This is a genomic window from Pseudooceanicola sp. NS-SX9, assembly GCF_057380705.1.
In genome coordinates, this window is record NZ_JBXXRN010000005.1 from 113,656 (window position 1) to 171,326 (window position 57,671).

Below are 57,671 nucleotides of genomic sequence, written 5' to 3' on the forward strand. Positions count from 1 at the left end.
GCGGGGAAGGCGGTGCGGGGTTTGCGCGCCATCAGTCATCCTCCCGTTCGAAGGGGGTGCGGCCCCAGGATCGCATGATCTCTGCGTCGACCTCGTCGGTGATACCCGAGAGGCTCTCGAAGATGCGGTCATAGGTCTTGCGGTGGAAGCCGGAGGGGTCGATTTCCAGCAGCGGGTTCATCGTGTTGCCGGCATCCGCGATGGCGGTCGAGCTGACGAAATCATGCTTCAGCATCGCGTCGCGCAGATGGGTGCGCAGGAAGGACGACAACTGCAGCTGCGCCGGATCGGATGCGGAATAGCGGGTCAGCACGAAGCGGATGAAGTCATAACGCTTGTCCTGGTGCTGCTCGACCACCTCCATGGTGCCAGCGGCAAGTTCCAGGAACTTGGCCAGCGACACCACATCCAGCATGCCCGCCGACAGCGGGATCAGCATGCCGCGTGCGGCATAGACCGCGGCGATCACGGCAAAGCTCATGTGGGGGGGGGTGTCGAACAGGACCAGGTCGTAATATTCGTCGACCTGCTCCAGCGCATCGGCGATGCGGCGGTGGAACGGCGTGCCCCCATCCCCCGCCCGGAAGCTGGCCGAGGTCTCGAATTCGAATTCGGTCATCGACATAGAGCCCGGGACGATATCGATGTTTGGCACGTAAGTGGCTTGAATCGCTTCGGTAATCGGCAGGGGCACGGCGCCCGTACGCGGATCCTCGTAGCGCAGCACATCGTAGATCGAGGGCAGCTCGTCGACATCCGCCTGAATGTCGAACATGTCCGAGAAGCTGGCCTGTGGGTCCAGGTCGATGACCAGGATCCGGTAGCCACGCAGCGCCAGGAACTGCGCCAGGTTGGCCGAAAGCGAGGTCTTCGAAACCCCGCCCTTCAGGTTGTAGACCACCAGCCGCGCCTGGGCATCGCCGGGCATCCGGCGCGGGTAGCGGTCCAGACCGATCTTGCCCTCGGCTTTCAGCACCTGGAGGATCTGGTTCACCTCTTCGGCGGTGAACATCTTGCGATTGCCGGTTTCCAGCGTCCCCGCCGGCATCCCGGGGAGCGTGTTCAGATACTGCCGAAGCGAGTTGTACTTGACCCGCAGCGCATGAGACACTTCGCGGACCGAGAAGCTGCGCAGCGGCTTGTCGGACTTACGCTTGTCCGGCGAATGCAAAAGCTCGCGCTGCTGAATCAGCGCGTTGTCGATGATTTCGCTGAAGCGCATCAGCTGCTCGGAAGCCAGTAGGTCCGCCACGCGTCTTGCCTCGTGCCCGTTGTTTTGTTTTCTCGTTTATATCGGCGATTCTACAGAAATCCAGAATTTACTGACATGATGCTGCATGGTTGAGATATCCATGCAGGCCTGATCAGTGATTTTCATTTAAAATCAGTGCTTTGGGAAATTCCTTTGCGGCATCTTTGTCGATCACCAAGGGGCTGAGTCAGGTCATCCGGCGGGGCAGGGGGCAGACTCATTGCGACTCGGTCCGGGACTCAGTCTCCGGGGGCGGGCAGGGGGCGGGCCAGCATCCGTCGCCCGGCATCGTGAAATCCCAGGCGTCGGCCCAGGCGGTCCAGCTCGGCCGGATGGCCGGTGCCGGGGCCCAGCATCAGCACCATTTCGGCGGCACCCCGGCCCCGGGCCCAGTCCAGCGCCGCCTCTGCCAGTCGCAGCGACCAGCCGCGCCCCCGGCAGGCCGGTGCGACGTAGAGATCTCCGAGCACAGCCGTGCAGCCCTGCTGCACCCCGAAGCTGAGCGTCACCCAGGCAAAGCCTGTCATCACCCCGCGCGAGGCCACCAGAAAGACCCCGGCCCGCGGATCGGCCATCAGCCCATGCAGGTTTCGCCCGATGGCCGCAGGCGTCATCGTCAGGCCCGCCTCCTGAAACCAGGCGCGGTAAAGAGCGGCCAGCGCATCGTGGTCGCGTGGGGTGGCCTGACGCAGGATCATGCCCCTGCCTAGACGCGGCCCCTACCGAAGGCAAACCTGCGCGCCATCCGACCCAGGGCCACGCGTGGCGCATGGTGAAAAAACGGCAATGGCGCCCGGCGTGGCCCGAAACGGCGGCGTCTCTAGGCCTGGCAGTGCAGCGACAGGGCACGGGCGATTTCCGTGGCGATCACGCCCAGCTCGGCCTGAGTCTCGGGGCGGGCCTCGGCGCTGGTCATCGAGATCGCGATACCCGCGACCGGCCAGCCGTCGGGCCGCAGGATGGGCGCGCCGATGCAGACCATGCCCTCGCGGATCTCGCCGTCGTCGAGTGCATATCCCTGCTGGCGCCAGCGTTCGGCGGCGGTGTCGAAACTGGGCAGGTCGGGGACACTGCTGGCGGTAAAGGGCGGATGCCAGGGGCCGGCCAGGCGGGCATGGCGATCCTGTTGCGACATGCATGACAGCATCGCCTTGCCGGTGGCGGAATAGACCGCAGGCAGCCGCATGCCGATCTGGAAGGTAAAGCCCAGTGGCCGGTCCGAGTTGCGGCAGGCCAGGTAGACCACCTGGTCTTTTTCCAGTGCGGAAAGCGTAACCGTGTAATGGGCCAGCCGCCCGTCCTTGGCCAGGATCCGCTGGAATTCCGACACCAGGGACGAGCGGCTCAGATAGGCGCCGCTCCAGCGCAGGCAATGCGCGGTCAGGCTGTAGCCCGCCGGTTCGGCATGCAGCACGCCTGCTTCGGTCAGGGTCTCGCACAGGCCATAGACCGAGCTTTTCGGGACGTTCAGATCGCGGGCCAGCTCCGACACGCCAAGGGGCACCGGGCTGGCGGCCAGCCGGTCCAAAATCTGCACCGCGCGCTCGGCCGCGGGGGCGCGTCTCTTCGGGGTCTCGGTCATCGAAAAGCCTTACAGGACATCACGGAAGGTTGACAAGTCCGGGACCTGTCGGCATATCGTTTCATATACAGAACGTTGTTCCATATGTGGAACGATTGGATGTCATCTTCAAGACCAAGTCAAGAGGCCCGCCGTGATCCAGCTGAACGATCCCTCTCTGTTGAAAGATGCCTGCCTTGTCGATGGGCAATGGGTGCAGGCGGCATCGGGGGCCGTCATCGCGGTGACGAACCCCGCTGATGGTACGGTGGTGGGCAACGTGCCCTCTCTGGCGCCCGAGGAAATCCCTGCCGTGATCGCGGCCGCGCAGCGCGCGCAGGCCGACTGGGCCGCCTGGACCGCCAAGGAGCGCGCCGCCGTGCTGCGCAAGTGGTTCGAGCTGATGGTCGCCAATACCGATGACCTGGGCCTGATCATGACGCTGGAACAGGGCAAGCCCCTGGCCGAGGCCAAGGGCGAGATCGGCTATGCCGCCTCGTTCATCGAATGGTTCGCGGAAGAGGCCAAGCGCGTCTATGGCGACACCATCCCCGCCCCCAAGCGCGACCAGCGCATCACCGTGCTGCGCCAGCCGATCGGCGTGACCGCCGCCATCACGCCGTGGAACTTCCCCGCTGCGATGATCACCCGCAAGGCGGCGCCGGCGCTGGCGGCGGGCTGCGCGATGATCGTGCGCCCGGCGGATCTGACGCCGCTGACGGCGCTGGCGCTTGGCGTGCTGGCGGAACGCGCCGGGATCCCGGCGGGCGTGCTGCAGATCGTGACGGGGCCTGCCTCGAAGATCGGGCGGGTGCTGACCGACAGCGATGTGGTGCGCAAGCTCTCGTTCACCGGCTCGACCGAGGTGGGCCGCCTGCTGATGGCGCAATGCGCCGACACCATCAAGAAGGTCAGCCTTGAGCTGGGCGGCAACGCGCCCTTCATCGTCTTTGACGACGCCGATCTGGACAAGGCGGTCGAGGGGGCGATGGCCTCGAAATACCGCAATGCCGGTCAGACCTGCGTCTGTGCCAACCGCATCCTGGTGCAACGTGGCGTCTATGATGCCTTCGCCGCGAAGCTGGCCGAAAAGGTCGCGGCGCTGAAGGTCGGCCCCGGCACCGAAGCAGGCACCGACATCGGTCCGCTGATCGAGGAAAAGGCCCTGACCAAGGTCGAAACCCACATCGCCGATGCCGTCCACAAGGGCGCGACGCTGCTGCAGGGGGGCGCGCGTCTGGGCGGTCTGTTCCTGGAACCCGCCATCCTGACCGGCGTCACCCCCGACATGAAGGTCGCGACCGAGGAAACCTTCGGCCCCCTGGCGCCGCTCTTCGCCTTCGACACCGAGGAAGAGGCCATCGCCATGGCCAATGACACGATCTTTGGTCTGGCGGCCTATTTCTACACCCGCGACCACGGTCGGATGGTCCGTGTCTCGGAGGCGCTGGAATACGGCATGGTCGGCCACAACACCGGCCTCATCTCGAACGAGGTCGCGCCCTTCGGGGGCGTCAAGCAATCCGGCCTCGGCCGGGAAGGGTCGAAATACGGCATCGAGGACTACCTCGAGATGAAATACATCTGCAGCGCCGTCTGACCCTTATTCCGGCGCGGCCTGCTGCCCCCTTCGGCGGGCCGCGCCCCTTTCTCCCAAAGGACAAGATCAATGACTGATGGTATCAAGCCGTTCTCCTTCGACACGCCCGGATCCATGCTGGTGGAATGGGGTGGCGCGAAGCGGCTGGGCGAACTGCTGTCTGGCTGGTTCCCCGAACGGAACCTGCTGATCGTGACCGACAAGTTCCTGCATGAAAACGGTCTGCTGGAACCGGCCAAGGCTTCGCTTCAGGCGCATGGCTTCACGGTCAGCGTCTTCGACGACGTGGTGGCCGACCCGCCCGAGGCCGTGCTGATGTCCTGCGTCGAAAAGGCTCGTGCCGCCGGCGCCGATATCGTGATGGGTCTGGGCGGCGGCTCGTCGATGGACATTGCCAAGCTGGTCGCGGTGATGCTGGTCTCGGAACAGCCCCTGTCCGAGCTTTACGGCATCGGCAAGGTTCAGGGCGGCCGCACGCCGCTGGTGCAGGTGCCGACCACCGCGGGCACCGGATCCGAGGTGACCAACATCACCATCCTGACCACCGGCGAGACCACCAAGATGGGCATCGTCTCGCATCAGCTTTACGCCGACCGGGTGCTGCTGGATGCGGAACTGACCGTCGGCCTGCCGGCCGTGCAGACCGCCGCCACCGGCATCGACGCCATGGTCCACGCGATCGAGGCCTTCACCGGCCAGCACAAGAAGAACCTGATGTCCGACGTCTTCGCCCGCGAGGCGCTGCGTCTGATGACGGCGAACCTGATCACCGCCTGCCAGGACGGCACCAACCGTGCCGCGCGCGAGGCAATGCTGCTGGGCGCCAACCTGGCGGGGCAGGCGTTCTCGAACAGCCCCGTGGGCGCGGTGCACGCGCTGGCCTATCCGCTGGGCGGCCATTACCACCTGCCGCACGGGCTGACCAACGCGCTGATGCTGGGCCCGGTCCTGCGCTACAACATGACGGCGGCTGCCGATCTTTACGCGCAGCTGGCCGATGTGGTCATCGGCCCCTCGGAGGAAGGCACCCAGGCGCGCTCGGCCAATTTCGTGAACTTCATGCAGGACCTGATGGACCGCTCCGGCGCGCCGCTGAAGCTGCGTGATGTCAACGTCCCCGAGGCCGACCTGCCGATGCTGGCGCGCGACGCCATGCTGCAGACGCGGCTGCTGGTCAACAACCCCGTCGAAGTGACGGAAGCGGACGCTCTCGCGCTTTACCGCGAGGCCTACTGACGCCCTCGTCTGGCGCCCCGACGTACCGCAGGTGGGGCGCCAGACATAAAACACCAAGCCCCGGGAGGGTGGGGCACTGCGCATACGCGAGGAGACACCTTGAGACTGCAACGTATTGACGGGCAGGAAACGCCCTATTGGCCGGCGGGCCCGTTCAAGATCCGCCTGCCGTTCCTGCATTACCGGTTCGAATGGCCGGACTACTTCCAGGGGCTGCTGATGTGCGCGGTCGATCTGGCGGCGATCCCGCTGATGGTCGAACTGCTGCACATGCCCTTCGAGGTGGCGCTGGCGGTGGTGATGATGAACGGCATCCTCTACCTGTCGCACCACCTGCTGGGCGACCCGGTGGTGCCCGGCTGGATCACCCCGGCCATTCCGCTGCTGATGGCCTATTGCGCGGCCTTCCCCGAAGGACCCGAGCGCGTCCATGCGCTGATCGCCTTCCAGTTGCTGTTGGGGCTGTTCTCGATCTTCATCGGGGTCTCGGGGCTGGCGCACCGGGTGGTGCAGCTGATCCCGCAGGCGATCAAGTCGGGGATCATCATCGGCGCCGGTATCGCGGCCGTGATCTCGGTCTTCAAGGTCGGCGGGCGCTTCGACAGCTTCCCCTTCACCATCACCATCGCCGTGGGCATCGCCTTCTACGTGATCTTCTCGCGCCATTTCGCGCAGCTGAAGGCGCGCAGCCGGGTCTTCGGGATGATCGGCAAGTTCGGCATCTTCCCCATCGTGGCGCTGGCCATCGTCGTCGCGCCGATCTTCCACGAAGCCCCCTGGCCGAAGATCGAATGGGGCTTCTCGAAGCCCGATTTCGTGACGCTGTGGAAGGACTACACCGTCTTCGGCCTGGGTCTGCCGCCGTTGCACATGTTCATCAGCGCCATCCCGACGGTGCTGGCGGCCTATATCGTGCTGTTCGGTGACGTGCTGCAGTCGAAGGCGATCCTGGACGAGGCCGACCAGGAACGCCCGGATGAGATCGTGCATTACAATCCCGACCGGGCTCACATGATCTTTGGCGCGCGCAACTCGATCATGTCGATCATGGGGCCGGACGTGGCGATGTGTGGTCCGCTCTGGGCGGCAATGCATGTGGTCATCGTCGAGCGCTTCACGCAAGGCCGCAAGACGATGGATTCGCTCTTTGGCGGGGCGGGGTCGTTCCGCTGGGGCACCAACACCGGCCTGCTGCTGATGCCGATCGTGACGCTGGTGCAGCCGATCCTGGGCATCGCCCTGGCGCTGACGCTGCTGATCCAGGGCTATGTCTCGGTGCGCATCGGGGTGATGGAGGCACGCTCGCAGCGCGATCTGGGCATCGCCGGGATCATCGCCGCCGTGCTGGCGACCCGTGGCGCCGCCTGGGCCTTTGCGGTGGGCGTGGTGCTGTGCCTGCTGGTCTACGGCCGCGACTTCTTCCGGGGCGAGACCGACCGCACCTTCGTCAAGGACCAGGACGCGTAAGCGCCGGTGCCACGACGAATCCACGGGGGCCTTCGGGCCCCCGTTTGCTTTTTCGGGGGCGGTGATGCCAAGTTGATGCGGTTTTTCGTTGACGGGGCGGGGATGGATCGGTCGTCTTGCCTTGACGAAAAAGGCGGCCGGGTCAGGGCTCTGGGCGGGATCTGCTGCAACGTCCTCTTGCCGCCGGGCCGCAAGAAGTATACTTATGTATGCAAATCACTTCCTGCTGCCCATAAATCCTTTTGGAACAGCAACTTAACCGATGCAACCTTGAATCGCAGGGATCGTCATGAGCTTGTACAGCGACTACCTAACCGAAATCGAAACGCGGAAAGCCGAGGGGCTGCATCCCAAGCCCATCGAAGACGGCGCGCTGGTCGCCGAACTGATCGCGCAGATCGAGGACGCGGGCAATGCCTACCGCAAGGACTCGCTTGAGTTCTTCATCTACAACACCCTGCCCGGCACCACCTCGGCCGCAGGCGTGAAGGCGGCGTTCCTGAAAAAGATCATCCTGGGCGAAAGCGTTGTCCCGGAAATCACCCCCGCCTTTGCCTTCGAACTGCTGTCGCACATGAAGGGAGGCCCCTCGGTCGAGGTACTGCTGGACCTGGCGCTTGGCGATGATGCGGGCATTGCGGCGGCGGCCGCCGACGTGCTGAAGACCCAGGTCTTCCTGTATGACGCCGACATGGCCCGCCTGAAGGACGCCTATGAGGCCGGCAATGCCGTCGCCAAGGACGTTCTGGAAAGCTATGCCAAGGCCGAATTCTTCACCAAGCTTCCCGAAGTCGAGGAAGAGGTGAAGATCGTCACCTATATCGCCGCCGAAGGCGACATCTCGACCGACCTTCTGAGCCCCGGCAACCAGGCGCACTCGCGTTCGGACCGTGAACTGCACGGCAAGTGCATGATCACCCCCGAAGCCCAGGCCGAGATCGAGGCCCTGAAGGCCAAGCACCCCGATGCCCGCGTCATGCTGATCGCGGAAAAGGGCACCATGGGCGTGGGTTCGTCCCGCATGTCTGGCGTGAACAACGTCGCGCTGTGGACCGGCAAGAAAGCCAGCCCTTACGTTCCCTTCGTGAACATCGCCCCGGTCGTCGCCGGCACCAACGGCATCTCGCCGATCTTCCTGACCACCGTGGGCGTGACCGGCGGCATCGGTCTGGACCTGAAGAACTGGGTCAAGAAGGTCGATGAAGACGGCAAGGTGATGCTGAACAACGACGGCAACCCGATCCTCGAGCAGAAATACTCGGTCGAGACCGGCACCGTTCTGATCATCAACACCAAGGACAAGGCGCTCTATAGCGAGTCCGGCGAGAAACTGGCCGATGTGGCCTCTGCCTTCACCCCCCAGAAGGTCGAGTTCATGAAGGCCGGCGGCTCCTATGCCGTGGTCTTCGGCAAGAAGCTGCAGACCTTCGCCGCTGAAACCCTGGGCGTCGAGGCCCCCGTCGTCTTCGCCCCCTCGAAAGAGGTCAGCATCGAAGGCCAGGGCCTGACCGCCGTTGAAAAGATCTTCAACCGCAATGCCGTGGGCGTCACCCCGGGCAAGGTGCTGCACGCAGGCTCTGACGTGCGCGTGAAGGTCAATATCGTGGGTTCGCAGGACACCACCGGCCTGATGACCGCGCAGGAACTGGAAGCCATGGCCGCCACCGTGATCTCTCCGATCGTGGACGGTGCCTATCAGTCGGGCTGCCACACCGCGTCGGTCTGGGACAAGAAGGCCCAGGCGAACATTCCGAAGCTCATGTCCTTCATGAACAACTTCGGCCTGATCACCGCGCGCGACCCGAAACATGTCTATCACTCGATGACCGACGTGATCCACAAGGTGCTGAACGACATCACCGTCAGCGACTGGGACATCATCGTGGGCGGCGACAGCCACACCCGCATGTCCAAGGGCGTTGCCTTCGGTGCGGACTCGGGCACCGTTGCCCTGGCGCTGGCCACCGGCGAAGCCACCATGCCGATCCCCGCATCGGTCAAGGTGACCTTCAAGGGCCAGATGAAGGACTACATGGACTTCCGTGACGTGGTCCACGCCACCCAGGCACAGATGCTGCAACAGCACGGCGACAACGTCTTCCAGGGCCGCGTCATCGAAGTGCACATCGGCACCCTGCTGGCCGACCAGGCCTTCACCTTCACCGACTGGACTGCGGAAATGAAGGCCAAGGCCTCGATCTGCATCTCCAACGATGACACGCTGATCGGGTCGCTGGAACTGGCCAAGGCCCGCATCCAGGTGATGATCGACAAGGGTATGGACAACGAGGCCGGCACGCTGGCGGGTCTGATCGCCAAGGCCGACAAGCGCATCGCGGAAATCACCTCGGGCGAGAAACCCGCGCTGACCCCCGATGACAACGCCAAGTACTTTGCCGAGGTTGTCGTCGACCTGGACCTGATCGACGAGCCGATGATCGCCGACCCCGATGTCAACAACGCCGATCCCTCGCGTCGTTACACCCACGACACCATCCGCCCGATTTCCTACTACGGGTCGGAAAAGAAGGTGGACCTGGGCTTTGTCGGCTCCTGCATGGTGCACAAGGGTGACATGAAGATCGTCGCGCAGATGCTGAAGAACCTCGAGGCCGAAACCGGCAAGGTCGAGTTCAAGGCACCCCTCGTCGTCGCCGCCCCCACCTACAACATCATCGACGAGCTGAAGGCCGAAGGCGACTGGGAGATCCTCCAGAAGTACTCGGGCTTCGAATTCGACGACATGATGCCCAAGGCCAAGGCCCGCACCGAGTACGAGAACATCCTCTACCTCGAACGTCCCGGCTGCAACCTGTGCATGGGCAACCAGGAAAAGGCCGAGAAGGGCGATACCGTCCTTGCGACCTCGACCCGGCTGTTCCAGGGCCGCGTGGTGGAAGACACCGCCGAGAAGAAGGGTGAATCGCTGCTGGCCTCGACCCCGGTCGTGGTGCTGTCCGCGATCCTGGGCCGTACCCCCAGCACCGAGGAATACAAGGCCGCGGTCAAGGGCATCGACCTGACCAAGTTCGCGCCGCCGATCGACAAGACCGCGGGCCGTTCGGTCCACTTCTGATTGGCGATGGGCCGGGGCAATCCCGGCCGGTCACCGGCAAGAGCAATCGAAGGGGCAGGGCCGCAAGGTTCTGCCCCTTTACCGTTTGTGCTGCCGCCCAGACCGCTGGCTGATGTTGTCCGGTCGGCGGCCCGAAGCGGCTTCAGGATTTTCCTGCGCGACACCCGGTTTGGTCCCGACGTGGAAGCGGCCGGTGGCTGGTCGCGACCGCCAGCCACGAAAGCCAAGCGAGGACCCGGCCAAAGCCCGCCAAATCGTCCCTTCGGCAGATCGGGGCCTGAGGCCCCATGACAATCGACGGCGCGGGGGGATGCGCGCCCGAAAGCATGGTGGCGCCGAAGGCCGCCCTGGCGCGTGTCGCAGGCGGCGCAGGGCCCGTGATCGGGTGGCGGCATGGTGCGTCTGGCCTGACCGGCAGGACCCGCGGCTGTCATCCGGTCAGAAGCCCGCAAGGGGGGCGGTGGAAGGTCAGCGGGGGCCGGACGACCCGATCTTTACCCGGCGACCTGGCCCAGACGTCCCAAAGGCCCGCCTTTGCCGTCTCGGGGCGGGGGAGGCGCTGGCCCGGCTCGCCGGCCGTCCGCGCGATGCGGGCAGAGGCCTCGAACCGGCGCCCGGTCGTGAGGGCCGGTCACGCGCGGCAACTGTGCGGCGGGGTTGGCCTCGGCGATCATGGGGCAGGGCGTTGGGGCATTTTGCGGTGTCGGCGCCAGCGGCCGGGTCGTGCTGCGCAGTTGTCCTTATGGCCGTCCGCACGGCAAGGGGCGGGTCAGGGCTGGCGGGCGGCGTAGCTGCAGGCGACATCGCCTACCAGTCGGCGCCGAAAGGCGATCTCGGCGGGATCCGACAGGTCGATGCCCAACGAGATGCCGGTCGACAGCTGGTTCGAGACCCCGTGGAACGCCACGGCAATGATCGCGAAGTAAAGATCCAGCACCCGCAGGTCCGCCCGCATGCTGCCCTCGTCCACACCGCGCTGCCAGATCTCCTGAAGCGAGGTCAGGTTGGTGGCGGACTGCAGCGGCACGAAATCCGACAGCCGGATGGTCTGGCAATCATCGAGGTTCTCGGCCATCACCAGGCGCACGAAATCCTCGTTGGCATGGAAGTTTTCGAAGGCGTTGACGGCATAATCGCGCAGCGCCTCCATCGCGGTGGCGCGCCCGGCCATGGCCGAGTTGCGATGGCCGACACGCAGGTACGCGGCCTCGAGCACCGCGCGATACAGCCCCCGCTTCGAGCCGAAGTGATAGTAGATCATCCGTTTCGACGTGGCCGAGGCTGCCGCGATCTCGTTCACCGATGCGCCGTCGACGCCGTGCCGCACGAAGGCGCGCGTTGCCACGGCGATGATGTCGGCCCGCGTGGCCTGGGTCAGGGCCGCTGTGTCCTGGTCCTGCTTCAGCTTGCGCCGCCCCGAGCGCTTGCGCCCGCCATCTTCGTCCGTCATCGCCGGTCCTCCCTGGATCTGACTTGCACCACGTCCGGCAGGGACGGAAGGGAAAAATGGGACTTTACACAAATGAACCACATGGTACATAAAAGAAGAGAGGCGGCCGGACAAGGCCTGCGGTCCGGTCACGAGGAGGGTGGCCGCCGCGGCCCGGCCGCTGCGACGAATGCGCCATCAGGGAGGATGACATGCGCTTTCTCAGGACATTACTGGCTTGCAGCGCCGCGTTGACGGTGCTGGCGGCGGCCCAGCCGGGCCTGGCGGCGGACAAGAAGGTCAAGCTGATCTATTCCGACACCGTGCCCGAAAACGACATCCGCACCACCACGCTGCGCGACAGTTTCGGCGCCTGCCTGGGGGACGGGTTCGAGCTGAAGGACTATCACGGCGCGACGCTGTTCAAGCAGGGCACCGAGCTGACGGCGATGCAGCGCGGCAACCTCGACATGGCCAGCCTGGCGATCTTCGATTTCTACAATCAGGTGCCCTCGACGACGATCCTGGGCACGCCCTTCCTGTTCCGCGACTATGCGCATATGCGGGCGGTCTACGACAGCGACGTGCTGGATGACATGCTGGCCGAGATCGAGACCAAGGCGAAGGTCAAGATCCTGGCCTTTCCCTATATCGGTGCGCGCCACCTGGGGTATCGCGGCGACCACGAGATCATGACCCCGGCGGATCTGAAGGGGGTCAAGCTGCGGATGCCGCCGGGCGAGGGCTGGCAGTTCGTCGGAACGTCCATGGGAGCGACCCCGGTGCCGATCCCCTTCGCCGAAACCTATACCGCGCTGCAGACCGGGGCGATCGACGGCCAGGACAATGCCTTTCCGGCGGTCCATGCGATGAAATTCGACGAGATCATCAACCATATCGCCAAGACCGCCCATCTGATCGCCGCGAACGAGCTGTCGATCTCGATGTCGAAATGGAACACGCTGAGCGCTGATCAACAGACCCTGGTGCAGGATTGTGCACACCAGTTCCAGGCGACGCTGGACAAGATCATCCTGCAGCAGGAAGCCGAATACGAGGCCGCCTTCCGCAAGGAGGGGATCGATGTCTACACCCCCGACAATGCCGCCTTCCGCCAGCATGTGCTAGAGGTCTACCGGGCCTCGAAATATGCCAAGGACTGGCCGCCGGGACTGATCGACAAGATCACCGCCATCGGCCAGTAAGCGCCCCCTCCCGGCCGGGCGGCACGGTCTGCCACCCGGTCCGGGCCCTCCGTCCGGAGACATTCCATGAGACATCTTCCCGTGCTCCTGCGCCGGGCAGCGGCCCTGCCGTCGCATCTTTCCGCGCTGCTGTTCGGCAGCATGTTCGCGGTCTTCATCCTGCAGATCGTCTTTCGCTACGCGCTTGACCTGCCGGTGGGCTGGACCGTCGAATGGGTCACCGTCGCGTGGCTCTGGGGGATCCTGCTGGCGGCGGCCTTCGTGATCCCGACCGACAACATGATCCGCCTCGACATCCTCTATGCGCTGCTGCCCGGGCGCGCGCAGCGGGGCCTGGATGTGGTGGCGGGGCTGGTGACGGCGGCGATCTTCGCCTGGACCCTGCCCAGGGCCTGGGACTACGTCAGCTTCATGGGGGTCGAACGGACCGCCTATCTGCGGCTGCCGTTCTCCTGGGTCTTCGCCATCTACCTGCCGTTCCACATTGCCATGATCGTGCGGATGCTGCGACTGGCCTGGAACGGGCTGCGTCGCCCCGCGACCCTTTCCGTTTCCCATCCCGAGACCCAGGACCATGACTGATCCCTTCCCGCTTTCGATGATCCTTATCGTCGCGCTCTCGGTTGCCGGCATCCCGGTGGGCCTGGCGATGATGAGCGGCTCTTTCCTGTATCTGATCCTGTCGGGTGCCGACCCCTCGATCGCCTCCGAGCAGCTGCTGCAGGGCCTCTACAACGGCTATACCCTGCTGGCGATCCCGCTGTTCATCCTGGCCGCCGACCTGATGAACATCGGCAGCCTGGCCGACCGGCTGCTGCGTTTCTGCCAGGCGCTGGTGGGCCGCTTCCGTGGCGGGCTGGGCCATGTCAATGTCTTCAGCTCGGTCATCTTTTCGGGGATGTCGGGCTCGGCTGTGGCGGATGCGGTGGGGATGGGCAAGATCATCATCACCATGATGACCCGGGACGGCAAATATCCGGCCAGCTATGCGGCCGCGATCACCGCCGCCACCGCCACCATCGGCCCGATCATCCCGCCCTCGATCCCGATGGTCCTCTATGCGCTGGTTTCGGACCAGTCGGTGGGCTACCTGTTTGCCGCCGGGCTGGCGCCTGGGTTGCTGATGGCGGCCGTCATGGCCTTCATGAACTGGGTGATGGCGCGCCGCCGGGGCTTCCCCGTGGACGAGGCCGTGCCGCTGCGCGAACTGCCAAAGATCACCTGGCAGGCGCTGCCCGCCCTGATGCTGCCGGTGATCCTGCTGGGCGGCATCTACGGCGGCATCGTCACCCCGACCGAGGCCGCCGCCGTCGCTGCTGCCTATGCGCTGGTGGTATCGGTGCTGCTTTACCGTTCGGTCACGCTGCGCGCCTTCTGGGAGACGCTGACCTCGGGGGCGCGCTCGGCCGGGTCGATCGGGGTGCTGATCGGCGGCTCGCTGACCTTCAACTACGTCATCACCCGCGAGGACGTGCCGAATGCGCTGGCCGGGCTTTTGCAGGCCATGGACCTGTCGCAGGCCGGCTTCCTGATTGCGGTGAACGTGCTGATCCTGCTTCTGGGCTGCATCCTGGATGGCGGTGCGATCCTGCTGATCGTGGTGCCGATCCTGGTGCCTGCGGTGCAGGCCATGGGCATCGACCTGGTGCATTTCGGCGTCATCGTGGTGGTCAACGCCATGCTGGGGCTGATCACGCCGCCCTACGGGATGCTGCTGTTCATCACCGCCTCGATCACCCGCCAGCCGATGGGCGCCATCGTGCGCGACATCTGGCCCTTCATCGTCGCGCTGCTGGTGGCGCTTGGCATCATCACCTTCGTGCCGGACTTCGTCCTCTTCCTGCCCCGCCTGCTGGGCTACCAGGGCTGACCGCCCCCCCCGGAGACCTATGTCATGATCAATCCCCAGATCGAAACCTTCCTTGCCAAATGGAACGACAGCTGGGCCGTGCTGCCCGAAGGCGCACCGGTCACCGACCGCCGGCTGCTCTTTGAATACATCGCCGAGGCGATGCGGCTGCCGCAGCCTGCGGGGCTGAGCGTCTCGACCGCCTTCGTGCCGCATGCGGGGCGCAACGTGCTGCTGCGGATCGAGCGCGCGGCCGGGGCGGGGGCCCAGCCCTGCCTGATCTACATGCATGGCGGCGCCTGGATGCAGGGCAGTCCGATGACCCATGCCGACATCACCGCCCGGATCGCCGCGGGCAACGGCCAGACGGTGATCAGCGTCGATTATGCGCTGGCCCCCGAACATCCCTTTCCCACTGCGATCCACGAGGTCGCGGCGGTGGCCCGCTGGGTCAGGTCCCGGGCGGCCGAGCTGGACATTGATCCCGACCGCATCGCCATCGGCGGCGACAGTGCCGGGGCCAACCTGGCCGCCGCCGCCTGCCTGGCGCTGCGTGACACGCCCGAAGCCCCGATGGCGCAGCTGCTGGTCTATCCCTGCGTTCACTTCGAGATGTCCTTCCCCTCCTACCGTGAAAACGCCGAAGGGCCGCTGATCCGCACCGCCGGGATGGAGCGGACCAACCTGATGTACTGCGGCAGCGCCGAAAACCTGACGCATCCGCTGGCCGCGCCCCTGCATGCCGAAAGCCATGCCGGCCTGCCGCCCGCCTTCATCGCCGTGGCCGAACACGACCCGCTGCGCGACGATGGGCATGCCTATGCCGCCAAGCTGCGGGACGCGGGCGTTCCGGTCGCCTTCGACGAGGGGCGGGGGCTGATCCACGGCTATCTGCGCGCGATGGACTATTGCGAGGATGCCCGTGCCAGCCTGGACCGGATGATCGCCTGGCTGGCGCACCGCTACGCGGCAGCCTGAGCCCCTTGCCCGTGCCAGAACATGTCTTCACAATCGATGTCAGGATTGCCGCGCCCCGCAGCAACGGACCGGGCATCAATGGCGAACGCAAGCCTATCGAGATCACCGGCGGCCACGTCCATGGCCCCCGGCTGACGGGACGGGTGTTGTCGGGGGATCGGACTGGCTGTGGCCGCGCCACAACGGCGTGGCCGAGGTCTCGGCGCATTATTCCCTGGGGACAGAGGACGGCACGCTGATCTACCTGCGCAACCGTGGGCTGCGGATCGCCACCCCCGAAGTCCGCGCGGCGCTGATCGCCGGAAGGCCGGTGGATCCGGCCGCGCTCTACTTTCGCGCGGCGCCGGTCTTTGATGACCTTCGTTAATGTCCGAAGAGCTGGTGTCATTTCGATGCCGCTGACGGTGTGATCCCGGGTGGCGATCGAGGTGTAGGGTTGAGGCTTCACCCCCAAGCCATACGGAGACCCCGATGACCAAGACCATCATGGACCTGCCCGAGCTGCTGTCCAGGCACGATCAGGGTGACGTCCTGCGCATGATCACCGCGGCTGTGCCGCAACTGATCATGGAGCCCGGTGTCGAGGGCCTCGAGCCACTGCCCGGCAGCGGTATTTCCGCAGGAAATATCCCGAGAGGGGGTGCCGGGCGTCATGAGCGCAGCGGCGAACGCACGACCTGGCGGAACGGCTACCGCGATCGCACCCCCGATACCCGTCTTGGCACATTGAACCTGCGGGTGCCGAAGCTGCGGCAGGGCAGCGACTTTCCGGGCTTCCCCGAGGCCCGGAAGACGTCAGAGCAAGCCTTGGTCGCTGTCATCCAGAAAGCATGGATCGGAGGCATCTCGCCCCGGCGCATCGACGATCTGGTGCAGGCGATGGGGCTCAGTGGCATCTCGAAGAGCACCGTTTCGAAGCTGTGCCAGGACATAGACGAGCGCGCCGGCAAGGTCCTGAACCGCCCGCTCACCGGAGACTGGCCCTATGTCTGGCCCGACGCCACCTACCTGAAGGTTCGTCAGGACGGGCGCGTCGCCATCGTTGCTCGAACCGATGGCGCAATCGACGGCGACTGCCCGTCGCGGCCATAATCGACGTCGCAGTGAACACGGAAGGGGCGGCGCGAGATCATCGGCCCCTCGGAAGCCTGCGCGGGAAAAACAGTCTCCCAGACTGTTTTCCGATCCCGCTTACCTTTCCAGAGCGAGCTTCTGCGCTCCCTGAAGGCCCGGGGGCTCGGAGGCGTCCGGCTGGTGATCAGTGACGCGCATACCGGCCTCGGGGCGGCCATCTCGCGGGTATTCGAGGCCACATGGCAAAGGTGTCGCGTTCCTTGGATGCGCAATGCCTTGGCACATGTCTCGCGCGCTCAGCACGACTGTCGTCGTCGCACTCGCCATTGCCCTCGGACCGATGGCGGCCAATGGCTCGTTCCGCCGGGCCTGCGATCAGCCCGATCGCTCCCATGCCGGCCAGACCTGGGGCAAGGTGGCAGAACAACTCCGCCCGCGGTGGCCCAAGCTGGCCGATCTCATGGACGCCAGCGCGCATGATGTCCTGGTCCACATGTCGTTTCCTCGTCAGCACCGGACGAAGCTGCACCCGAACAACCCAATAGAAAGGCTGACCAAAAAGGTGAAGCGCCGCGCCGATGTCGTGGGGGTCGTCGGGCAAACAGCGCCCCACGCTGGCTGCTGATCCTCCTCACTCCCCAACGAGGCTGCAATCATGCGCCTGATCGGCGCAGTTCTCTTCGAACAGAATGACGAGTGGCAGACGGCAAGTCGCGACATGATGGTCGAGGCCTTCGCCCAGATCGACAAGGAGGAGCTCGACCTCATTCTCAGCATCACACCGAAAGTCGCCTGATCATGCCCTCAGGCCATCCAGGAAATGTCACCAGCTTGACGGACGGGACCGCCGTGGGGCACAACCCCTGAAAACCGTTCCCCTTTCACCCCCGCGCCATATGCTGTCGGGCCGCAGGATGCAGGATCAGTGACGGCCGTGACCGCCCGGATCCGGCTCCGGGCCCAGTCCAGGAAGGGGCGGGCAATTGCGACATGGCCTGATCTGGCACCGCGCCCGCCTCCCGCAGCGGGATGAAACCACCAGGAGGTGCGATCGGTCGCGGCGCCGCCTGCCATTCCATCGCCCTCCCATCATCCGGCCAGCGGCGATCCCTGGCGGACGACGCTGCCAAAGGGAACACCTGCCCGACGCGCGCCCCTCGCCATGGCGAAGACGTCGGCGCGGATCATGTGGGGGGGCAGGGCCGCCACATCCGCCGCTCCGGTCGTCCCACAGCCTGCCCAAGGCATCCGGCCACCGGGTCCCCCCCTCCGTCCAGGCCCTCGCCTGCTCATTTTCTTGTTCCAAATACCTCGGGGGTACGGGGGCAGAGCCCCCGTTCGGGCCAAGGGCCCGACCCGGCCCGATCTCGCCCAGGATGCCCGTCCCGCACGCACGCCCCGCAACCCGCCCCGCAGCCCTCCGCCAGGCCCGGGCGCATCGGCGGGCCGGAGGTACAGGCCTGTGAACACATTCCAGTGATCCCCGATGCGCTTCGACTGCGTCTTTCAGATGGCATCGGTCTCGCGGAATCGCCACGCGAAATTACAACCTTATGATACCGCGATCAAAAACCACATTTACATGAAACTTCCCGAATGTCTTTGGGCCGCCTTTCGAAAAATCGGAACAGACCGGGGAGAAGAACTTATGGATCGCTCCACGCATTCGATTTGCCCGCTCCGGCCGCTGCGATACGCTCCTCCCCGGAGGATCGGCATCCGTGCCGTTACATGAGGGGAGGAGGAGAACATGGGATATTGTCCTGACGTTCCCAATTTGCGTCACCTGCGCATGGTACAGGTGATCGGCCGGCGCGGCGGGGTCAGTTGCGCCTCGCGCGAACTCAGCACATCGCAGCCGGCCGTCACCCAGGCCGTGACAAACCTGGAGGCCGAGCTCGGCACGCCGATCTTCGAACGCCACGCCACCGGCACCTATCCCACCGATCTGGGCCGGCGCTTCCTGCTGCGGGTCGACCGCTTCTTCGAGATCCTCGAGGCGGCAGTCAACACCGTGATGGGCCAGCACGACAGTTCCGGCTGCCGCAGCCTGCCGCAGGTCGAACGGCTGATCACCGGCACGCAGATGCGCTCGATGGTGGTGACGGCCGAACCCGCCCGCCTCAGCGCCACCGCCCACGAGACGGGGCTGTCGAAGGCCTCGCTGATCCGCTCGGCGCGCTCGCTGGAACGCTCGCTCGGCAAGGCGCTCTTCGACCGCTCCGCCAGCGGCCCCATCCCCAATCGCATGGGATCGATGCTGGTGCGCGAATTCCGCCGCGCCATCCGCGAGATCGAGCTGGCGCGGGGCGAGATCTCGCTGGAACTGGGGGGCGGCGATCTGGAGATCTCGGTCGGGGCGTTGCCGATGTCGGGCTCGCTGGAGCTGGCCGAGACCATCCACCGCTTCCGCGAGACCTTTGCGCAGGTGAAGGTGCGGATCGTGACGGGGGATTACCACGGGCTGCTGGACGATCTGGGCAATTCGCGCATCGACATCATGTTCGGGCTTCTCCAGCGCCCCGAATGGGTGACCGACGTGATCGAAGAGACGATGTTCACCGACAGCTACTGCGTCGCCATGCGCCCCGCGCATCCGCTGTCGGACGCCGGCGAACTGACACCGGACCAGCTGGTCGACTACGACTGGATCGCGCCCGCCCGCGGCACGCCGCGCCGCACCCGGATCGAGGCCCTTTTCGGCGATGCGCCGCGCCGGCCCCAGTTCAACGTCGAGACCAGTTCCCTGACCACCTCCCGGGCGCTGCTGCTGCAATCGGACATGATCACGGTGATGACCGTCAGCGAGGCGCATATGGATGCCTCTCTGGGCACCATCACCTGCCTGCCCTGCCGGGACCTGACCCATGTCACCCGCAAGGGCGTGACGCTGCGCAGCGACTGGCTGCCGACCCCCAGCCACGCGCATTTCCTGGATTGCCTGCGCGAAGTCACCTCGGGGCGCAGCCACCGCGAGGCGCTGCGGCTGGCCTGCTAGGGTCTGAACCCATCAACCGCATTCCCTGGCCGTTCTGCCCATGCTTCACTTGCCTCATCAGAGGTGACTCTGGCGCGTCTTGATCTGGCCGACTGCGAATGGAAACCGATCCGGCCGCTTCTGCCCACCGAGCCGCGCAGCGTGGGACTGCTGGACGATCCAACGGTCTCTTCCGAGGGCCGAGGACCGGGTCGCCTTTGCGCGATCTGGCTGAATGCGCCAGCCCGCGCACCGCCGTTTGCAACCGCTGCGCAAAAGCCGGATTTCTGGTGCAGAAATTTGATTTTATTTCATAATAAATATCCGACAGAATGCAGGTCACCGACAGTTGGATCATCCGCGTTCACCAGCAGGCAGCCTCGGGCAAAGCTGCGGCGAGGATCACGCCATCGGCCGTGCCCGTGGCGAACCGGGCCCCAAGCGCAACGCCATGCTTGCTCATTGCGGCCTGCCGGTGGCGATCACACCATCGCCGGGGCCGGCCCTGGACAAGGCTGCAGTCGCCGATTTGCTGGCAGCGCATCCCGCACCCGGCGACGTCGAGGCAAACCGTGGACAGGCGCCCGGGGCATCCTTGAGCGGACACCGTACATGGCTGGCGGGGGCATGTCCCCACGCAGCCGCGAGCGGGAGGTCCAGCGATCCTTCGATCCCGCGATTTATCGCCCGCGCAACCTCTTCATTCGTTTCTTAATTATATCAATCACTTCCGAAATATCGCGGCAGGCTACGAGAAAACTGCCCGAAACGACCTTGCCGCCGGCCTCCTCGCTTCCTCTCGACGATGGGCCAGGTTTTACAGTCCGCTTCACTGGCCACCCGCGGCCACGGGCCCAGACGACATGACCGGCCGCCCGTTGGCCATGGGCCAGGCCCGCCCTCCTCTTTAGACCATACGGCATCGTATACCCGTCATGCCTTGCCCGTCAGGCCTTGCCCGTCGGCAGGTGCTGACGCCCTGCCGACGGGCGCCGGATCAAAGCGCGGCTTGAGCGGCCTCCAGCGCGTCGAAGCGGCGGGTCGGGGTGGTGAAGAGGATGCTGTAGCCCTCGGCCAGGACCGCCGCCGCGTTCTCGGCGGTGACATGAGGATGCGCCACGGGGATGCCCGCCGCCTGCGCCGTCGTCAGGATCCGGCGCTTGGCGGCCTCGACCTCGGGGTTGTTGTAGGCGCGGGGAAACCCCATCTGCTGGCTCAGGTCGCCTTCGCCGATCATGATCGCGCCGACGCCTGGCACGGCCAGGATCTCGGGCAGGGCCTCGATCGCCTCCAGGCTCTCGATCATCAAAACCACCAGGATCTCGCCCTGCGGATCCAGCGGCCAGACATCGGCGCGGGCATAGTATTCCGGTACCGTCAGCCCCCAGTAGCGCGCCGCCGTCGCCGGGCCGTCGCCGCGTTCGCCCTTGGGGTCAAAGCGTGGCGCCCCGTCGGGGCGGGCATAGCGGCAGGCGGCGACCGCGTTGCGGGCCTGCTCGGCGGTCTTCACATGCGGCCAGACGATGCCGTAGACGCCCGCATCCAGCGCCTGCTTGGCCATCCACTGGTTCATCTCGGCGCCATTGGCGGGAATGCGCACGAAGGGCGTCACCGGCGGCGCCAGGGTGCCCGCCTCGATCATCCGCCGGCGGTTGTGCATGTAATGCAGCGCATCGCGCAGCTGGGCGCCGTCCCAGGGCGAATGCTCCATCTCGAAGAGCACCCCTGTCAGCTGCGAGGCGCCAAAAACCACGGCCTCTTCGCGTTCGGCGCGGGCAAAGGCCATGAAGGCGGGACGGCCCTGTTCCAGCGCGGCGATGATGCCGTTCAGTCTTGCGATCTTGTCCATCTCTGTCTCCTTGGGATCGGGGCCGTCACAGCGGCAGGAACATCTCTTCGGCGGCGACCTCGTGCGGGATCAGCCGCTGCTGGGCGGCGTAGCGGATCAGCGCCTCGATGCTTTTGCGATTGGCCTCAAGACCATAGGGCAGCGGGTCGTCGCCGACGATCTGCATCAGCTTGCGGTCGGTCTCGGCCTCCTTGCCGGTGGCCCGGCCGTCCTTCAGCGCCTCCAGATAGGGCTGCTTGGCGGCGGTGAAGGCCTCGAACAGCTCCTGCGCCAGGGCGGGGGTGCGCTCCAGCACGTCCTCGCGCACGGCAAGGGTGCCGTGGATCGGGTAGATGCCGTCACGGGCATAGACCGCACGGTCGCGGGCGGCATGGTCGGGGAACAGCTCCTGCAGGTCGTCGGGCAGGGCGGGGGCGGCGGCATTCCAGTCGCCGGTGGGCGCACCGACCCGCCCGATGCCCGCATTGCCCGCGCAGCCCGCCTGGATCTCGCCCCGGGCGATCATCTGCACCAGAGAGCTGCCGGGCGCGACATGTTCGACATTGGGCGGCAGCTGCAGCGCCTGGACGTGTTCCTCGTCATCGACGACCCAGGTCACCTTGTCGATGTCGAGGCCGTATTCGTTCTGGTAGAGGCCGCGCTTCCAGACGCCGGTGGTCACCGAATAGGCGCGCACGCCGACCTTCTTGCCCTCAAGGTCGCGGGGGCCGTGGATACCGGCATCGGGGCGCACCTTCATCCCCTGGTGGTGGAAGCGGCGCACGAAGAACAGCGGCAGCGCGATGATCGGCACGCCATGGGCGCGGGCGATCACGTAGGTGGTGGGGGCCAGTTCGCAGACATCATAGGCCAGATCGCGGACCATGTGGCGGAAGGCGCCGATATGGGGCTTGACGTCGGTAAAGGTCAGGTCGGCCGAGGGCAGGGTGATCTGCCCCGACTTGACGGCCTGCGTGAACGGATAGCTGCGCAGGCAGCAGTTGAGGGTCGGTCGGCGCTCAGCCGTCATGGGATGTTCCTTTCGGATCCGGGACAGGGGCGATCCGGGCGGGCCCGGGTCATTGCGCCATGAAAGCCCCGGACGGCGGGATTTTTCGAATAGGTTCTGGGGGTTTCGCCATAGGATTCTGGCGCGCCCCGCGGGACTGCGCCCGGGTTTCCTATGGCGCGGGGCAAGATCGGATTGGTGCCCGGCCGCATCGAACCGCGACAAGAGGGGATCCGGGCCGAAGGCCCCCCGGGCGCCATCAAGGGGCCCGGCCCGCCACAGGAGGCACAGATGAGCGATCCGCAACAGGCACCCGAGCGTCAGGGGCTGCGCGCCATCGTCCGCCGCAACCCGGGCTATGCCAACTTCTTCGGGGCGCAGTTCTTCAACGGCTTCGCCATGCAGATCCAGGTGGTGTCGCTGGGCTGGCAGGTCTACGACATGACGCGCGACCCGTTCGACCTGGGGCTGGTGGGGCTGTCGCAATTCGCCCCGGGGCTGCTTCTGGTGCTGGTGACGGGCCATGTGGCCGACCATTTCCCCCGCCGCGTCGTCATGAGCATCTGCCTGACCATCATGGGGCTGGTGTCGGGCGGGCTGTGCGTGCTCAGCCTGCTGGGCAATACCGATGTGCGCCCGGTCTTCGCGCTGATCGCGGTCTACGGCACGGCACGCGCCTTCTACAACCCGACACGGCAATCGCTGGCCACCAATGTCGTGCGGCGGCAGGACCTGCCGCAGGCGCTGGCGATGAATTCCTCGATCGTCAAGATCGCGACGATCTGCGGGCCGGTGGCGGGTGGGCTGCTGTATGGCCTCGGCCCCGAGACCGCCTTTCTGGTGGCGCTGGCCTTCGCGATCTGTGCGGGTGCGCTGATCGCGCTGATGCCCCGTCCGCCGCAGGCGCGGATCCCGCGCCGCGCCGGCTGGCCCGAAATCACCGCAGGCTTCCGCTTTATCCGTTCGCGGCCGATCCTGCTGGGGGCGATCTCGCTCGATCTGTTCGTGGGGTTGCTGGGCGGGGCCTTCGCGCTGCTGCCGGTCTATGCGCGCGACATCCTGGATGTGGGCACGCTGGGGCTGGGGATGCTGCGCGGCGCACCGGCCATCGGCGGCATCCTGGTGGGCCTGGTGCTGTTCCATGTCCCGATCCGCCGCCATGCCGGGATCAAGATGTTCGGCACTGTCGCGCTTTTTGCACTGGCGACCCTGGTCTTCGGGCTGTCGCGCAATGTGGTGGTTTCGGTGCTGGCGCTGGTCGTGGTGGGGGCCACCGACATGATCAGCGTGGTGATCCGCTCGACCCTGGTGCAGCTGCATACGCCAGATGACCTGCGCGGCCGGGTCAGCGCGGTGAACGTCCTGTCGATCGGGGCCTCGAACGAACTGGGAGAGTTCCGCGCGGGTTCGATGGCGGCGCTGGTGGGGCCGGTGGGGGCGGTGGCGGGCGGCGCGGTGGCAGCCCTGCTGATCTGCGCCGCCTGGAGCCGCCTGTTCCCCGAGCTGCGCAAGGCCTCCTCGCTGACGGGGCCGGATGCCGCGCCGCGCGGATCCTATGGCACCCCGCAGAGAACCGATTGGCCCGCCGCGGGGGGGCGCCGCTAGGCTTGGGGCAGGCGGGGCGCCATCCGGGCCCCTTGCACGCAACGATAGAGGTTCAGCCCCGATGATCATTGACTGCCATGGACATTTCACCACCGTCCCCGGGTATTTCCGCGATTACCGCAATGCCCAGATCGAGGATTTCAAGGCCGGCAGGACCAGCGGTTTCACCCCCGCCCCGGTGATCCCCGATGACGAACTGCGCGCCGGGCTGGAACAGAACCAGATCCGCCTGCAGCGCGAACGCGGCATCGACATGACGCTGTTTTCCCCCATCGCGGGCCTGATGGGCCACCATCACGGCAACGAGGCCCTGTCGCAGCACTGGACGCGCACCTGCAACGACCTGATCGACCGGGTCTGCCGCCTTTACCCGGACAATTTCGTGCCCGTCGCGCAGCTGCCGCAAAGCCCCGGTGCCGCGCCCGCCGGCTGCATCGCCGAACTGGAGCGTGTCGCAGACATGGGCTTTGTCGCCTGCAACCTGAACCCCGATCCCTCGGGCGGACACTGGAGCGACCCGCCGATGACCGACCGGCAGTGGTATCCGCTCTACGAAAAGCTGGTCGAGCTGGACATGCCGGCGATGATCCACGTGTCGGGCTCGTGCAATCCGAACTTCCACGGCACCGGCGCGCATTACCTGAACGGCGACACCTCGGTCTTCATGCAGCTGCTGCTGTCGGACCTGTTCCGCGATTTCCCCGGCCTGCGGATGATCATCCCCCATGGCGGCGGCGCGGTGCCCTATCACTGGGGCCGCTACCGGGGCCTGGCGCAGGATCTGGGCCGGCCGCCGCTGGCCGAGGCGCTGCTCGACAACGTGTTCTTCGACACCTGCGTCTATCACCAGCCCGGCGTCGACCTGATGGCCGAGGTCGTGCCCGTGCGCAACATCCTCTTCGGCTCCGAGATGGTGGGCGCGGTGCGCTCGATCGACCCGGAAACCGGCCATCCCTTCGATGACACCAAGCGCTATGTCGATGCCCTGCCGCTGAGCGCGGCAGACAAGCACCTGATCTTCGAGGGCAATGCCCGGCGTGTCTATCCGCGGCTGGATCTGCGGCTGAAGGCCCGGGCGGCGGCCTGAGCGGGGAAGACCATGACCTTCAGCCCCAAAGGGGCGGCCCGCAGCGCCGCCCGCATCCTTGTCGACCAGCTGGTGATCCAGGGTGTCGATACCGTCTTCTGCGTGCCCGGCGAAAGCTTCCTCGCGGTGCTGGACGCGCTTTACGACACGCCGCAGATCCGCCTTGTCACCTGCCGCCACGAGGGCGCCGCCGCCATGGCGGCCGAGGCCCATGCCAAGCTGACCGGGCGCCCCGGCATCGTCTTCGTGTCGCGCGCGCCGGGGGCCACCAACGGGTCCGCCGGGCTGCATGTGGCCAGTCAGGATTCGACGCCCCTGGTGATGTTCATCGGTCAGAACCCCCGCGGCTTTGCCGAACGCGAAGGCTTTCAGGAAGTCGACTACCGCCGCATGTTCGGCCAGATGGCCAAGGCGGTCTGGCAGATCGACGATGCCGCGCGGACCAGCGAATTCCTGACCCGCGCCTTCCAGCTGGCGTTGTCGGGGCGGCCCGGCCCGGTGGTCATCGCCCTGCCCGAGGACATGCTGCACGACATGGCCCTGGTGCCCGACGGCCGGCCGGTGCAGCCTGCCGATCCCGGCATCGACCCGGCCAGCCTGTCGCGCCTGCGCACCCTGCTGGCAGCCGCCAAGGCGCCGGTGGTGATGCTGGGCGGCGGTGGCTGGACGGGGCCCGAGGTGCAGGCCTTCGAGGCCTTCTCGCGCGCCTCGGACCTGCCGGTCTGTGCCAGCTTCCGGCGTCAGGACCTGTGCGACAACAACGCCCCCAACTATATCGGAGAGGTGGGGCTGGGCGCCAACCCGGCGCTGGTGGCGCGCCTGCGCGCGGCCGATCTGCTGGTGGTCCTTGGCGCCCGTCTGGGCGAGATCGGAACCATGGGCTACAGCCTGATGGACATTCCCTGTCCGGCCCAGACCTTCGTGCATGTCCATCCCGGCGCCGACGAGATCGGCCATGTCTACCAGCCCGACCTGGCGGTGGTGGCCCGCCCCGGCGCCTTTGCCGCGGCGCTGGCGGCGGGAGGTCCGCTGACGGGCGGCAGCCGCGCCGCTGCCTGCCAGCAGGCCCGCGCCGAATTCGAGGCCTGGACCGCCCCGCGCACCAGCCCCGGCGCCATCCAGATGTGCGAGATCATGGCCTGGCTCGACCGGACCCTGCCCGAGGACACGATCTATACCAACGGGGCGGGCAATTTCTCGGTCTGGCTGCACCGGTTCCACCGCTACCGGCAGCGCGGCACGCAGCTGGCGCCGGTGTCAGGCTCGATGGGATACGGGATGCCCGCGGCGCTGGCGGCGGCGATCGCGCGGCCCGCGGCCAAGGTCGTGTGCATCGCCGGAGACGGTGATTTCCAGATGACGGGCACCGAACTGGCCACTGCCGTCGAACTGGGGGCGAAGATCCGCATCCTGGTCCTCAACAACGGAATGCTGGGCACGATCCGGATGCACCAGGAACGCAGCTATCCGGCGCGCGTCAGCGGCACCGACATCGGCGGCCCCGATTTCGCCGCCTTCGCCCGTGCCTATGGGGCCCATGGCGAAAAGGTCGCGCAGACCGGGGATTTCGCCGCCGCCTGGGCCCGGGCCGATGCCTTCGACGGGCCGGCCCTGCTGGAGGTGATGATCGACCGCGAGGCGCTGACCCCCAACATGTCGCTGAGCGATCTTCGCGCGCAGTCGGGGGGCTGAAGCCTCCGCCCCCCCCCCCCCGGGGCCGCCGGAACCGCCATGGGCAAGACAAGGCGCCGCAGGATCCTGCGGCGCCTGACGTCCGTTTGCCGGACCTGCGGTCTGCCATCGCTTCCGCTTTGGCGACGATGCCGGATGCCGCCCCCCGAAAAGGGGGCGGCGGGGCCTCAGCCCGCGATCTCGCGCACGAGGGGGTGGAACAGGTCTTCAAGCCCGATGTCGCGGGTCAGCATGTGCTGCTGGCGGCAATACAGCATCGCGGCCTCCAGCGCCTTGCGGTTGGCCTCGATGCCCAGCGGCCAGGGATCGGGGCCGGGATCGCGGGGCGCGGCGCCCGCGCTTTCGACCAGCATCCGCCAGACCTCGCGCACCACGTCGGGGCGTTCGTCGCACAGGGCGTCGGGCACGATGATGTAGTGGTTCGGCGGCACGAAGCGCTCGGTCTCGTACCAGCTCAGCGCGGCGGCGTGGGGGTCGGGGATCAGCGGCCGGATCCGGGGATCCTTGGGCATGTTCATCCCCAGCATGGCGGCGTCGACCTCTGCGTTCAGCAGCATCTCGACCGGGTCGCGGGCGGGATCGCCGCGGGTGACGCTGGGCGGATCGGTGTATTCGGCAAGGTGCGGATCGTCGAAGCACAGCCATTTCACCTGGTCGGGATCGACCCCGTAGGCATTCTGCAGAATGCCGCGCACCCACATGCCGGTGGTCTGGGTATAGGCGCGCACCGCCACCGTCTTGCCGGGCAGATCGGCGGGCGCCAGCGTGGCGTGGCGGTCGGTATTGTAGCCGATGCAGTGATGCTGGAAGCGCCCCAGCACCACCATCGGCAGCAGCGAGACCGGCTTGCCGTATTCCATCGCCTGCAGGAAGGTCGCGATCGCCATCTCGCTGATGTCGTAGCGGTCGCGGCGCAGCATGTCCTTGAAACCGGCATGGGCATTCTTCAGCCCGGCAAAGCGGAAGTCAGCCAGATCCGAGTGGGCCAGGCCGTCAAGCAGGGCTGCGGTGGTGGGAAATCGGGTGATGTTGGCCTCCAGCGTCAAGGGGCCGGTGGCGGGATAGCGGGCGCTCATGCGCAGTCCTCCTGCTGATGGGCACTTGCGACAAGTGCCGTGGATAGGGATGGGGATCCCGGACCGGGGCCGGTCCGGGGCAATCTTGCGGGCACAGCGCTGGCCGCGTTCCGCCTTTGCAAGCGGGGCAGGGTGGCCGCGCCTGAAAGCCGGTGGAACAGACCGCCGCCTGATCGGTTCGCAACCGGCACATCCGGCGTTCTTATGGCTGCAACGGGGCCCCGTGCCGGTCCCGCGCCGACAAAGGTCTTGCGCGGGCGGCGGGACAGGCGCGTGATGGACGCCGCAGGCGGCGGGTGTCCGTCGATGATCCGATACGGCATGCGAGGCTGCTCCTGGCTGAGGCTGGCCCCTGCCCGGGGACGGGCAGGCGATCCGCTGCGGGCCGGACAATGGACCGGAGTGTGGGGGACCGGAGTGCAGTGGACCGGAGTGCGGGGGCCGGCAGGCCGCGCACCCCCTGCGCCAGGATAGGCAGGCAGCCCGGCGCGGGAAAAGAGCAGCGGTCGGAAATCCGATGCCGCGGGCAGCAGATTGGATGCGCCCCCGCCCATGTCCCGGCCACCCATGGCAAGCCGCTGTTTGCAAAGTCGATTTCCTATGGGCCCACGGGCATATTCGATTTGCGGCAAAGACCTCCAGGCGAAAGGCTTCGGGGGAACGCGGTGCCGCCCGATCCGGACGGCCAGCCGCATCCGAAAAGGGGGAGGCGACGTGAAAATGCCATTTGAAACGGTGGGGCCGACAGACCGGCACGACCGGCCATCCACACCCGCAGGAGGGCCGGCCGATGCATGCTGACATGCTCTATATGGTGCATTCGGCGGGCGATGCGCTGATGACGGTGCTGGCACCCGAACGCATCATGTTCCTGTGGATCGGGGTGCTGGTCGGGCTGGCGATTGGCCTGCTGCCGGGGATCGGCGGGATGACGGGCTTTGCCCTGCTGGTGCCCTTTACCTATTCGATGGATGCCTACGCGGCCTTCGCGATGCTGCTGGGGATGCATTCGGTCACCTCGACCTCGGACACGATCCCGGCGGTGCTGTTCGGGGTGCCGGGCACGGCCTCGTCCCAGGCGACGGTGCTGGACGGTTTCGCCATGACCCGCAAGGGCCAGGCCGGCCGCGCGCTGAGCGCAGGCTACGTCGCCTCGCTGTTCGGGGGCATCTTCGGCGCGGTGCTGCTGGCGTTCTCGATCCCGGTCATCCGGCCCTTCGTGCTGGCCATCGGCACGCCCGAGCTGCTGGCGATGACGGTCTTCGGCATCGCGATGGTGTCATCGCTGTCGGGCAGCGCCCCCCTGCGCGGCGTCGTGGTGGCCTGTGCGGGGATCCTGATCGGAATGATCGGCACCGACAGCGCGACCGGGACGGTGCGATGGGCGGGCAATGTGCTGTACCTGTGGGAGGGCATCCCGATGCTGCCGGTGCTGCTGGGCATCTTCGCCCTGCCAGAGCTGTGCGACATCGCCATCAAGCGCAGCGCGGTGGCCGACAGCCTGAGCCTGGGCTATTCGCAGGGCATGATGCGGGGTCTGCGCGACGTGGTGCGCAACTGGTTCCTGGTGCTGCGCTGTTCCTCGATCGGGGCGCTGCTGGGGATCGTGCCGGGGATCACCGGTTCGGTCACCGACTGGATCGCCTACGGCCATGCGCTGCGCACCGAAAAGGGCGCGACCGAAAGCTTTACCAAGGGCGACGTGCGCGGCGTGATCGCGCCGGAATCAGCCAACAACGCCAAGGAGGGCGGCAGCCTGGTGCCGACGCTGGCCTTCGGCGTGCCGGGATCGGCCGCGCAGGCGATCCTGCTGGGGGCGCTGATGGTGCATGGCTTCGTGCCCGGGCCCTCGATGCTGACCACGCATCTGGATCTGACCTATTCGATGGTCTGGTCCATCGCGCTGGCCAACATCTTTGGCGCGGGGCTGTGCTTTGCGCTGTCGGGGCAGTTCGCCAAGATCTCGATGCTGCGCTACACGCTGATCCTGCCGGCGATCATGGCGGTGGTCTATGTCGGGGCCTACCAGGGCAGCCACAGCTGGGGAGACCTGTGGGTGCTGCTGATCTTCGGCGTGCTGGGCTGGGTGATGAAGCGCCTGAAATGGCCGCGCCCGCCGCTGATCCTGGGGCTGGTGCTGGGCACGCTGATCGAACGCTACATGGCGATTTCGATCCAGCGGTTCGGCGCCGACTGGCTGACGCGGCCTCTTGTGATCCTGCTGCTGGTACTGGCCTTCGCGGTGCTGATGCGGCCGCTGTGGTCGGCGCTGCGCCGTGACGGGGCGCGGGCGCTGCTGCCGCGGGGACGTTTCTCGGCCCGGCCGGGGGACCTTTTGTACCTGGCGTTCCTGGGCATGGCGGGCTGGATGCTGGTCAAGGCGCTGCCCTGGACCTTCGGCGCCCGCGTCGGGCCGGTCGCGGTGGCGACGGTGCTGCTGATCGCCGGCGGGCTGAGCCTGCTCTACCAGCTGTTCTCGGGGCGGCAGCAAAAGACGCCCGGGCCAGCCGAAGGCGTGCACATGGACGTGGGCAGCGACGACGGCCACCTGGGCACCGGTACCATCGCGTTGCGCGCGGCCTGCTTCTTTGGCTGGTTCCTGGTGTTTCTGTTCCTGATGTGGACGATCGGGCTGATCCTGACCGTGCCGCTGGTGACGGTGGCCTACATGCGGCTGGAGGGCCGCGAATCCTGGCGCATGACGCTGATCTACGCGCTGGTGCTGACCCTCGGCATCTACCTGGTCTTCGACCGGGTGATCCACGTGCCCTGGCCGTCGACCGTGCTGGGGCACTACGTCCCGGGCCTCGCGGCAGCGATCCCGTCGCTTTGAAGTCGGGTCCGGCAGGCAGCAGGGGGCATCGGCAGATGCCCCCTTTTGCATGGGCGGTTCATGGGATGGGAGGCCTTGGCCCGTGCGACCCTTGACATGACCTGGCCCGGGGATATGCGGTGCCTCTCTGCCTCTCTGCCTCTCTGCCTCTCTGCCTCTCTGCCTCTCTGCCTCTCTGCCTCTCTGCCTCTCTGCCTCTCTGCCTCTCTGCCTCTCTGCCTCTCTGCCTCTCTGCCTCTCTGCCTCTCTGCCTCTCTGCCTCTCTGCCTCTCTGCCTCTCTGCCTCTCTGCCTCTCTGCCTCTCTGCCTCTCTGGCCCTGCGCGAGGCCCTGGGCGTCACAAGACACATCGCGACCCGAGGCGCCGGAGCGGCCGCGCGGCGTACCCTTCGCAAGAACGCCCGGGGCAGGACCGTCCCGGGCCATCCGTCGCATCGGCCGCCCGGGACCATCCGGCCCGGCCAAGTGAAACGGCGCCGGTCCGGTTCCTGCCCCGGATCAAGCTTAGGCGCGGGGTCCTGACAAGGGCCGGTCTGGGTGCGTCGGGGGCAGATGGCAGCTACGGCCCGCATCCCCGGCGCGGGGCTGCCTGCAGCGAGCCCACCGGAGGTGCCGTTCAGGCGCCCTCCGGCCGAGCGCTGCATGAGCGGTCGGCCCGGGGCGCGATCCACGGGCATGTCCCCGGGCCCGTCCCGGGGCGTTGGCCCCGGGATCCGGGCAGCCCTTTGCGCGGCGCGCGGGGCGCCCGCAGGGCGGGCAGCTTCGGGCCCATGGGGTACTGGCGGGCTGCAACCCTGGGCAGGCGGGAAGGCCACGCAAAACCCCCCGCGCCGGAGACGCGAGGGGGGGTGTCAGGGACCGGGGCGGCGTTCAGTGGCTGTGCGGCAGGCCGAAACGATGTGCCAGATCATGCGCGCTTTCGGTCTCGGGACCCGAGGGCGGGTGGTGGTGGTCGGCCTGCTGGTAATGCATCCTCAGCAGGTCCATGCCGTAATCATTGCCGTTGGGCGTGCGGATGATCGAATGGATGTGGAACCGCTCGGGGCGGCGGTTTTCCAGCACGACGCCGTGGTGGTGGTCGAATTCGATCAGCACAACCGGGCTCTGGATGCGGTAATAGAAGACCGAGTCCTCCTCCAGCCCGCCGGCCCAGCTGAAATGGGTGCGCGCCATGTGGCGTTCGATGTCCTCGATCCGGGCCTGCATCGGGCCTTCGGGCAGCATCCGCAGGTAACTTCGCGTCAGATCCAGCAGGTCGCGCTGCTGGCGGGCGGTCATCTCGGCGCCGGTCAGCCCTTCGTAGGGGACGATCTGGTTGTCACGGTAGGCGCCGGTCAGGTTCATGCCGTCAAGATGGTGGTGGCGGCCGGGCGGCAGGCCTTCGGCCAGGATCGTGTCGTAGATGACCGCCCGCGCGCGCTGCTGCGGGCTGAGGCCCCGGGCCAGCTGCAGGCCGGCGTGTTCCTCGTCGACAAAGACGTGGATGTCGCCGAAGGGGGCCTCGTGGCATTCGTTCGGCTCGACCCCCATGAAGACCGGGGTGGCGACCATCTGGCCGCCGCGGAAAAATGCCGTCTGGCACAGGTGATGGCCCGCCAGCTGCCAGCCCCAGGGCGCCTCGGCCGAGGGGGTGCCGTAGATGTGCAGCCGGTAGCACCATTCCCCCAGCAGCTTGGGCGCCCCCACCAGCTGGCCCAGATAGCCGTTCAGCTGCATCACGTTGCGCAGCCGGGCATAGCCTTCGGGCGCGAGGCTGGCGCGGATCACCTGCATCGCCGCATCGCGGATTTCGGGCGCCAGCTGATCGAGGCGCAGGCCTTCGGTCTCGTAATCGGGGATGCCGTTCTGCCAGCGGTTGCGCTGCTGCGATCCGATGGGCTGCAGCAGCAGGGCCCGCTGATCCGCATCCAGCCGCTGCACCAGCGCCCCGAGCGCCGCCAGCACCGCCGGGGTCGGGGCGCCCTCGTCGCGCAGGGTGAACAGATCAGGTTCCGGCGTGCCATCGGCGGTGATGCCCAGATAGCCCTCGCGGCGGATCTTTTCGTCCTCGGCCGTGCGGCGGGTCCAGCGGCGTTCGGGCATGGTGTCCAGGAAGGATTGCGGCGTCAGGCCGAACAGCCGGTGGGTGCCGTAGTCGCACAGGAAATCCTTGAAAGTCTTGGGTGCCATCTTGGGCCTCTCGTCAATGGTGCGCAGCCCGTGGCCACGCGGGCAGGACCCGGACGCCGAAGCGCCCGGACCCGCGAAGGGGTGCGCCTACTGGACCATGAAGCCGTGGACCTCTTTCAGCACCGCCGGTTCGGTGCCGTAGAAATCCGCGACCATCGCATCGATCTTGTCGCCGCTGACGGGGCGGACGATCTCGGTGTTCATGCGCTGCTTCATCTGGGCGACGAAATCGGCATCCGCCATCGTGTCGTCAAAGGCCTTGCGCAGGGCATCGACACGGTCCTGCGGCACGCCCTTGGGCACCGCCAGCGGCCGCCCCGTGGCCGAGGCCGCGAACAGGAAATGTGCCACGGCCCTTTCCTGCTTGCCCTCGATGTAGTCCCCGGCGACGGGAATGCCGGGGAAGGTGTCGTCGGGCGTGTCGGTGAACAGCAGCACCGGCTTCATCTCGCCCTCGGCGATCATCGTTCCCAGCTTGTTGGTGGGGCCCAGGATGGCGTGGGACCCTTCGGTCCAGCCCTCGACCTCGCCGCGCTCCAGCGCCAGATAGACCTCGCCCGAGCCCTTGTAGCCCGACACCACGTCAAGGTTGGTGCCGGCGTATTTGTCCAGCATGGCCGGGAAGATGCGGTTGTAGTTCGTATAGCTGGTCGAGCCGACGATCATCTTCTTCCGGTCCTTGAACAGCGCATCGACCGACTGCACGGGCGTGCCCTTGTAGGCATAAAGCGCATAGGGGAAATCCCCCGACCGGATCGAGCCGATCCAGTCGACCTGACGCGGATCGAACTGGTTCGAGCCCATGATCAGCGGTGTCGTCAGGTCATTGCCCAGCAGGAAGCCGATGGTCGAGCCATCCCTGGCCGAGGCGTTCTGGATCACCGAGGCGCCGACCAGCCCGCCGGCGCCGGGCTTGTTTTCCACCACGATCTGGGGATGGCCGGGCAGGTGCTGGGTCAGGCCCGGGGCGAAGGCGCGCGCAACGGAATCGGCAAAGCCTCCGGCGGCGGCGGCGACGATCATCGTCACGGTCCTGCCCTTGTAGAAGTCTTCCGGTGTCTGGGCCTGCGCCGCGCCACCGAGGCCCAGCAGGGCAATCAGCGCGCCAAGGGTCAGGCCGCGGGTGCGGCGGTATGTGCTCGTCATTGGTGTGAACCTCCCTTTCACAGTCCTTCTGCCTCTGGGATCGGAACCCGCCCTCCGGCCGGGCCATGCTGTGCGGCCGGTGCTGGTGCAACGGCCCTGCCGCAGTCCGCCTTGCCTTCGGCCAGACGGGATGTCCCTGTCGATCCTCAGAAGAGTGCCAGTCACGCGCCGCCATCGCCGCCCGCGATAGGCCAAGACTAAGGGCAGGCCGGGCTTTTGCGCCCATAGGAAACGCCCGATCTGCTATCGGATCGTGTTCGCCTAAGGCCGATCCGGCCGCACAGCCACGCCAGCCAGGGTCCCGGGAGGCAATCCGGCCGCAATCCGCCACTTGAGCGGCGCACGACGCCGCAGGAAGGCCCCGACACCGCAAACCCGCGTGGCGGCACAGCGGTCCTGAGGCCGCGCAGCGCCAGGACCACCGGCCTGCCAGGCGCCACCCTGCAACATTTCGGCGGGGGCCCCCGGGCAGTATCCCGGGCATGGAGCGGCCCCCCGATGCCGATCCGGGACCAGGCGCACCGGTTGGGCCCCACCCGGCTGACGGCGTCAAAATCCGATAATCGGCGTTATGTATTCATTTCAGATCCACGGGTGCTGTGGCCGGGACATTCCCCGCGACAGGCCCGGGGCCATTGGCATCCGGCCCGGCGACAGATCCGCCTGGCGCAGGCCGGACGCCGCGGCAAAGCTCGCCCGGGTCGGGTACGGCCCGGCGCGCGCAACAGGCCGCGTCCGCGTGACGGATCGGGCTCTGTCGTCTGCCGCAGCCACGGGACCGCGCGCCCGGGAACGGATCGGGGCCCGCCGGTGTCCCGGCGGGCCCATTCCGGCCTGACGGAACCCGCCCAGGCTCAGGACCGATAACCACAACAGCACAGTAGCGGCGAGAGCGACGGCTGAGAGAAGGACCTTCGGGCCTCTGTCGTAACGGGTCGCCAGTCCTTGAGCCTGCCGAGCATGATCTTGATCCGGTTGCGTCGTTTGTAGCGGCGCCTGTCGTATTTGATCGGGGCCCTGCGCGCCTTGCGGCCTGGAACAAAGGTCCTGATCGCCTTGTCCTGCAAGGCTTCGCAGAACCAATCGGCATCATGGCCTCGCTCAGCAAGTCGCCACTGCGCCGCCGGCAGATCACCCATGGTCGAGACGATCGTGTCGATGGGCATGCCCACCGCCAGACCCTCCGCCAGCGCGGTGATCATCAGTGCCAGAAGCGGATGCAGCCGGACCCGGGACACGATCAGCGCGACAAGGAACAGGACAGCGGGCAGGGCGACGGCCAACAGTTGGATGTCAGAAATACTCAAGATTTCCCCGTTGCTGAGCGGCTGGGAGCGGGGCCGCCACCCGCCCCTCCTTTCAGATGTCCCCCGGAACAGACCGGGGCTTGGCCGTCACAGCCGACGGTTCAATCCCACACCCAGGCACAACCTTGGGACATGACAGAATATATCAGGAGGCATACCGTCGATCACGCGGGGGCATTGTCAACGTGCGACCGGTCACGGTTTCCGACCGGGGGGCCGCGGCGCGGAAAAGGGCCGGACCTTCGGCTGCCCCGGCCTGGGCCCGGCCCTGCGGACAGCCACGCGCCAATCGCCTCAAGCCACCTTTCTGCCGATCCGCGAGGGCCTTACGGCGCGGGGTACGGCAAGGGCTGCGTCTGATTCCAGAGGCGAGCCAGCCGAAGGCCACCACGAGCGCAGGCGATGGCACAGGCCGCGTGGCGCCGCGGCGCCCGACCGGCCCCGGGCTCAGCCGAGCGAGGTTTCCGGCCCCTTCCGACTGCGCGGCCCGGGTTGCGCACCGGCCCAGACGCGCCGGACAGGACCAGTACCAGACCCACCAGATGGGAAATCGGGGACAGTCTGCGCGAAGCATTACGCCCCTTCTACAGCCACCTTGGTCGCCCCTCGATTGATCCTGAACGGATCATCCGGATGCTGGTGATCGGGTATGTCATGGGGTGAGAGGCGCCCGTGGCCCCAGTGGGGCCGCGTAAGCGCGTCGAACGTTCGGAGCGTCGTCTCTGTGACGAGGTCCATCTGAACTTGGCCTGTCGCTGGTTCTGTCGGTTGGGCCAGGAAGGCAATGTCGCGGATCACGCGACCTTCTCGCGCTATCGCCACGGCAAGTTCAGGGAAAGCAGTCTTCTGCGGCAAGTGAACTGTTGAACGCTGCCTGAAGGAGGACCTTGTCTCTGGCGAAGGCTTCGCAGTCGATGCCAGCCTGATTTCGGCTGATGCCAACAAGGTCCGGTCCATCGCGGCAGAAGACTGGAGCCCCGAGGCCGCGCGGGAAGCTGGCAACAGGGCGGCACGTGAATATCTGGGGACACTGGATGGTGAGCGCAGGAGCGCCACGGGTTCGAGAGACGGCGCGAACGCCTTCGGGGCCGCATCGCCTGTTCAGCCCAAGGTCGGGGCCAGGTCCGATCCGGCAGCGCAATGGACCCGTGCCGAGGAATGCCGCCCCTATTTCGCCTGTGCCAGCAATTACCTGATCGACACCAAAAGCGCGGTGATCATGGACGTTGAAGGTGAAGCGGAACAGGAAACGATCTAGGGGATCGTTTCCCCGCTGAACAGAGCCAGACGAACGCATCAGAAATGCGCGGCGCGGGCCCGGAACGGCCAGGGGATCCTGCGGCACGCGCCCTGACCATCACCGCCCGATGGGCCGGGCGATATCGGGCGAAGGCGCGCTGAGGGCCATCTGGTCGCGCAAAAGGTGTCTTAGCCAATCCGCGAACAGCCCGGCGGCGGCCCCCTCTGTGGCGGGATGTGCCGACAGAAGGACATAGGCGCTGCCATCGGCGCGAAACCCCTGTGGCGCGACCAGGAACCCGTCCTGCAGATCCTTCTGCACCAGATGCCAGGGACCGATGGCGATGCCCAGCCCCGCCACGGCAGCCTGCAGGCTGAAGTAGAAATGTTCGAACGCGCGCCCCGGGTTGGCCAGAGGCGCGACCCCGGAAAGCTCGGCCCAGTCTTTCCAGGCCTCCGGGCGCGTGCGCGTATGCAGCAGGATGGTCCCAGCCGTCACTGCGCCGTCGCAAAAGAAGTCCCCGGCCCGGTCCGGTCGGCAAACCGGCCCGATCCATTCATCAAACAGCGGCTGGACCAGATAGGTCTCTGGCCAGCGGAAATCATTGCGGCGGATGGCCAGATCGATCCCCGCCCCAAGGGTCACCGGCCCGCCTCCGGCCACCAGGCGCACATCGGCGGCGGGATGCGCGGCGTGGAATTGCGGCATCCGCGGGATCAGCCAGCGCATCATCAGCGTCGGCTCGCAGGACACGGTGACGGGTGCATGCAGCTGTTCGTGCCTGATGCGCTGGACCTCTGCCTCGATCTCTCCCAGCCCCCGGGCCACAACCCGTGCCAGCCTGCGCCCGGCATCGGTCAGGAAAACCGCACGATTGCGACGCTCGAACAGGGCAGTGCCCAGATCATCCTCTAACAGGCGGACGGCCCGGCTGACCGCACCATGGGTCAGGTTAAGCCGCTCCGCCGCCTTGCTGAAGCTTTCAACTTCGGCGGCGACCCGGAAACAGGCCAGGGCTGGAAGCGAGGTGATATGCTGTCTCATATGTCAGTTATTCTCACATGGTCTGTCAGAAGTCATCGTTTTTGGCCCCGCCGCCGCCGGGCTAAAGCAGAAGAAAACCGAAAGGACAGATCCATGGCCGAATGGCTTGCCGTCATCACCATCACCCTTTTCGCCGTGATCAGCCCGGGACCGGATTTCGCCATGGTCTCGCGCAATGCGCTGCAGCTTTCGCGACGGGCGGGGCTGCTGACGGCCTGCGGCATCGGCCTTGGGGTGCTGGTCCATGTCGGTTACACGCTGCTGGGCATCGGCCTGCTGATCCGCGAGACGCCGGGGCTGTTCGGCCTTCTGAAACTGGTCGGGGCTGCCTATCTGGCCTGGCTGGGCACAAGGATGCTGACATGCCGCGCGGCCGAGGCCACAGACACATCGCTGCCTGGCGCCCTGTCCGACCTGGGCGCCTTGCGCATCGGCTTTCTGACGAATGCGCTGAACCCGAAGACCACGATCTTTATCCTAAGCCTGTTTCTTCAGGTCGTGCAGGCCGAAACGCCGCTGGCGATGCGTCTGGCCTACGGCCTGTTCATCGCAGCCAGCCATGTGGCCTGGTTCGCCACCGTCAGCCTGTTCCTGGGCGCGCCACGGGTCCAAAGGCGGATCCTGGGGCTGCGTCACTGGATCGACCGGGCCTTCGGCCTCCTGCTGGTGGGGTTCGGGATTGCCCTGGCGGCGGCCAACCTGGCCGGCTGACCACATCGGCACAACCAGCGCCCGTCACAGGCCCCCGTCGCGTCCGGCCCATGGCGCCCGCCTTCGGAAAAAAGGCCGGCGCATCCCTGCCCGGCGTCCCCCCCTGCCGATCCCGGACCGGCAGGGGGGGGCGATGCATTCAGCGCAGCCCCAGATATTCGGCTGAAACGTAGCCCGAAACACTGGGTTTGTCGGTCAGGTAGACCTTGCACCAGACCTTGCCGTTGGTGGTGGTGCAGCTTTGGCGTGTCAGCTGCGTTCCGTCCGGCAGACCCATGATAATCTTGCGGTCCAGGCCCGGCCCCTCGCGCAGCTTCAGCATGTCGTCCGGCCCGGCCCCCTTGACGACGGCACCAGAGCCTACCGCGCATCCGGCAACGATCATGAGGGCGAAGAGAGCAGCAATTTGGGTTCGCATCATCTGTCCTTAATCGGTTTCCCCATCCATACGACACCCGCGCCACGAAGGACAACGGCCAGGATGCAGGGGCTGCTGCCGCCCTGACCATCCTCGCCAGATTTGCCGGACGCCCCCCGAAGGCGGCCCGCTTTGGCGCCCTGCCGGTGTCCTGCGGCCAGGCTGGTCCGCCGCCCATCCACGCCCCCTCCGATCCACCCGGCCGGACCGGGCGCTGCGCGGCATGCGCCAGCTCGGCCTGCTCCATCTTGAAATATTAACTTTACGTTTGACGATAAAGTTGTGAAGAGATAGTCAGGCATCCGAGATGGAGGAACACATGACCAGATTCGCAACGCGCCTGAATTCCTTTGCTGCGCGGGCCGAAAGCGCCTGGCCCGGCCAGTCCGGCAAACCCACGCCCATGCAGATGGCCCGCCGCGCCGCAACGGTTCCGGGGCTGACCCATGTGGACCTGAACTATCCCGATCACCTGTCGGATGCCCCCCGCGCCGTGAAAACCCAGATCGAGGACATGGGCCTGGGTATCAATGGCCTGGCCATGCGCTATTACACCAACCCGGCCTTCAAACTGGGCGCCTTCACCAATCCCGACGCCGCCGTGCGCCGCGAGGCGATCGACCTGACCAAGCGCGGCATCGATGCCGCCATGGAGATGGACGCGCCGCTGATGACGATCTGGCTGGGGCAGGACGGCTTCGACTACAGCTTTCAGGGCGATTACGACCGGATGTGGGCCGACGAGGTCTCGGCGCTGCGCGAGGTGGCGGAACATGCGCCGGACTGCATGATTTCGATCGAATACAAGCCGAATGAGCCGCGGTCCTTTGCGCTGCTGGGCGATGTCGGCACCACGCTGCTGGCCATCGACGAGATCGGCACCGCCAACATGGGTGTCACGCTGGATTTCGCGCATGTGCTTTATGCAGACGAGATGCCGGCCTTTGCCGCCAGCCTGATCAGCCGCCGGTCGCGTCTGCTGGGCGTCCACCTGAATGATGGCTATGCCAAGCGCGACGATGGGCTGATGGTGGCCTCGGTGCATCCGCAAGCGACGCTGGAACTGCTGTGGCAGATCCGGCGCGACGGCTACGACGGGGTGATCTACTTCGACACCTTCCCCGATGCCTCGGGGATCGACCCGGTCGAGGAATGCGCCACCAACATCGGCATCGTCGAACGGCTGATGGAGATCGCCTCGAAGATCGATGGCGACAATGCGCTGACCGCCGCCATTGCCGAACAGGCCTCGCCGCTGTCGCAGCGCGCGGTGCAGAGGCTGCTCTGCGGGGTCTGACTTCACGAAAAAATAGTTATGCGTAAAGGGGAGGAGACCTTATGACGCTTTCTGTACGTGCATTGCTGGCCGCTGGCGCGGCCCTGGTCGTCGCGGGAATGGCACATGCCGCCGATCTCGCGCCGCTCAATTCGGACACCGAACCGGACCGGATCGACTGGAGCCAGCTTGATCAGCGCTTCGGACCGGTGCCGAAACCGGCCGAGGGCACGGCCCTGGGCGGCGTGTCGAAGACGCTGACCAACGAATACTGGCGCACCCTTGGCGAGGGCTACAAGCTTGAGGCCAGGAAATACGGCGTCAGGCTGGCCTACCAGGCCGCCGCCAACGAGGGCGATCAGCTGGGGCAGCTCTCGATTGCCGAGACCATGATCACCCAAGGGTACAAGGGGCTGCTGTTCTCGCCGCAGACCGACAACAACCTGCAGCCGGCGCTGGAAGAGGCGACGCGCAAGGGGGTGACGGTCGTCAACGTCAACGATGCGGTCATCCCGACGGTTGCCCATTACGTCGGCAACGTACAGCGCGACAACGGCGTGCGGGTGGCGCAATGGTTCCTGCAGCATGATCCCCAGGGCGGCAAGGTCGCCGTCATCGAGGGGCAGGCCGGGGTCTTTGCCGCCGGACAGCGTACCGACGGCTTCACCAAGACCATCGAGGCCTCGGGCAAGTTCAAGGTGGTCGCCAGCGTGCCCGCCAACTGGAGCCGCGAACTGGCCTACAACGCCACCGCCACCATCCTGCAGCAGCATCCCGACCTGATCGGGATCTATGCCAACAACGACGGCATGGCCCTGGGCGTGATCGAGGCCGTCAAGGCCGCAGGCCTGAAGGGCAAGGTGGCCGTCTTTGGCACCGACGGGATCTCGGACGCCAAGAAGTCGATCCGCGCGGGGGACCTGACCGGCACCGTCGACAGCTTTCCGCTGCTGACCGGCGAGGTCGCGGTGGATGTCACGCTGCGCCTGATGGCCGGACAGGGCCTGCCCCGGGTGGTCAGCACCCCGCAGGCGCTGATCACCCGCGACAACGTGGAAACCTACTCGGTCAGCGACCCTGACAAGCTGCGCAACATCCTGCTGCAGCAGGAATAAGGCAGCGCGGCCGGTCCGGGGCCGGGCAATGCCCACCGGGCCGGCCACACCTTCCCGCAGGTTCAACACGGACTTCCCGGGAGACTCGAGGAAAGGTTTACCATGACGATCCAGCCCCCCCGTCTGAGCGTTTCGGGGATCCGGAAGAGCTTTCCCGGAATTCGCGCGCTCGATAACGTCACCTTCGAGGTTCGTGCCGGAGAGGTGCACGGCCTGCTCGGCGAGAACGGCGCCGGAAAATCGACGCTGCTGAACATCCTTTCGGCGGTCCTGCGGGCCGATGAAGGCGAAATCCGTGTCGACGGCCGCCTGATTTCTCCGGCCGGGCCGGCCGATGCGCGTGCCGCCGGCATCGCGATGATCCACCAGGAACTGCAGCACATCCCCGCCCTCAGCGTGGCGCAGAACATGTTTCTGGGCCGGCCGTTGAAGAAGGTGGGCGGGCTGATCGTCGACCGCCGCCGGCAAGAGGCCCGGGCCCGGGAGGTGCTGCGCGACCTTGATCCCACGATCGACCCGGCCCGGCCCATCCGGGAATTGCGCGTGGCCCAGCAGCAGATCGTCGAGATCGCCCGGGCGCTGATGGACGATGCCCGCATCATCGCCATGGACGAGCCGACCTCGAGCCTGACCCCGGCCGAATTCGAATCCCTGGTCCTGCTGATCGACAGGCTGACCGAACGTGGCGTTTCGGTCATCTATGTCTCGCACAAGATGGACGAGGTGTTCCGCGTCTGCCAGCGCGCCACGGTGCTGCGCGACGGGCGCTGGATCACCACGCTGGACATGGCACGGACCACCGAGGCCCAGGTTGTCGCCCACATGGTCGGCCGCGACATCGTCCACGAGGCCCATGTCGGCCATGCCACCGCCGAAATCGCGATGCGGGCGCAGGGCCTGGGCGACGGGCGCCTGGTCACGGATGCCACCTTTACGCTGTGTCGCGGCGAGGTGCTGGGGATCTCGGGCCTGGTCGGATCCGGCCGGACCGAATTGCTGCGGCTGATCGCCGGGGTCGAGCGCCCCGCCACCGGCACTGTCGAGGTCGCCGGCGGCAGCCACCGCTTCCGCTCGCCGCGCCAGGCCATCGCCTGCGGCATCGGCCTGGTCCCGGAAGAGCGCAAGAAGGACGGCATCGTGCGCGACCGCTCGATCGAGGCCAACATCGCCCTGCCCTGCATGTCGCGTTTCAGCCGCTTCGGCCTGCTGCAGCGCAAGGCCCTGCGCCAGGAGGCCGATATGCTGATGACCCGGATGCGCCTGCGGCCGCATGACGTGACCCGGCCGATCGGCAAGTTCTCGGGGGGCAATCAGCAAAAGGCGATCATCGGGCGCTGGCTGGCGGCCGATGCCCAGATCCTGCTGTTCGACGAACCCACGCGCGGCATCGACATCGGCGCCAAATCCGAGATCTACGACCTGATCGAAACGCTGGCCGCAGCCGGCAAGGCGATCATCGTCGTCAGCTCGGAAATGTCCGAAATCCTGAGGGTCTCGGACCGCGTTCTGGTCATGCGCGAGGGCCGCATCGCCGCCACGCTGACCGGCTCCGCGCTGACCGAGGCGCATATCGCCACCCACGCCATTCCGCAATCTCAGAGCCGCGCCGGCCAGGCCGCCGCGCCGCACACGGGAGATCCCGCATGACCACGACCACCGCCGCCAAGACCACTGACGTTTCCGCCCGCCGCCTCGGCATCAGCCTGCGCGACATGGGCACGCTGCTGGGCCTCGGGCTGATCTTCGTTGTCTTCGGCCTTCTGGCCCCGGATTTCCTGAGCCAGGCCAACCTGCTGAACATCCTGCAGCAATCCTCGCTGAATGCCTGCATCGCCCTGGGCATGACCTTCGTGATCATCTCGGGCGGGATCGACCTGTCGGTGGGGCCCACCGCCGCCGTCTCGGCGATCATCGGCGCCATGCTGATGGTGGCCGGCCTGCCGATGCCGGTGGCGCTGCTGGGCGCCCTTGCGACGGGGATGTTCTGCGGCCTGTGCAACGGCCTGCTGATCGCCTACGCCGGGCTGCAGCCCTTCATCGTGACGCTGGGCGGGCTGTCGCTGTACCGGGCACTGGCGCTGATTTTCACGGGCGGCAATCCGATCTTCGGCATCTCGCCCGATTTCCGCGCCATCATCAACGGCACCATTGGCCCTGTCCCGGTGCCTGTGGTCCTGGTCGCGGTGATCACGCTGCTGCTGTGGGTCGTGCTGAAACGCAGCCCGCTGGGGGAATACATCCTGGCCATCGGCGGCAACCCCGAGGCAGCCCGGATCGCCGGCGTGCCCGTGGCACGCACCAAGATCACCGTCTATGTCCTGTCGGGCGGGCTGGCATCGGTTGCGGCCCTGATCCTGATGGGGCGCCTGGGGGCCGCCGATCCGACGCTGGGCAACCTGTGGGAGCTGGACGCCATCGCTGCAGCGGCCATCGGGGGGGCTTCGCTGATGGGGGGCAAGGGGTCCGTCGTCGGCACGATCCTTGGGGCGATCATCCTGGGCTCGTTGCGTAACGGTCTGACGCTGATGAACGTTCAGGCATTCTATCAACTGCTGGCAACCGGTATCATCATCATCGTCGCGATGCTGATCGACCGCGCTACCAGAGGACGTGAATGATGACCCCCATAGACCCGCGCACCGTTGGTGCCCAGATCCGGATGAAGCTGCCGCTTCTGACCCCCCTGGAAGTGCGGGTCGTGGACACCATCACCGGCCGCGCCGATTTCAGCGAGGCCACCGCCCTGCGCGACATCGCCGAGGATGCCGGGGTTTCGGATGCGATGATCGTCAAGATCGCCAAGAAGCTGGGCTTCAACGGTTATCGCGACTTTCGCACCGCCGTCGCCCGTTACAACACCTCCGACGTCGCCGCCCTGCACCGAGAGATTTCTCCGGACGACCGCTCCGAGGATATCATCCAGAAAGTCTTTCACACGGCCATCCAGGCCTTGCAGGAAACTATGTCGATCATCGACATCGCGGCCTTCGACCGGGCGGCAGACCTGTTGCACGGTGCCAGGCAGCGCGACTTTTACGGCCTGGGCGGATCGGCCCAGATCGCCCGCGACGTGGCGCACAAGTTCCTCAGGATCGGCATCCGCTGCACTGTCGCGGACGATGCGCACATGATGCTTATGTCGGCCTCGCTGCTGGGGCCCGACGACGTGGTGGTCTGTTTCAGCCATTCCGGCGCCACCACCGACCTGATCGAGGCCGCCCGGCTGGCACGTCAGAACGGCGCCCGCACGATCTGCCTGACCAATTACACCGACACCCCCCTGGCCGAGGTCAGCGACGTCGTTCTGTGCTCGACCGCGCAGGGTTCGCCGTTGCTGGGCGAGAACGCCGCCGCCCGGGTGGCCCAGCTCAACATCATGGACGCGGTTTTTGTCGCCGTCGCGCAGCGCGACCTGGAGGTCGCCGAACGCAACCTCGAGAAGACGATCCAGTCCGTTGCGAAAAAGAGAAACCGAAAGTGAGCGAACAGCATTCCAGAGCGGCGGTGATCGTCGGCAGCCTGCATTACGACATCATGGTCGCCGCCCCGCACCGCCCCACCGCCGGAGAGACCGTGACGGGCGACCACTGGTTCCCGAAATTCGGCGGCAAGGGCGGCAACCAGGCCGTGGCGGTGGCACAGGCCGGGGGCATGGCCCGGATGGTTTCGGCGGTGGGCGACGACAGCTTCGGCCTGTTCCTGCGCGCCGGGCTGACGGCCGGCGGCGTCTGCGACCGCCATGTGGCGACGCTGGCGGGCACTGCATCCGGGATGAGCGTCGCGATTATGGATGCCAGCCGCGACTACGGCGCGGTTATCGTTTCGGGGGCGAATCTGGCGATCCCCCTGGACCGGCTGGCGGAAGACGCGCTGTGGCACGATGCCGACTGGCTGGTGCTGCAAAGCGAGGTGCCCGAGGCCACCAACCTCGCCGCTGCGACCCAGGCGCGCCGGAGGGGCCTGCGGGTCTGCCTGAACGCGGCCCCGGTGCGGCCGCTCTCGGCGGCCTTCGCGGCGCTGATCGATGTCCTGGTGGTAAATGCCCTCGAGGCCGAAGCCCTGAGCGGGATCGCGGTGCGCGACCTTGATGCGGCGCGGGCCGCAGCCCAGGCCCTGGGCCAGGACTTTCCGGCGGTGATCGTCACTGCAGGCGGGGACGGCGTGGCCTTTTCCGAACACGGCCAGCTGGCCGCAGAGCCCGCCATCCCGGTGCAGGTCACCAGCACCCATGGCGCGGGCGACACGTTCATCGGCGCGCTCATCGGCGCGTTCCTGGCAGGCGAGGGGATGCCCGCCGCCGTGGCCCGCGCCAATGCCGCAGCCGCCCGGCACGTGTCGCAGCCGCACTGAGCCCCGCCGGTGGCGGGCGCCTTCGGCTCAGGGCCGGACGCGCCCCTCAGGCCCCCGGGCCGGCATAGAGAAAGCCGATGAAGATCATAGGGTATCGCCATTGGACCCCACCGGGGACGGCGGCGCAGGATAGGGCGGTCTCTCCCAACCTCCGGCAATCCGATGGCCCAGAACCTCCTCTTCATCTTTTCCGATCAGCATCAGGCCGACGCGCTGTCCTGCGCCGGGCATCCCTATGTGAAGACGCCGAACCTCGACCGGCTGGCAGCGCGGGGGCAGCGGATGACCGCCGCCTATACCCCCTGTCCGATCTGCGTGCCCGCGCGGGCCTCGGTGCAGACCGGCCGCCACGTGCACGACACCGGCTGCTGGGACAATGCCATGCCCTATACCGGGACGCCGACCGGATGGGCCCATGCGCTGGCCGAAACCGGGCTGCCGGTCCTGTCGATCGGCAAGCTGCACTTTCGCAATGCGACCGATCCCACCGGCTTTACCGCCCAGCAGGTGCCGATGCATGTCAAGGACGGGATCGGGATGCTCTGGGGGTCGGTCCGCGATCCGATGCCGCCCCGGCGCGAGGACGTGGTGCTGTTCGACTATATCGGCGCCGGCCATTCCTCCTACAACATCTTCGACGAGGCCGTCACCGAAGCCGCCGAGGCCCGGCTGCGTGCGCTGGCGGCCAGCGGACAGCCGTTCTTCCTGCAGACCGGCTTTGTCGCACCGCATTTCCCGCTGGTGGTGCCGCAAAAGTACATGGACATGTACCCCGAGGACGACATGCCCCTGCCCGATCTGATGCCCCGCGACGGCTATACACGGCACCCCTGGGTCGAGACGATGGAACGTTTCTTCGACACGGACGGAGAGTTCGGCACCGATGACGCGCTGCGCCGGCGGGCGATCTCGGCCTATTTCGGGCTGTGCAGCTTTCTGGATGACCAGGTGGGCCGGCTGCTGGACGTGCTGGAAGAGACCGGGCTGGCAGAGACCACGACGGTCATCTACAGCTCGGACCATGGCGAGGACCTGGGCAAGCGCGGCCGCTGGGGCAAGTCGCATCTGTACCGCGAAGCGACCGAGGTGCCGCTGATCGTCGCCCGTCCGGCAGAGGTCCCGGGCCTGTGCACCACGCCGGTTTCCCTGCTCGATCTGGCGCCGACCTTCCTGCAGCATTTCGGCCTTGCCGACCCCACCCTGCCCGGCCGCTCGCTGTTCGACATCATCGAAGCCGCGCCGCAGCCGGAGCGGGTGGTGTTTTCCCAGTACCATGCGGTGGGCGCGGAAACCGCAGGGTACATGATCCGCAAGGGGCGCTGGAAATACCATTTCTATGTCGGCTACCCGCCGGAACTGTTCGACCTGTCGCAGGACCCGGACGAGGCGGTGAACCTTGCAGCCGAGCCCGCCCTTGCCGCAGTCCTGGCCGCGATGGAGGCCGAGTTGCGGCGCATCTGCGACCCCGAGGCAACCGACCGGCGGGCCAAGGCCGACCAGGCCGCCCTTGTCGCCCGCCACGGCGGACGCGAGGTGGCCTATGGCATCGGCCCGACCGGTGCCACCCCCGCCAGCGTCGCGGATGGCCGCCCTTGACACCGCGCCCGGGCATACGAATGCTCGGCCCTCAGCAGAAGGGCGCGCTGTGGCGCGCCCTGCTTGAGGAGCGGAAAAAACCCATGTCCGAAGAGCGCAAGGTGTCGCGACATCTCGACTGGAACCTGCTGCGCAGCTTCGTGACCATCGCGCAATCCAGCTCGATCACCGAGGCGGCGCACCGGCTGAACCTGACGCAGCCCACCGTATCGGTGAACCTGCGCCGGTTGGAGGAACAGGTCGGCCGGCGCCTGATCGAGCGCAGCCCGCAAAGCTACAGCCTGACCGAGGCCGGCCGCGTCCTGCTGGCTGACGCGCTGGAGATCCAGGGCTCGGTCGAGCGGCTGCAGGCGCGCCTTGACGCCGCCGACGACGTGATCCGCGGAGAGGCCCGCATCGCCCTGGCCAGTCACGTGGTCAGCGATCTGTTCGACGAGGCCATTGCCCTCTTCGCCGCCCGCCACCCCGAGGCCAGCCTGTTCCTGGATGTCGTCTCCAGCCGCGTCGCGCTGGAACATGTCGCCTCGCGGCAGGCGGCCATGGCCGTGGGCCTGGTGTCGGAGCGCGACCCGATGCTGGATTACACGTTCTTCTACCGCCAGCATTACGCGCTGTATTGCGGCCCGCGGCACCGTCTTTTCGGGCGCGAGGGTCTGACGCTGGAGGATCTGCGCGACGAGGTTTCGGTCGGGCTGCTGACCGACCGCACCGACAAGGCCTTTCTGGATGTCGCCAGCCTGCGGTTCCGCGCCGGGCTGCGCCATGAGGTGGCCGGGCGCTCGCGCAACCTCGAGGAAATCCGGCGGATGATCATTGCCGGTCTCGGTATCGGGCCGATGCCGGTGCATATCGCACGACGCGACTGTTCCGATGGCCTGCTGTGGCAACTGCCCCCCTACGAGGGGCAGGCCATGACCGAGGTGAACCTGGTGACCGCGACCGACGCGGTGCTGACGCCGCTGGAACGGGCCGTGAAGGGGGCGTTCCTCGATGTGCTGGCCGCCGTGCCCGCCGAGGACCGCACCTACGGCGGCTGATCCGGCACCCACCGCAGACCCGCGCCAGAGCGGACCTGCCCGCGACCGCGCGCCGATGCATTATGGGATGGTGTCACGCGCGCTCTGCCGGTCCGGCAGGGCATGACAGGAACGCGCGGCCCATGGCGTATCGAAACCGTTTGCCGGGCGGGGCCTGGGGCACGGGCAATGTCATCGCCCGTCTGGCCACACGCGGGCTGCGCCTTGCGCAGCTCCGGGCCACGCCACGCCCGCCCCCCCCAGGCCAGACCGGCGGGCCGCATCCTGCCGCACCCGGGCCTGCCGCCGGATCAATCCTGCGCAGGGCGCCTTTCGTGCCCCCCTGTCGCCCTGCCCCCTGTCGCCCTGTCTCGGCACCGGGATCGGACGACGCCGCCGCCCGATCCCGTGCCGCTCATTCCCGGATCCAGGTATCGCCCAGGGAGTTGCCGATGCCGTTCGCCGTCACCACCAGGTCCTGCACGCGGCAATCGTAGATCGTGGGAAAGCTCAGCTCCTGCAGCCAGGCCACCGGGACATCGGTCTGCAGAATGGTCTGGATCTGCGTATAAAGCGCCTGACGTTCGGCATCGGTGGCCGCAACGGCCGCCTGATCGAACAGCGCGTCGATCTTGGGATTGGAATAGCCCTCGACGTTGGCGAAAGGGTTGCCCTTGGTGATCTGGCTGGAGATGTAGTTGCGCGCCACCCCGATCGCCGGGTCGCCGTTTTCATAAAGATAGGTGAAGGCGATGTCGTAATCCCATTGCGAGGTCTTCTGGTTCCAGCCCGCCACATCGGTGGATTCGATCTCGACCGGGATGCCGACGGCGGCAAGGTTCTGCTTGACCACCTCGGCCCAGCGTTGCCAGGTCTCGCCATAGGGCAGGCGCAGCAGCCGCAGCGGCTTGTCGCCCTTATAGCCCATTTCCTTCAGCAGGGCCTTCGCCTTCTTGGGGTCGTAGTCGTACCGGGGGGCCACGTCGTCATAGAACGGGATGGTCGAGGTGATCGGACCGGTCGCCACCTTGCCATAGCCGTTCCACAGCACCTTCAGCATCATCGGCCGGTTCAGCGCATACATGATGGCCTGCCGGAACTTGACGTTGTCCATCGGGGCGGTGCGGTTGTTCAGCCACAGCCAGGACAGGGGGGCGTTGTATTCCCAGCCCTTCTCGGTGGTGCAGACGTTCTTTTCCTTGGCCAGGCGCGGGATGTCGAAATTCTCGACCGAGCCCCCCGGCAGCACCGAGACGGTCCGCCCCTCGAAGGCCGTCGCACGCGCGGCGGCATCGGGGATCACGTGGTAGATCACCTGGTCCAGATAGGGATGGCCCGCCTTCCAGTAATGCGGATTCCGGTCAAGCTCGATATACGAGCCCTTCTGCCATGTCTTCAGCAGGAAGGGCCCGGTGCCGATGGGGGTGTCATTGGCAGGGTTCGCAGCATAATCCCCCTTGCCCTCGTACAGATGCGCCGGAACGATCGGTGCCACATTGTAGCTGAGCGAGCGGATGAAGGGCCCGTAGGGCCTTTTCATGCGGAACACGACAGTGGCATCATCGGGTGCGGTGACACTGTCGACATAGGCCATGATGGCGCGCCACTTGGGCTTGGTCTGCATCAGGAAGTCGGTCATGGTGAAGACCACGTCATGGGCGGTCATGGCCACCCCGTCCGAGAACATCACCCCGGGCTGCAGATGGAAAGTATAGCTCAGCCCGTCCGCCGAGACCTCCCAGCTTTGTGCCAGCGAGGGCTGCGGTTCGAGCCGGTCATTGTAGCGCAGCAGACCCTCGTAGATCGAGCCGCCCACCATCAGGCTGGGACCGTTCGAGATCACCCCCACCATCAGCCCCGGCGGTTCGGGCTGCACGATCAGATCAAGGCGGCCGCCGGTCACCGGCGTATCCTGGGCGATGGCAGCGGTCGTGGACAGGGCAAGCGCGCAGGCAGCAGCAAGCGCGCCGCGTTGCAACGCGGTCGTAGAAAGCATTCTCGGACCTTCCGATGGGTGGCCGTTGACGAAGGCCGTTGCGGGAAACGCCAGCGGATGTGGCGCGGTCATCTGGAGCCGGAACGGGGGCGCCCGGCAGGGCATCATCCCTGTCCCCAGACTGGCCGCGGCGGGGGAAAGCTGTCGAATAGAAATGGCCAATCTGATGCATTGAACACTGCTATGCAGCCCCGGACAGGTCGGCGGAAGGCGGCTGTGTCTCCCGCAGCATGCCTTCTTTCCCATGTGATCACAGATGCTTGTGCCGTAGGTCCCTGGCTGGGATATGCCCGGTGGCAGACGCCGGGCCGGGCTGGCGCTGCGCCGGCCAGGCCCCAGCCCCGGCCTTGGCGCTTCGATTTTGGGCAGATGGGGGCCCGCCCCCCGTCGCACCCGCCCCTGCCGACGCCCGACATGGCGGCCAAAGCACCGGTCCCCGCCGTTTCGACGCGACAGGGCATCACCAAGACGGAGCTGTCGCCGCGCAGAACGAAACGGATCGCGAAGGGATCCGCTCCGCAGGGCAGGCGCGCCTTCGTCCGCCCCGATGCACCGCTGTTCATCAGCGCGCCGCGCGCGCCCGAAAGATGACGCGCCGCGTCGAACCGGCGGTCCCCGGCGTATTGCAGCCCGCGCTAAAGCGGGATCGCAGTGGTATGCTTGACCCGCCGCAGCACGAACAGCGTCGAGGCGCTGGCCACGCAATCCAGCTCGTGCACGCGGTTCATCAGGATCTCCTCCAGATCGGCGATGTCGCGCACCACCAGATGTAGCAGGTAATCCCAGTCGCCCGAGATCGAATAGACCTCGACGATCGCGGGTTCGGCCTCCATGGCCTTTTGGAACATCACCCGCGCCCCGGCATTCTGCGCCTTCATGCGCACCTGGCAAAAGGCATCCATGCCCCGCCCGACCCGCGCCGGATCGACAATGCGCACCGGCGCGCCGATCACCCCGGCCTCCTCCATGTCGCGGATCCGCCGCCAGCAGGTGGCGGTCGAACTGCGCGCCTGCTCGGCCAGATCGGCCATGCTGACCGAGGCATCGCGCTGCAGCGCCTCCAGGATGCGAGACTCCAATACGCCAATTGTGAACTCTGGTTTCATCATCCCGCCCCCATTGATGGAAACCCATCAGACCCCCCTCTGATCTGATGTGTTTAGGAATCGCCTTTCAACCTATGCGAGTTAGCATCGGGGGATCGGGTATTGTCCACATCCTTGTGGCGCTTCAGGGGGGGAGGACCCATGAACGACCAGATGCCGATCCACATGGACTATGAACTGCTGGACCGCTACACGCGCCGCTCGGGTCGGGTGTTTCTGACCGGCACCCAGGCCATCGTGCGCATGACGCTGGACCAGGCGCGGCGCGACCATGCAGCAGGGCTGCACACACGTGGCTTCATCACCGGCTACCGGGGCTCTCCGGTGGCGGGGATCGACCTGGAGGCCAGCCACAACCGGCAGCTGCTAGAGGACGCCGGCGTCGATGTCCTGCCCGCCCTGAACGAGGAACTGGCGGCAACCCAGCTTATCGGCACCCAGCAGGTCGAAACCGATCCCCACCGGACCTGCGATGCCGTGTTCGGCCTGTGGTACGGCAAGGGGCCCGGGGTGGACCGGGCGGGCGATGCGCTCAAGCATGGCAATGCCTATGGCGCCTCGCCCCATGGCGGGGTGCTGGTGGTCGCGGGCGATGACCATGGCTGTGTCTCGTCCTCGATGTCGCACCAGTCCGACGTTGCCTTCATGGCCTTCTTCATGCCGGTCCTGCATCCCGCCAACGTGGCGGAATTCCTGCCCTTCGCCGAATGGGGCTATGCGCTGTCGCGGTTCTCGGGGATGTGGGTGGGCTTCAAGGCGATCTCGGCCACGGTGGAATCCGGCATGGCCTTCGACCTGCCCAAGGACCGCCGCTTTGTCACCCCGCCCGATTTCACCCCGCCCGAAGACGGTCTGCACTATCGCTGGCCAGACCTGCCCGGGCCGCAGATCGAGGCGCGGCTGGAATACAAGAAGGCCGCCGTGCTGGCCTTTGCCCGCGCCAACCCGATCGACCGTGCCGAATGGGGCCATGCCGATGCCCGCTTTGGCATCGTCACCACCGGCAAGTCGCATCTGGACGTGCTGGAAGCGCTGCGGCTGCTGGGCATCGACCGGCCGCGCGCCGCCGAACTGGGCATCGACATCTACAAGGTCGGCATGGTCTGGCCGCTGGAACACGAAGGCGCGCTGGCCTTTGCCCAGGGCAAGGAAGAACTGCTGGTCGTCGAGGAAAAGCGCGGCCTGATCGAAAGCCAGCTGAAGGAATATTTCTACGATTTCCCCGGCCGCAAACCGCGCCGCATGGTCGGCAAGCGCGATGAGACCGGTGCCCGGCTGATCCCCTGGACCCAGGAACTGGGCCCGGTGATGCTGGCCCGCCACATCGCCGCCCGGCTGCAGCGCAACCGCATCGACCCGGGAATGGTCGAGACCGCCGAACGGGTGCTGCCCGACCCGGTGCCGATCCTGGTCGAGGGCGCCACCCGGACGCCCTATTTCTGCTCGGGCTGCCCGCACAACACCTCGACCAAGGTGCCCGAGGGGTCCCAGGCGATGGCCGGCATCGGCTGCCATGTCATGGCCAGCTGGATGAACCGCAACACCACCTCGCTGATCCAGATGGGCGGAGAGGGGGTCAACTGGGTCTCGCGCTCGCGGTTCAACGGTGGCCGGCACGTGTTCCAGAACCTGGGCGACGGGACCTATTACCACTCCGGCTCGCTGGCGATCCGCCAGGCGATCGCCGCAGGCACCAACATCACCTACAAGATCCTCTTCAACGAGGCCGTCGCGATGACCGGCGGCCAGCATGTCGACGGGCCGATCTCGGTTGTGGGGATCGCGCGTTCGGTGCTGGCCGAGGGCGCGCGCAAGGTGGTCGTCGTCTCGGACCACCCCGAGGCATTGCACAGCGCCGGCTTCCCGGCGGGTGTCGAATGCCATCCGCGCAGCCAGATGGACCAGATCCAGCGCCAGCTGCGCGAGATCCCCGGCACCACCGTGCTGATCTACCAGCAGACCTGCGCCACCGAGAAACGCCGCCTGCGCAAGCGCGGCCAGCTGGAGGATCCGAAGACCTTCGCGGTCATCAATCCGCTGGTCTGCGAGGGCTGCGGCGACTGTTCGGTGGAATCGAACTGCCTCAGCGTGGAACCGCTGGAGACCGAGTTCGGCCGCAAGCGGCAGGTCAACCTGAACACCTGCAACAAGGATTTCACCTGCCTTAACGGCTTCTGCCCCAGCTTCGTGACCATCGAGGGCGGCCGGCTGCGCGCGCCTGACAGCCAGGCCGACCCCCGGGCCCTGCAGCAGCTGGCCGCCGCCCTGACCGACCCTCTGCTGCCGGATCTGGCGACCCCCTGGGACATCCTGGTGACCGGCGTCGGCGGCACCGGTGTCGTCACCGTCGGCCAGCTGATCGCCATGGCCGCCAACCTCGAGGACAAGGGCACGTCGGTGCTGGACTTCATGGGCTTTTCGCAAAAGTTCGGCCCGGTCCTGAGCTATCTGCGTCTGGCCCGCAGCGATGCCGATCTGCACCAGACGCGCATCGAACCCGGATCGGCCGATGCGCTGATCGGCTGCGACCTGGTGGTCAGCACCTCGCCCAAGGCTTCGGTTACCTATCGACCCGGGGTGACGCGGGCGGTGGTCAACACGGCCGTCATGCCCACCGGCGATCTGGTGCAGGACCGCGACGCCGACCTGCATGCCGCCGAACGGCTGGGGGCGATCCGCAAGGCCGTCAACGGCAATGCGCTGCGCACGCTTGATGCCAACCGCCTGTCCGAGGCGCTTCTGGGCGACAGCGTCTATGCCAATGTGATGATCTTGGGCGCCGCCTGGCAGGCTGGGCTGGTCCCGCTGAGCCACGCAGCGCTGATGCGCGCGATCGAGCTGAACGGCGTCCGGCCCGAACGCAACAAGGCCGCCTTCACCTGGGGCCGGATCGTCATCCATGACCGCGCGGCGGTCGAACGCACCGCCAACCTGCCGGTCAGCCCGGTCCAGAGCCTGGACGAGAAGATCGCCCGCCGCGCCGCCTTCCTGCGCGACTACCAGGATGCCGCCTGGGCCCGGCGCTACACCGAGACGCTGGAGCGCGTCCGCAAGGCCGAGGTCCTGGCCACCGGCGGCACCGGCGCCCTGACCGAGGCCGCCCTGCAAGGGCTGTTCAAGGTGATGTCCTACAAGGATGAATACGAGGTCGCGCGGCTGCACAGCCAGACCGGCTTTTACGAGGGGCTGAAGCAGCGCTTCGAAGGGGAATTCACCATCCGCCACCACCTTGCCCCGCCGCTTCTGACCCGCGGCACTGACAGCCGCGGGCGGCCCCTCAAGCGCAGCTTCGGGCCCTGGATGCAGGGCGGGCTGAGGGGGCTGGCGCGGATGAAGCGGCTGCGCGGCACGATGTTCGACCCGTTTGGCCATACCGCCGAGCGCCGGATGGAGCGGCAGATGATCCGCGACTACAGCGCCCTGCTGGAACGCCTGTGCCAGGGCCTGAGCGCCACCAACCGCGACGCGGCTGCCCAGATCGCCCGGCTGGTGCTGGAGGTCCGCGGCTATGGCCCGGTGAAATCCGCCGCCGCGGCCGAGATCGCCCGGCGCACCGCCACCGCACTGGAGGCCGCGCATCTGTGACATGAGGGCCCGCCACCGGGCGCAGGCCTTGGTCTGCGGGACCTTGTCGGCGGATGGCCCGTATCGCGCGGGCGCGGCAGGGGCCGGATCCGATTGCAGCAGCGACCAGAGCCGCCTTTTGGCAATGACGCCCCGGCAGGACCGCCCCCTCGGGGGCGGATTGCGCCGCATCGGTGCATCAGGGCCGCCAGATCCAGGGCCCCGAACGGCACGCCGATGACGGCCCCAGCCGGTCGTCCGCGGCGCACAGCACTGCCATTGCCGTGCCAGTGGCGCGGGATCACCATCGCCGGTGATGGCTGCGGCGGTCACCACCGCCTGTTCCAGCTCGGGCGGGACTATGGGCGCCCTAGCGGCGCAAGCCGACGAGAGAGCGCATGCGCTGATCCGCCAGCGCCGCCACGCGGCGCAGCACATAGGGTTCCATCAGCACGCCCAGGGCCTTGTGCGTCGCTGGATCGATCACCGCCAGCGCATCCGTGCCGCTGCGGCCGAAACGGCGCAGTGCCTCGGCCGCCGTCATCTCCGGGGTCAGGAAATCCTGTGCATGGCGCAACAGATCGGCCATGTCCTTGCCGTCCGAGGCCGGGTTGTGCAGCTCGGGGATGGAAAGTGCGCCAAGGTAGATGCCGTCGTGATCGGTGACCACCACGCGGTAGCGCGACCCCGGTGGAAAGCGGCGCCGGAACTGGTCAAGATCGGTATCATAGAGCACCGGAGTGCTGTCTCGGCGCATCATCTCTCCGACTTTCAGCTGGGTCATCCAGCCCAGGTCCGCAGCCGAGCGGATCGGATCCCCGCGCAGATGGAACCGCCAGGTGGCGAAGGAATAGCCGAAGACACGACGCACCAGCAGGCTGGCCAGTGCCGCGATGCAGACCAGCGGGATCACCATGTCCAGCCGGCCGCTGGCGAAGGCCACCAGAAAGGCCATGGCGAGCGGCGCACCGATGATCGCCGTCGCCGAGACGGTCATGCCCAGGACCTCGCAGATCTGCGTCGGCAGCGGCGTCCATCCCAGCACCGCCAGCACCGCAAAGATCAGCTTGCCGCAGAGCATCCCCAGAAACAGCGAGGCAAAGGACAGCCCGCCCCGAAACCCCGTGCCGATCGACAGCACCACCGCCCCCGCCTTCAGCACCAGCAGGCCCATCAGCAGCACCCAGGCGGTATCGACCGCGAACAGCCCCTGCAGCGCCGAACGTCCCGACGACAGCGCCGCCGGGCTGGCCAGTGCCAGCACCGCCAGCGCCGTGCCCCCCAGCACCGGTGCCAGCCAGCGCGGCAATGCGCGCGCGACCAGCCCCTCGACCCGGGTGCAGCTGCGCATCACCACGATGGCCAGCGCCGTTGTCAGCAGCAGGATCAGCAGCATCGCCGCCAGCCCCTGCACCGACAGCGCCAACGCCGGCACATCAAAGCGCAGCGGTGCGGGATACAGCAGCGCCCGCGTGCCCGCCGCCGCCAGCGCCGCGATCACCACCGGCCCCAGATTGGCGATGGAATAGGCAGCGATCACCAGTTCAAAGGCATAGAAGGCCCCCGCCACCGGCGACTGGAACAGCGCCGCAATCGAGGCTCCCGCTCCGCAGGCCACCAGCAGGCGCATGTCGTTGCGCCGCCCCGAGGCCAGAAGGCCCGCCTTCGATCCCAGGGCGGAACAGATCTGGGTATGCGCCCCCTCCATGCCGACAGAGGCGCCGCAGCCATGCGACAGCAGCGTCTGCAGCATGATCCACAGCGCACCGGGCAGCGGGATGCGCCCGCCGGTCAGGGCATTGGCCTCGATCGGATCGACCTGTTGCAAGCGCCGCCCCAGCCGCTGGCCGATCCACAGCGTCAGCCCCACCGCCGCGCCCCCCGCCACCGGCACCCAGAGCCGCGACAGCGGGATCGCCGGCGCGCCGCTGATTTCCGTCAGCCCAAGGCCGAACAGCACGAGCTGCAGATGCTTCACCAGCCAGTCGAACCCCGCGACGCTGATCCCGCAGGCCACGCCCAGCAGGGCGGCGACCGCGGAAATCCACAGCTCGTCCCGGCGAAAGCGGGCACGGGCATAGCGCAGCGCCCGGCGGGCGGCGGAAACGGCAACTGGGGTCATCATCGGGCGGGATCGGGGCGGGGCCGCAGCGCCCGCCCCCCTGGGATCAGTCGCGGAACAGGTACATCGGAGAGGTCCAGGCCTGGTTGCCATCCTCCAGGTTCACGCAAAGCCAGACCGGCGTATCGCCGGTTTCGGCAATCGCGACCTGGGCCTGGAATGCGGCCGCACGCGGCAGCGGCGCATCGGGCAGGCGGGTGGCCAACAGACGGCGAGCCAGGCCACCGGCCTCCAGCACCACGGGTTCGATGCCCATGCCCAGCGGCGAAAGGCGCAGATCGCCATGGTTGCAGACCAGAAGGACCTCGGGTGCGCTGCCCTCCAGCCACAGGTCGCAGCCCATCCGGTTGCCGGTGGTGATGGTGTTGAAGATCGCGCTGTCGGATCCGACCTGGCGCAGCGGCTGTTCCGGGTTCAGCAGGTTGACCGGGGCGAATTGCGCGATCCTGCCACCCGCCACCTGCACCCGGCCCTGCCAGCGCGTGTTGCGGCCCCGCCCGCGATATTCCGCCCCCGACCACATCAGCCGCAGCCGGCGGCCCAGATCGGCCTCGTCATAGCCCCGCCACAGCGTGACGACATCACTGGCCGAGCGCAGCTCGATGCTTTCGATGCCCACGGGCGCTGCGACGGATACCGAAATCTGCGCGTGATCGCCATTG

At 66.9% G+C, this 57,671-nt stretch carries 41 protein-coding genes and 3 pseudogenes (2 of these 44 only partly in view); 27 read left to right on the forward strand and 17 right to left on the reverse strand.

Features of this window, described 5'->3' with window-relative positions; translation table 11 throughout:
- From AC2ITM_RS21565 to AC2ITM_RS21580, 4 genes are all read right to left on the reverse strand, one after another.
- Positions 1 to 32, reverse strand: the beginning of a protein-coding gene (locus tag AC2ITM_RS21565; protein WP_486470444.1) for a ParB/RepB/Spo0J family partition protein. Its footprint begins 916 nt before the window's first position; 32 of the gene's 948 nt are visible here — the first part of the coding sequence; the start codon lies at positions 30 to 32; its stop codon lies beyond the left edge, outside the window.
- On the reverse strand, positions 32 to 1,252 hold the full coding sequence (locus tag AC2ITM_RS21570) for an AAA family ATPase (protein ID WP_486470445.1): 1,221 nt from the start codon (positions 1,250 to 1,252) through the stop codon (positions 32 to 34). Before AC2ITM_RS21570 ends, AC2ITM_RS21565 begins: the two co-directional genes overlap by 1 nt.
- Before the next feature lie 239 nt (positions 1,253 to 1,491).
- On the reverse strand, positions 1,492 to 1,950 hold the full coding sequence (locus AC2ITM_RS21575; protein WP_486470446.1) for a GNAT family N-acetyltransferase: 459 nt from the start codon (positions 1,948 to 1,950) through the stop codon (positions 1,492 to 1,494).
- A gap of 122 nt (positions 1,951 to 2,072) precedes the next feature.
- A complete protein-coding gene (locus tag AC2ITM_RS21580) occupies positions 2,073 to 2,834 on the reverse strand; it encodes an IclR family transcriptional regulator (protein ID WP_486470447.1) in 762 nt (253 codons plus the stop codon).
- Between the two features lie 133 nt (positions 2,835 to 2,967).
- Between AC2ITM_RS21580 and AC2ITM_RS21585 the strand changes: the two genes are divergently transcribed.
- From AC2ITM_RS21585 to AC2ITM_RS21600, 4 genes are all read left to right on the forward strand, one after another.
- Positions 2,968 to 4,413, forward strand: coding sequence for an NAD-dependent succinate-semialdehyde dehydrogenase (locus tag AC2ITM_RS21585; protein ID WP_486470448.1), 1,446 nt, complete (start codon positions 2,968 to 2,970; stop codon positions 4,411 to 4,413).
- A 69-nt stretch (positions 4,414 to 4,482) separates the two neighbouring features.
- Complete coding sequence (locus tag AC2ITM_RS21590; RefSeq protein WP_486470268.1) at positions 4,483 to 5,649, forward strand: iron-containing alcohol dehydrogenase; 1,167 nt, start codon at positions 4,483 to 4,485, stop codon at positions 5,647 to 5,649.
- A gap of 99 nt (positions 5,650 to 5,748) precedes the next feature.
- On the forward strand, positions 5,749 to 7,116 hold the full coding sequence (locus tag AC2ITM_RS21595) for a hypothetical protein (RefSeq protein WP_486470269.1): 1,368 nt from the start codon (positions 5,749 to 5,751) through the stop codon (positions 7,114 to 7,116).
- 289 nt (positions 7,117 to 7,405) lie between these two features.
- The gene (locus AC2ITM_RS21600; RefSeq protein ID WP_486470270.1) at positions 7,406 to 10,192 is read left to right on the forward strand and encodes a bifunctional aconitate hydratase 2/2-methylisocitrate dehydratase; all 2,787 of its coding nucleotides are present in this window, start codon (positions 7,406 to 7,408) and stop codon (positions 10,190 to 10,192) included.
- A 769-nt stretch (positions 10,193 to 10,961) separates the two neighbouring features.
- Here the strand turns inward: AC2ITM_RS21600 and AC2ITM_RS21605 are convergent.
- The gene (locus tag AC2ITM_RS21605) at positions 10,962 to 11,642 is read right to left on the reverse strand and encodes a TetR/AcrR family transcriptional regulator (protein WP_486470271.1); all 681 of its coding nucleotides are present in this window, start codon (positions 11,640 to 11,642) and stop codon (positions 10,962 to 10,964) included.
- 191 nt (positions 11,643 to 11,833) lie between these two features.
- Here AC2ITM_RS21605 and dctP point away from each other — a divergent pair, with 191 nt between their 5' ends.
- The 8 genes and pseudogenes from dctP (at position 11,834) to AC2ITM_RS21645 (ending at position 19,725) form a co-directional block, all read left to right on the forward strand.
- The gene (gene dctP, locus AC2ITM_RS21610) at positions 11,834 to 12,826 is read left to right on the forward strand and encodes a TRAP transporter substrate-binding protein DctP (protein WP_486470272.1); all 993 of its coding nucleotides are present in this window, start codon (positions 11,834 to 11,836) and stop codon (positions 12,824 to 12,826) included.
- Positions 12,827 to 12,892: 66 nt separating this feature from the next.
- On the forward strand, positions 12,893 to 13,408 hold the full coding sequence (locus AC2ITM_RS21615) for a TRAP transporter small permease (protein WP_486470273.1): 516 nt from the start codon (positions 12,893 to 12,895) through the stop codon (positions 13,406 to 13,408).
- On the forward strand, positions 13,401 to 14,696 hold the full coding sequence (locus tag AC2ITM_RS21620) for a TRAP transporter large permease (protein WP_486470274.1): 1,296 nt from the start codon (positions 13,401 to 13,403) through the stop codon (positions 14,694 to 14,696). The genes AC2ITM_RS21615 and AC2ITM_RS21620 overlap by 8 nt, the downstream gene beginning before the upstream one ends.
- Before the next feature lie 24 nt (positions 14,697 to 14,720).
- Positions 14,721 to 15,653 carry an alpha/beta hydrolase gene (locus AC2ITM_RS21625; protein WP_486470275.1) on the forward strand — a complete coding sequence of 311 codons (933 nt, stop codon included), beginning with the start codon at positions 14,721 to 14,723 and terminating at the stop codon, positions 15,651 to 15,653.
- A gap of 11 nt (positions 15,654 to 15,664) precedes the next feature.
- Positions 15,665 to 15,892 (forward strand): DUF3237 family protein, encoded by a 228-nt coding sequence (locus AC2ITM_RS21630; RefSeq protein WP_486470276.1) that lies wholly within the window; start codon positions 15,665 to 15,667, stop codon positions 15,890 to 15,892.
- Positions 15,841 to 16,020: a DUF3237 family protein gene (locus AC2ITM_RS21635; RefSeq protein ID WP_486470277.1), complete on the forward strand. Its 180-nt coding sequence runs from the start codon at positions 15,841 to 15,843 to the stop codon at positions 16,018 to 16,020. Before AC2ITM_RS21630 ends, AC2ITM_RS21635 begins: the two co-directional genes overlap by 52 nt.
- A 104-nt stretch (positions 16,021 to 16,124) precedes the next feature.
- Positions 16,125 to 17,523 (forward strand): annotated as a pseudogene (locus AC2ITM_RS21640) (IS256 family transposase).
- A gap of 954 nt (positions 17,524 to 18,477) precedes the next feature.
- Positions 18,478 to 19,725: a LysR substrate-binding domain-containing protein gene (locus AC2ITM_RS21645; protein WP_486470278.1), complete on the forward strand. Its 1,248-nt coding sequence runs from the start codon at positions 18,478 to 18,480 to the stop codon at positions 19,723 to 19,725.
- Positions 19,726 to 20,701: 976 nt separating this feature from the next.
- Here the strand turns inward: AC2ITM_RS21645 and AC2ITM_RS21650 are convergent.
- Together AC2ITM_RS21650 and AC2ITM_RS21655 are read right to left on the reverse strand one after the other, a co-directional pair.
- Positions 20,702 to 21,553, reverse strand: a complete 852-nt coding sequence (locus tag AC2ITM_RS21650) for an HpcH/HpaI aldolase family protein (RefSeq protein ID WP_486470279.1) — start codon at positions 21,551 to 21,553, stop codon at positions 20,702 to 20,704.
- Between the two features lie 25 nt (positions 21,554 to 21,578).
- Positions 21,579 to 22,562: an ABC transporter substrate-binding protein gene (locus AC2ITM_RS21655; protein WP_486470280.1), complete on the reverse strand. Its 984-nt coding sequence runs from the start codon at positions 22,560 to 22,562 to the stop codon at positions 21,579 to 21,581.
- Positions 22,563 to 22,832: 270 nt separating this feature from the next.
- On the opposite strand from AC2ITM_RS21655, the gene AC2ITM_RS21660 reads away from it, so the two are divergent.
- The 3 genes from AC2ITM_RS21660 (at position 22,833) to AC2ITM_RS21670 (ending at position 26,925) form a co-directional block, all read left to right on the forward strand.
- The gene (locus AC2ITM_RS21660) at positions 22,833 to 24,146 is read left to right on the forward strand and encodes an MFS transporter (RefSeq protein WP_486470281.1); all 1,314 of its coding nucleotides are present in this window, start codon (positions 22,833 to 22,835) and stop codon (positions 24,144 to 24,146) included.
- Between the two features lie 61 nt (positions 24,147 to 24,207).
- Positions 24,208 to 25,233, forward strand: a complete 1,026-nt coding sequence (locus AC2ITM_RS21665; protein WP_486470282.1) for an amidohydrolase family protein — start codon at positions 24,208 to 24,210, stop codon at positions 25,231 to 25,233.
- A gap of 12 nt (positions 25,234 to 25,245) precedes the next feature.
- Positions 25,246 to 26,925, forward strand: a complete 1,680-nt coding sequence (locus AC2ITM_RS21670) for a thiamine pyrophosphate-dependent enzyme (protein WP_486470283.1) — start codon at positions 25,246 to 25,248, stop codon at positions 26,923 to 26,925.
- Positions 26,926 to 27,092: 167 nt separating this feature from the next.
- On the opposite strand, the gene AC2ITM_RS21675 is transcribed toward AC2ITM_RS21670, so the two are convergent.
- Complete coding sequence (locus AC2ITM_RS21675) at positions 27,093 to 28,001, reverse strand: substrate-binding domain-containing protein (RefSeq protein WP_486470284.1); 909 nt, start codon at positions 27,999 to 28,001, stop codon at positions 27,093 to 27,095.
- Between the two features lie 790 nt (positions 28,002 to 28,791).
- Between AC2ITM_RS21675 and AC2ITM_RS21680 the strand changes: the two genes are divergently transcribed.
- Positions 28,792 to 30,834, forward strand: a complete 2,043-nt coding sequence (locus AC2ITM_RS21680; RefSeq protein WP_486470285.1) for a tripartite tricarboxylate transporter permease — start codon at positions 28,792 to 28,794, stop codon at positions 30,832 to 30,834.
- Positions 30,835 to 31,703: 869 nt separating this feature from the next.
- Here AC2ITM_RS21680 and AC2ITM_RS21685 read toward each other — a convergent pair.
- The 3 genes and pseudogenes from AC2ITM_RS21685 to AC2ITM_RS21695 form a co-directional block, all read right to left on the reverse strand.
- Positions 31,704 to 33,002 carry a DUF3500 domain-containing protein gene (locus AC2ITM_RS21685; protein ID WP_486470286.1) on the reverse strand — a complete coding sequence of 433 codons (1,299 nt, stop codon included), beginning with the start codon at positions 33,000 to 33,002 and terminating at the stop codon, positions 31,704 to 31,706.
- Between the two features lie 87 nt (positions 33,003 to 33,089).
- Positions 33,090 to 34,148 carry a Bug family tripartite tricarboxylate transporter substrate binding protein gene (locus tag AC2ITM_RS21690; protein WP_486470287.1) on the reverse strand — a complete coding sequence of 353 codons (1,059 nt, stop codon included), beginning with the start codon at positions 34,146 to 34,148 and terminating at the stop codon, positions 33,090 to 33,092.
- An 864-nt stretch (positions 34,149 to 35,012) separates the two neighbouring features.
- A pseudogene (locus AC2ITM_RS21695) lies at positions 35,013 to 35,287 on the reverse strand (IS5/IS1182 family transposase); the annotation flags it as partial.
- 729 nt (positions 35,288 to 36,016) lie between these two features.
- Here AC2ITM_RS21695 and AC2ITM_RS21700 point away from each other — a divergent pair.
- Positions 36,017 to 36,686, forward strand: a pseudogene (locus AC2ITM_RS21700) (transposase); the annotation flags it as partial.
- 126 nt (positions 36,687 to 36,812) lie between these two features.
- On the opposite strand, the gene AC2ITM_RS21705 reads toward AC2ITM_RS21700, so the two are convergent.
- Positions 36,813 to 37,739, reverse strand: a complete 927-nt coding sequence (locus tag AC2ITM_RS21705; RefSeq protein WP_486470288.1) for a LysR family transcriptional regulator — start codon at positions 37,737 to 37,739, stop codon at positions 36,813 to 36,815.
- Between the two features lie 93 nt (positions 37,740 to 37,832).
- Here AC2ITM_RS21705 and AC2ITM_RS21710 point away from each other — a divergent pair, with 93 nt between their 5' ends.
- Entirely contained in the window at positions 37,833 to 38,450 is a 618-nt protein-coding gene (locus AC2ITM_RS21710) for a LysE family transporter (protein WP_486470289.1), read from the forward strand.
- A gap of 139 nt (positions 38,451 to 38,589) precedes the next feature.
- Here AC2ITM_RS21710 and AC2ITM_RS21715 read toward each other — a convergent pair whose 3' ends face one another.
- Positions 38,590 to 38,868: an SH3 domain-containing protein gene (locus AC2ITM_RS21715; protein ID WP_486470290.1), complete on the reverse strand. Its 279-nt coding sequence runs from the start codon at positions 38,866 to 38,868 to the stop codon at positions 38,590 to 38,592.
- A gap of 319 nt (positions 38,869 to 39,187) precedes the next feature.
- Here AC2ITM_RS21715 and AC2ITM_RS21720 point away from each other — a divergent pair, with 319 nt between their 5' ends.
- The 8 genes from AC2ITM_RS21720 (at position 39,188) to AC2ITM_RS21755 (ending at position 48,242) form a co-directional block, all read left to right on the forward strand.
- Positions 39,188 to 40,165, forward strand: a complete 978-nt coding sequence (locus AC2ITM_RS21720) for a sugar phosphate isomerase/epimerase family protein (protein WP_486470291.1) — start codon at positions 39,188 to 39,190, stop codon at positions 40,163 to 40,165.
- 41 nt (positions 40,166 to 40,206) lie between these two features.
- Positions 40,207 to 41,259, forward strand: coding sequence for a sugar ABC transporter substrate-binding protein (locus tag AC2ITM_RS21725; RefSeq protein WP_486470292.1), 1,053 nt, complete (start codon positions 40,207 to 40,209; stop codon positions 41,257 to 41,259).
- Positions 41,260 to 41,361: 102 nt separating this feature from the next.
- Entirely contained in the window at positions 41,362 to 42,906 is a 1,545-nt protein-coding gene (locus tag AC2ITM_RS21730) for a sugar ABC transporter ATP-binding protein (RefSeq protein ID WP_486470293.1), read from the forward strand.
- Positions 42,903 to 43,877, forward strand: a complete 975-nt coding sequence (locus AC2ITM_RS21735; RefSeq protein WP_486470294.1) for an ABC transporter permease — start codon at positions 42,903 to 42,905, stop codon at positions 43,875 to 43,877. The genes AC2ITM_RS21730 and AC2ITM_RS21735 overlap by 4 nt, the downstream gene beginning before the upstream one ends.
- Positions 43,874 to 44,740 (forward strand): MurR/RpiR family transcriptional regulator, encoded by an 867-nt coding sequence (locus AC2ITM_RS21740; protein ID WP_486470295.1) that lies wholly within the window; start codon positions 43,874 to 43,876, stop codon positions 44,738 to 44,740. The genes AC2ITM_RS21735 and AC2ITM_RS21740 overlap by 4 nt, the downstream gene beginning before the upstream one ends.
- Before the next feature lie 53 nt (positions 44,741 to 44,793).
- A complete protein-coding gene (locus AC2ITM_RS21745) occupies positions 44,794 to 45,609 on the forward strand; it encodes a PfkB family carbohydrate kinase (RefSeq protein ID WP_486470450.1) in 816 nt (271 codons plus the stop codon).
- Between the two features lie 162 nt (positions 45,610 to 45,771).
- Complete coding sequence (locus tag AC2ITM_RS21750; RefSeq protein WP_486470296.1) at positions 45,772 to 47,205, forward strand: sulfatase family protein; 1,434 nt, start codon at positions 45,772 to 45,774, stop codon at positions 47,203 to 47,205.
- An 83-nt stretch (positions 47,206 to 47,288) separates the two neighbouring features.
- The gene (locus AC2ITM_RS21755) at positions 47,289 to 48,242 is read left to right on the forward strand and encodes a LysR family transcriptional regulator (RefSeq protein ID WP_486470297.1); all 954 of its coding nucleotides are present in this window, start codon (positions 47,289 to 47,291) and stop codon (positions 48,240 to 48,242) included.
- A 394-nt stretch (positions 48,243 to 48,636) separates the two neighbouring features.
- Here AC2ITM_RS21755 and AC2ITM_RS21760 read toward each other — a convergent pair whose 3' ends face one another.
- Complete coding sequence (locus AC2ITM_RS21760) at positions 48,637 to 50,217, reverse strand: ABC transporter substrate-binding protein (RefSeq protein ID WP_486470298.1); 1,581 nt, start codon at positions 50,215 to 50,217, stop codon at positions 48,637 to 48,639.
- A 635-nt stretch (positions 50,218 to 50,852) separates the two neighbouring features.
- Positions 50,853 to 51,296: an Lrp/AsnC family transcriptional regulator gene (locus AC2ITM_RS21765; protein ID WP_486470299.1), complete on the reverse strand. Its 444-nt coding sequence runs from the start codon at positions 51,294 to 51,296 to the stop codon at positions 50,853 to 50,855.
- 168 nt (positions 51,297 to 51,464) lie between these two features.
- Between AC2ITM_RS21765 and AC2ITM_RS21770 the strand changes: the two genes are divergently transcribed.
- The gene (locus AC2ITM_RS21770) at positions 51,465 to 54,908 is read left to right on the forward strand and encodes an indolepyruvate ferredoxin oxidoreductase family protein (RefSeq protein ID WP_486470300.1); all 3,444 of its coding nucleotides are present in this window, start codon (positions 51,465 to 51,467) and stop codon (positions 54,906 to 54,908) included.
- Between the two features lie 349 nt (positions 54,909 to 55,257).
- Here the strand turns inward: AC2ITM_RS21770 and AC2ITM_RS21775 are convergent, their stop codons facing one another.
- The gene (locus tag AC2ITM_RS21775; protein WP_486470301.1) at positions 55,258 to 57,012 is read right to left on the reverse strand and encodes a chloride channel protein; all 1,755 of its coding nucleotides are present in this window, start codon (positions 57,010 to 57,012) and stop codon (positions 55,258 to 55,260) included.
- A gap of 43 nt (positions 57,013 to 57,055) precedes the next feature.
- Positions 57,056 to 57,671: the 3' end of a DUF3604 domain-containing protein gene (locus tag AC2ITM_RS21780; protein ID WP_486470302.1), read on the reverse strand. The gene runs 1,682 nt beyond the window's last position; only the last 616 of its 2,298 coding nucleotides appear in the window; the start codon falls outside the window, past its right edge; its stop codon occupies positions 57,056 to 57,058.

Excerpts from the sequence above, each read along its gene's own strand:
- AC2ITM_RS21575 (WP_486470446.1), bottom strand. The coding sequence starts at position 1,950 with ATGATCCTGCGTCAGGCCACCCCACGCGACCACGATGCGCTGGCCGCT.
- AC2ITM_RS21580 (WP_486470447.1), bottom strand. The coding sequence starts at position 2,834 with ATGACCGAGACCCCGAAGAGACGCGCCCCCGCGGCCGAGCGCGCGGTG.
- AC2ITM_RS21590 (WP_486470268.1), top strand. The coding sequence starts at position 4,483 with ATGACTGATGGTATCAAGCCGTTCTCCTTCGACACGCCCGGATCCATG.
- AC2ITM_RS21600 (WP_486470270.1), top strand. The coding sequence starts at position 7,406 with ATGAGCTTGTACAGCGACTACCTAACCGAAATCGAAACGCGGAAAGCC.
- AC2ITM_RS21605 (WP_486470271.1), bottom strand. The coding sequence starts at position 11,642 with ATGACGGACGAAGATGGCGGGCGCAAGCGCTCGGGGCGGCGCAAGCTG.
- dctP (WP_486470272.1), top strand. The coding sequence starts at position 11,834 with ATGCGCTTTCTCAGGACATTACTGGCTTGCAGCGCCGCGTTGACGGTG.
- AC2ITM_RS21615 (WP_486470273.1), top strand. The coding sequence starts at position 12,893 with ATGAGACATCTTCCCGTGCTCCTGCGCCGGGCAGCGGCCCTGCCGTCG.
- AC2ITM_RS21620 (WP_486470274.1), top strand. The coding sequence starts at position 13,401 with ATGACTGATCCCTTCCCGCTTTCGATGATCCTTATCGTCGCGCTCTCG.
- AC2ITM_RS21625 (WP_486470275.1), top strand. The coding sequence starts at position 14,721 with ATGATCAATCCCCAGATCGAAACCTTCCTTGCCAAATGGAACGACAGC.
- AC2ITM_RS21645 (WP_486470278.1), top strand. The coding sequence starts at position 18,478 with ATGGGATATTGTCCTGACGTTCCCAATTTGCGTCACCTGCGCATGGTA.
- AC2ITM_RS21650 (WP_486470279.1), bottom strand. The coding sequence starts at position 21,553 with ATGGACAAGATCGCAAGACTGAACGGCATCATCGCCGCGCTGGAACAG.
- AC2ITM_RS21655 (WP_486470280.1), bottom strand. The coding sequence starts at position 22,562 with ATGACGGCTGAGCGCCGACCGACCCTCAACTGCTGCCTGCGCAGCTAT.
- AC2ITM_RS21660 (WP_486470281.1), top strand. The coding sequence starts at position 22,833 with ATGAGCGATCCGCAACAGGCACCCGAGCGTCAGGGGCTGCGCGCCATC.
- AC2ITM_RS21665 (WP_486470282.1), top strand. The coding sequence starts at position 24,208 with ATGATCATTGACTGCCATGGACATTTCACCACCGTCCCCGGGTATTTC.
- AC2ITM_RS21670 (WP_486470283.1), top strand. The coding sequence starts at position 25,246 with ATGACCTTCAGCCCCAAAGGGGCGGCCCGCAGCGCCGCCCGCATCCTT.
- AC2ITM_RS21675 (WP_486470284.1), bottom strand. The coding sequence starts at position 28,001 with ATGAGCGCCCGCTATCCCGCCACCGGCCCCTTGACGCTGGAGGCCAAC.
- AC2ITM_RS21680 (WP_486470285.1), top strand. The coding sequence starts at position 28,792 with ATGCATGCTGACATGCTCTATATGGTGCATTCGGCGGGCGATGCGCTG.
- AC2ITM_RS21685 (WP_486470286.1), bottom strand. The coding sequence starts at position 33,002 with ATGGCACCCAAGACTTTCAAGGATTTCCTGTGCGACTACGGCACCCAC.
- AC2ITM_RS21690 (WP_486470287.1), bottom strand. The coding sequence starts at position 34,148 with ATGACGAGCACATACCGCCGCACCCGCGGCCTGACCCTTGGCGCGCTG.
- AC2ITM_RS21705 (WP_486470288.1), bottom strand. The coding sequence starts at position 37,739 with ATGAGACAGCATATCACCTCGCTTCCAGCCCTGGCCTGTTTCCGGGTC.
- AC2ITM_RS21710 (WP_486470289.1), top strand. The coding sequence starts at position 37,833 with ATGGCCGAATGGCTTGCCGTCATCACCATCACCCTTTTCGCCGTGATC.
- AC2ITM_RS21715 (WP_486470290.1), bottom strand. The coding sequence starts at position 38,868 with ATGCGAACCCAAATTGCTGCTCTCTTCGCCCTCATGATCGTTGCCGGA.
- AC2ITM_RS21720 (WP_486470291.1), top strand. The coding sequence starts at position 39,188 with ATGACCAGATTCGCAACGCGCCTGAATTCCTTTGCTGCGCGGGCCGAA.
- AC2ITM_RS21725 (WP_486470292.1), top strand. The coding sequence starts at position 40,207 with ATGACGCTTTCTGTACGTGCATTGCTGGCCGCTGGCGCGGCCCTGGTC.
- AC2ITM_RS21730 (WP_486470293.1), top strand. The coding sequence starts at position 41,362 with ATGACGATCCAGCCCCCCCGTCTGAGCGTTTCGGGGATCCGGAAGAGC.
- AC2ITM_RS21735 (WP_486470294.1), top strand. The coding sequence starts at position 42,903 with ATGACCACGACCACCGCCGCCAAGACCACTGACGTTTCCGCCCGCCGC.
- AC2ITM_RS21740 (WP_486470295.1), top strand. The coding sequence starts at position 43,874 with ATGATGACCCCCATAGACCCGCGCACCGTTGGTGCCCAGATCCGGATG.
- AC2ITM_RS21745 (WP_486470450.1), top strand. The coding sequence starts at position 44,794 with ATGGTCGCCGCCCCGCACCGCCCCACCGCCGGAGAGACCGTGACGGGC.
- AC2ITM_RS21750 (WP_486470296.1), top strand. The coding sequence starts at position 45,772 with ATGGCCCAGAACCTCCTCTTCATCTTTTCCGATCAGCATCAGGCCGAC.
- AC2ITM_RS21755 (WP_486470297.1), top strand. The coding sequence starts at position 47,289 with ATGTCCGAAGAGCGCAAGGTGTCGCGACATCTCGACTGGAACCTGCTG.
- AC2ITM_RS21760 (WP_486470298.1), bottom strand. The coding sequence starts at position 50,217 with ATGCTTTCTACGACCGCGTTGCAACGCGGCGCGCTTGCTGCTGCCTGC.
- AC2ITM_RS21770 (WP_486470300.1), top strand. The coding sequence starts at position 51,465 with ATGAACGACCAGATGCCGATCCACATGGACTATGAACTGCTGGACCGC.
- AC2ITM_RS21775 (WP_486470301.1), bottom strand. The coding sequence starts at position 57,012 with ATGATGACCCCAGTTGCCGTTTCCGCCGCCCGCCGGGCGCTGCGCTAT.